The sequence below is a fragment of the Candidatus Sysuiplasma jiujiangense genome (assembly GCA_019721075.1).
GTDB classification, from domain to species: Archaea; Thermoplasmatota; Thermoplasmata; order Sysuiplasmatales; family Sysuiplasmataceae; genus Sysuiplasma; species Sysuiplasma jiujiangense.
In genome coordinates, this window is record JAHEAD010000007.1 from 1 (window position 1) to 57,671 (window position 57,671).

The window sequence follows — 57,671 nt, forward strand, 5'->3', positions numbered from 1 at the left end:
GCAAGTTCATCCAGTCTTGCACTGTCCTCATCGGACAGCATCAGTTCCTTTCTCCGCCAATAGTTTCTTATCCTTTCATCCACATCCATTTCCGACATGTGTTCTATTACCTCTCCGGGATTTCATCCATCCCGGAGAGGACATGTCTTTTTGATCGAAAAATGTACCGGTCACTGACTTTGTTCTGCAACTGGCGGTTTCAAATATAAGATCCTCAAATCTTTATGACCCCGTTTTCAGTGTTGCGGTCTAACCTTCTAAGGGCTGGATGTTTTTTGAACGTCTTGCCAATGACAATGACATATCGATTGAAGGGTTGCCCGCGTTGTTTTTGCCTAGTGTACTTTTGTGAGGAATGACCGGTTGAGATGTGACTGTTAACCTGTGCACCGGACCTGCGTTGGATGCATGAACCTCTGTTATCTTCCAAGAGCCCTGTGTTTGCAGGGCCGCAACAGGAGATAGATGAACTTACACGTGTGCCGATATCATGGCGCGGCTGGACACCGACAATTTATTTCCTGATGCCAGATCGCAGATGCAAATTAGCCAATATGAATGTCACGTCCACGTCGGTTAGTAGGCAAATGACAAGGTTCCCACGCTCAAAGAAGTGTTGATTCTGAAGGCGTATTTCTCTCCATTGATCCAGTCAGCATCTTCAAACAGAGCATTGTCCAGACTCAATCCACCAAAGCGCTTTGAGGTATGTGAACCACAGGGCGCTTTCGTCTTTGACAATGGATTTTTCCCAGAGCATCTCGTAATCGGTCTTGTTGGTAAACAATCCGACAAGGTGTTGGATAGATGAGAGTTTGAAGCAAACAGGATGACAACTCTGGCTTGTGACGTATCAATAAAAGCTGATGAAAATTACGTAAGGGGGCTGATTCAAAACGGAGAGTCGTCAACGGCTGAGTTTAAGGAAAGCATCGATGGCGCGGACGGTTGGATCAAAACCGTTTGTGCATTTTCGAATAGAGATGGCGGGCTTATAATTTTTGGTGTCAAACATTATTGTTCTATTGCGGGACCAAACTAATAGATACCGACAGGATCGCAAATAAGTTGCGCGCACTGATAGAGCCATTTCCTGATTATGAATAACCAGGAATCGAGACGGATGACAAGATATTTACTACCTGCAGATAGGCCGTGGTTCTCAGAAAAAGTATGTTGTTAGGGTCCTGGCAGTGTTCATACGCGCCAAACCACAACCTGTCACTAAACTTGTTACGAGCTTTTATCGCTTAATGATCAAGCAACCCAGACTCAATAGTCTACAGTCGTTTGTTTATGAAATCCAGTCTTACCGAACTTCATCTGGCCTGTTCCTCTCATGTCGTCTTTGTCGGTGATGACCTCACCTGTTTCGAAGGTTGAATCCAGCACCAGCACACCCTCTTAAGCTTCAATCCGCCTGCCTGTCCTGCTGGTTCCTGACCAGAATCGGTCGACTCTTGCAGCAGTTCCCTCGCCTTATCGATGAGCCTGCCCTCCTTCCTTGCCTTATTCAGGGCAGAAACAAGACTCTGAGTGTTCGATCTGGCTCTGAACCTTGCAGCAAGTGTTTCGCCATCTCCCCCACTGTTTGCAAGTTCGTCAAATATCTCCTTCACTGCTTTTGTCGCTCTTAGAGGGGTACCTCCCGTCGTTATCTCTCTCTGCCGTCTTTTCTTAAGCTCCATTCTGAGCGATTCCTTCATTTCCCTCATTCTTTCAAGCAAACGACCGTAATCGATCCTCTCTCCATGATTTTCGGCTTCTCCATCAAGCAGTATGGAGACAGTGTCATTAATAGAGTCGCTTATTTCCCTGTCACCGTCGAAGTATTTGGTACGCCAGTAAAGATCTTGGCCGTTCCTGAACAGCACGAACATGGCGTCCCTGTCCCCCTTCTTGAAGGCGCCGATGCCATCGGGTATCCTCTCCAGCCATTCGATGGATCTGTCCTGGATTATCTTTGCGAGTGTGTCGAGAGGATCGCTCGTGAACTGCTCGAGCTCCCGAGAAAGCTTCTCTATTGCAGAAAAGTTTCCCTTTGACATTTCAATCTGTAATCCAAAATCCTTTGGATCCGCTTCCTCGCCGAGTGTCGTTGCGTCGATACCAATTGTGGCGCGTATAGCATCTAACTTCTTGTAAAGCTTCCCCATGAGGCCTAGAAAATGTTCCAGCGTTTTGGGATCGTCACGGTTGCCGTTCACGGAGAGTATGTTGCTCACATACACCTTGTCGTGGACGGAACCCATTCTGTCGACTCTTCCAATCCGCTGTATTAGAACGACAGGATTCCATGGAAAATCGTAGTTGACCACGTACTGCGCGTTTTGCAGGTTCTGCCCTTCGCTCAGAACATCGGTGCTGACGAGTATGCCGCCATTGTTCTGGAACTCTTCGATTATCGCCGATTTCTCTCTGTTGCGCCCTTTTGCATCCCTGCAGATGCTTCCGGTAACCATCATTACGGGCAATGCAGCCGATGACTTGGAAAGCCTGTCGTAAAGGTATGTCGCGGTTGAGGTAAACTGCGAAAATATTATGACGCCGTTGTTATCATCTGAGGCAATGGCTTTGGTTATGACGCTTAATCTCGATGCAAAGGTAGCGAACTTCGGATCATTTGCAGGAATTTCCGAGAGAAGTGAGTCGATAGTCGTAACGTCTTCCCTGCACTTTGCAACAAACTGCGCCACTTCATCCCGGGTCAGTTTGCACCTTTCCTTGATTTCCGAGTACTTCCCTTCCCTGAAGATATCTTCGGGAGAGGGCAGCTCCTCGTCAAAATCGAACAGCGGATCGTTCCTGAATGATGGCGGAATGAAATAGCTCTTTTCGTCAGCGAATGCGATTGCCTTTTCGATATAGTCACGGAGCATGCCTAGTGTATCCTCAAAAGCTTTCGAGCTGCTTTCGAGGCGTTTGAATATACCGATGATTACAATTGCCTTGACCAGCTTCTTCAGGTTGTCCCTTTTGCTTTGCTCAACCGCCTTCGGGACTGGGGTACCGTCCGGCATTTTCAACTGACCACTTAGCCTGTCTATGGACAGGTCGTAGAACATGAAATTCATTTTGTCGAGCAGCGCGTCTATCTTCTCGTAATCAATCCTGGCATCGTATCGCGTCAGCGGATCCATGTCAAGTTCCCTTTCGGGAAATTTGAGCTTCCCTTCGCCGAGCGCAACCGCGAGCCTTCTCGAATGCCTCACGATGAAGCGCTCAAGAACCTTCTCCAAATCGATGGGCTCTCCCCTCAGCCATCTCTTCTGGTTTGCAGTGAAGAAACCCTTGAGCGTCTGGTCAAGGATGTCGGTAATGCAATCCTCGGGAAGGTAAAGCGACAGGAGCGAATACAAATCCATCAGGCTGTTATTTACCGGTGTGGCGGTTGCTAGCACCACCTGTGCCTTTGTCCTGAGCAGCAGATCCCTTAGAGCACCGTACCTGTTAGTGGAGGGGCGCCTGAAATCGTGCGCTTCATCCACAATGACGAGGCCCACGTCGGAAAACTTCTTGTTGTCGAAATAATCAGGATGATCGGAAAGTGACTCGGTTGAGATGGTTTCGTCGAGAGAGATATGCGTCTTGGCAAATTCATGTTTCCATGTGGTGGCAAGGACGCTTGCTGGTGCTATGAGAAGGCATTTCTTTCCCTCCCTTATGGCATTCAGGGCAAGGCTGAGAGCTATCCTGCTCTTGCCAAGTCCGGTAGCGTCTGCAACAACCACGCCGTTGTACCGCTCAAGCATGAGCAGCGCGTCCCTGACTGTCAGTTTCTGGTGCGGCATAAGTGTCTCGAGCACCTTCTGACTTTCCACAGAAACATCAAGTGTATCCTTGTAAGTTTCATACAGTGCCTTTGCAGCTACCTCATAAGGGCTCCTTGTGGTAACGTAATTCTTCAGTACCGACAGAAACTCCTCCTTGAAATCTGTCGAATGCTCCCACGCACCGTTAAACCATGACACAAGTTCATTGACCACTTCCCTATCCGTGTTCAGCATGTTGAGTTCCCTGTTGGTGACAAGGCCTCCCTTTGTGAAATTACTTGACCCCACGACGCCTATCCCTCTCTTCAGGTTGTCCAGTGCAGGAGCGGCACCGATGTACGCCTTGCCGTGAAAGAAGGGACCCTTCAGAGCCCTGACACTGACCCTTTCACCTTCAAAGAATTCAACTGCGTTCTGCAGAAGTTCGAAATAACGGCGTTCGTCCTCGTTTTCCTCAAGCTCTCTGATAATCTCCTCTTCCCATTTTACGCTTTCAGTCTGGGCGCGGCCAAGAAGAAACTTCAGTGGTTTGTTCCTGAGGGCGTCCTTCAGTTCACCATATCCATTTACGTTGAAGTAGGCGGATGCAATGGCGATATCATCCGCATCTTCAAGAGCGTTATTCAGGGTTGCAGACAGTTTTTCCTTTGAATTGTCAATTATCCTGGTCATTTATTGCCCCCTGTGATTTCAATCCCCTGTCGGCCTTGATCAAACGATCATCAACTAGGTCAACGTATTCTTTATAAAACTCAGCTAGTGGAAAATTATTGGCGCCTATAGCTCTTAAGACTTCGATATCTAACTTTTGTCTGTCTTCCATTTTGACCTCTTCAAAATATCTCTTTGCTTCTCTGTTCAATGAAACACCAACGTTTGCTAAATCCAGCTTGCCCAAATCCGGTGCGGGCATCTGTTCGTAGTCATTTACCTGAATCTTTAATGCACCTCCACCCATTCTCTTACCAAGAAGTTCTTTACAAACGTGAAAGATTGATGAATTCATATACAAGAAAATAGTCGCCACTTCAGTCTGCTTTGGATAAATCAGTACAAACATATCAGAAGCCAATGTGGAATTAACAGAGTATAAAGTGAAATGCCGATCGTTTACAACTTCGTTAGAAATCAAATTCGCAGGATCGAGCCTTCGAAGATTATACCACTTTGGAGAGTTGTTTGAAACACTCTGCAATTTGTGGACCCCAATCACAACACTTCCTTTCTTGGTTCCTTTCTGAATGACGAACTCGCGGTTCATCGCTTGATGAATATACCTAAGCGAAAATTGACCTGGTTCTCTCTTAATGTCTGGATAAAATGCGTACTTTTTGGGCTTCTTAATGATGTAAGTATTAGTCTCCTTTGGGCTCCTTACAACCGGAATGACGTCGGTACTATCTATTACGTATCTTTCTCTGCTCTCATTTTCTACATAGATGAGCCCTTGATCCTTCAACCCACTTTCTTCCTTCGTCTTCACTCCCCACTCTTCGAACTTCTTCGGATTTGCAAGATAATCGGTCTCGTATAGGTGGCTTACGTCCTTCATGTAGAAGAAGTCGTTAGCGCCGGTTTTAATCCCAAATTTAATTTCAGCAAAATCTCCGAGTTTGTGTGTGAGTTTTGGAAGTATCTTTTCCATGAACACCTTCGGCGCGCGAAGGTAGAACCACTTACCGGGCTGGAGGCCCTTCCTCGGGATGGCGTAATGCAGTCGAACCTTTTCCAGCCCATAAGTCTCGAGGTAAGTAAAATCTATGGCGGGTTTGCTGTTTGGCCGCGAAGTGCATACGGTAACAACGGTGTTGATGTCTGCACCAAAGCTCCTCTCCCTCTGGCCGTATATTGCGACTATATTGTCCTTTATCCGCCGCTGAAGGGTTATACCGTAACCAGTCTCAAGCCATTTGTCAGATGTTATGACGGACAGGACACCATCGTCTGAGACAAGATTGAGCGCCCTGATGAAGAAATACGCATACAGGTCGGATTTCCTGTCGATGCCGAACTTGTCGGTGTAGTATTTCTTCCTGGCCTGTGGAATGCCCTCCTGCCTTACGTACGGTGGATTCATGACCAGTATCTGAGCCTTTTGCGGCATGTGCATTTCGATGACAGATGGGCTGTTCCCCGTCCGCTTCGATATTTCAGCACTCAAGCGAGCCATTTCCTTTCTCAGTTTTGCCTTCTCATGTGGAGAGTGTTCATTCACATACACGGCGTGAATGCGGTTGTACTGCTCCCTGACCGACTCCGTTTCCTGGTCAAGCGTGCGCTGGCCATCAGGCAGCTGCAGCGAGTCGTCAATGGCGACAATGTTGAAATCCAGATTCGGCAGCGGTTCAGGTTCCTTCTCGTCTATTATCAGCGAGAGCCAGAGCCTGAGTCGGGCAATCTCGATTGCCTCTGACTCTATGTCAAAACCGTACAGGTTGGGCAATATTCTCTTCTTGTGTGCCTCCGGATCTGATTTCCACCCTACAATCGCTTCCGCCTCCTGTATCAGCGCTATGATCTCGTTCATAATCACCAGAAGGAACCCGCCTGAACCAACTGCAGGATCTAGCACCCTCAAAGAGAGCAGTCTTTCACGCAATTCCCTGACTTCCTTCTCGCTCTTCCTGCTTTTCATGTCTGCGATGAGCGCATGCAATCCATCCCTGAATTTCTCACTCTTTTCAGCTTCTTCGACAGTATCATGGCTGCCGAGATATTCAGCAAGCGCCCTCCTGCAGATGAATGAGCTTTCATTCAAGGGCGTGTAGAACGTTCCTTTGCCGCCCCTTTCATTCTCCGGCAGCATGTTCTCGAAGACAGTTCCGATCAGGGCTGGATCGATGCTTACCTCCAGTTCAAGAGGGGCTGTTTCATCAACTGTGAAATTAAACTGGTTGAAGAAGTCCTTGGCATCCCTGAACATGCCATCCATTACACGGTCAAGTTTCCGTTCCATAGAATCGGTCATGTATTCCTCGCGTTCGAACAGGGAGCCGTTGAGGAAGGGGATGCCATCTGTACCCTCTCTGCTGAGGCTTTCATAGAAAAGCTCATTGAGATGCCTATAGCCTTCGATGGTGTCGATGAACCTCCTGTTCTTTCTCAGCCAGCCTTTCCTCTGCAGGAAATAGAGGAACATGAGTCTGCCAAGGAATCTCTGCGCATACGATGTGCTGTGCTTTCCCAGAAACGGCCTGACTGCCTTCTCGATATCCTGATAGAGTCTCCGATAACCTTCGAAGAACTCTTCGCGCACTTTCTCATAGGGGAAGAATGAAGTGTCGTAGAGATGTGAAAGCTCTTGAGGGTTGTCAACGTATCTGATGGAGTTCAGCACTTCGATGTCCGTCCTGTAAAGCCGGTCGGCGAGTTTGAGTATCTTCGCCTCACCGTAAGCGCCTTTGCCCGGAACTATCACGGCAAAGGATTCATACCTGTTTGTGAACAGCAGCAGCGGTTTCAGCAGCCTGTTCTCCTTCCAGCGTCTTGCCGTCTGGGTGCACAGACTCCTCGAGAAGCCGGAGCCCGAATCAACCTCCACGATCGCGATTTCAATGAAGCTGTTGGAAAACATGCTTAAAACTCTGGCAGGTTGAAAGTTAGGCGGGAACACTCGCTGTTTTCTCAATGTTTCTATATCCAGCATCTCTTCTTTCACCGGATAACCCAACTGTTCCAGTTGTGATTTCCAGAAAGAGACGTTGAAATTTATGACATCGCCTGCCATTGCTCAGCGAATATATCGATACTTTGATAATGGTTGCGCCATGCGGGTTTCCACGCATTCTATCCGAAACTGAAAAGACAAATTTGCATCGATATGCGCCAGTCCCGTTCGCTGCGCACCATGTCGCCTTATCAGCGCATACGCTGTAGAGATTCCAGTAGGCAATGTCTGTTGCCACGGCTGTGACGGTGGAGCCTTCCGTCACTTCATTCATGAGCTGACCGGGCCGTGTGCTGTCATCCCATGTCCCTCTCGTTGTCCTTACAGCCAGTGTCATCAGCGAATCTGTGCCTGAAAGCACATGTATCTTTCCGTAATCCTTCCTCCCTTCCCTGTACCTGCTGCTCCTCCATGAGCCTGAGCCGTGGAGGAGCAGGCCAGATGAGTCAATCGCGATGATAGACTCCTCCTTCCATGCACCCTCTGCAGTGTGCCCAAGGAGCGATTTCAGCGTGACCTCCATGGAAGGCATCCTGTTGTATGCCGCAAGTGTGCTGAAGTGCGGTATACGGCTCAGGAAACCTGTGAGCCTCCTGCAGCTTACATTGAGGCATGCCTTAACCAAGAGGCACAGCACAATGTCCCTCCTGGCTATTCTGGGTCTGCCGTCCCTCCTCTCCCAGTAATGCACCCTTGAGTTGTCTACAAGTCCTCTCAACACAGTGCATGCGAGGACGATCTCCTTGCACTGCCATTCGTTGTATTTTCTCCAGTCCCTCTTCCTTTCATGGCACCTGCTTCCGCAACGTTTACGTATGCTGTTTGCACTATCTCTTCTCAAGCATCCCATCCCCGGTTTTGAGCTTCGTGCTCGTGTTAAACCAGGATGGGATGCCCACAATAAAAATCAATTCACGAACACACTGGAATTACACTTTATGTGCAAGGCCACATTTTCTTTAACTTTCCTCTAAATGCTCCGGGAGCATGAAATACTCGATCGTGCTGGGGTGCAGGCCGGAAGGACTCGCAAAGATCATAGCAAATTAGGAGCACATCTCCCAGCATCCGCCGGCAGCGCTTTCAAGTCATCGATATCTGTACTCCAATCTTACGAGGATGAAAGTGCCTTTTCAATCAAGCTGTAGAGGGCGATTTTGGCTAATGTCTCGGCTCTCGGGCAATAGGTCATGTGGGCCGCCGAGCAAATCAGAAAATCTGCTGATACACATTTTACACAATTTGTCTGGAATGCTTGTTATTCTGGCTGACCACCTCATCCATTACCGATTTTCGGATCTTCTCCTGCATGCCCATTGCAGAGGGGAGGGTGGAACACTAAGTGTGGGCAATTTAGTTGACCTGCGCATCGAGATTCGATTGTTCTCGCCAGCGTGTTTCTTGCTGATCTGCTGATAGCTGCACGCTCGGTTTCGGTCAGCGCGATGGTTTCGGTGTCGGGTTGCGATGCCGGTGGGCGGGTCTCTTCTGGATGGTTCGCCTTATATAACCCTGCCTGCTGCCAGATTCTACTTGCCTGACGCTCTGATGGGCCCGTCATTGCCGCTACCTCTGCAAGGTGCGGCCTGCGGAAAGGGCATTGAGCACTGTCTCGTTTTGCCGTCTGATTTAGGCCAGAGTCTGTACGGTCACATTTCGGTCATAAATGCGGTCATACATACGACCGTTTCGAACATGTGACCGCTTTTTCAGGGCCACATGTTAGGGGTCAGAGAAAAAGCCACGTAGGGGTCGAAAAATACGGGCAGAATTCTGCCCGTGGATCAAGAGTGCTAAATGCCCGGGCGTCCGTTTCGGAAATTTCACAGAGTGGTTTAAAAAGGACAGGGGTAGTGCTTTGGAAGAGGACATCTGTTTCGCACTATGTCGAGCACAACAATTATTTCACCCCCTCCGATAACCCCTGTGGCCAAACTAAGCGAGACACAGATCCGTTTCATCTGCAATCATACAGTCCACAGGAAAGACTGGTCTGTCTCACGTATTGCCATACAGTATAGCGTTACCGCAAGGAGGGTAAGACAGCTGGTTGCACAGTACAGGAGGACAGGCATCTGCACCGTGTCGAGGAGCATGGCAGAAAGGCATCGGCATATGAAATGCCGGCCTCCTTAATCGTCAATTTTATGGTGGACACATCGCCTATGCTCCCCTGCACCATCCTGAAGAATGAGAGGCGGTTGCCACTGACATATGTAAGCAGGACATTGTTCAGCTGCGGAATGAAGCCACCACCGGAGTTGTGGCCGAGCGTGGCTTCCACCATATTGTCGCTCTTTGAGAACACGTGCGACAGGTCTATGACGCACTGCTCCCCCTGAACGAAGTTTGACATGAAATCGACAACTCTCTGCCTTCTCAGTCCTGTGTCGTGCAGCAGGTTGCTGACGCTTTCAGGAGATATCCCTGCATCAGGCAGCGCATCGAACAGATGCGATGACACGTAGTGCAGGAGCATATTCTTCATCGGCGCCGAATGGAAGAACCGCATTATAGAGCACACAGCAATCTCTTTCCATTCATCTGGGAAGTGTGCTTTCAGAAGGTCTATTGTGTCAGAGCATTCGGAAAGTATGAATGTCGATACACCGTACTCCCTGTTTGTTATGGACTGCAGCTCATCCATCATCCTGACAGCCTTCGGTCTGAGAAGACCGTCGGGTGTTATCTTTCCGGGACATTCGAGTTTGATCTTCCTTGACCTCTTTATTGCCGGATCATATTTGCTTGTTACACGGTAAAGGTATTACTGTCCGTTAAGATGCCTTATATCGGTATCTTTCACTCTGTGTTTCAGTGCCCAGTCAGCTAAGTCCCCTCAATGGGGAGTGCAAGCAATCTACTATTTAGATCTGTCTGTCGATTTGCACTCAAAAACAACGATACGCAGGACAGATTACGCAAATCAGCGGAAGTTAGGGCTTAACCAGAGCCGCGATTGATATACTAAAGTAACATAGAGGGGAGTCCGAACTCTACTCATCAGGACCATTTATGAAGGAGAAGCCATTCTCGTGACATACAAAAGCCACTTGAACAGCGACTATTGAGGACGCTCTGGCTATAAGATACCTGCATTTAACAGAATACAGTATATTGCATCGTATTTCATTGTAATACAGTGAATAACAGAGAGCTTAAATACAAAAAGCGAGTTATCTGCTGGCAATGACAGATCGTGTCAGTGGTGTGAGAAGGCAGATAGCAATACCTGACCTGATTATCAGCGAGTCGAATGTTAGGATGGGAGACATTGAACGGGACCAGCATGAAGTGGACAAGTTGGCAAAGAGTATCAGTGAAACTGGATTGCAAAACCCGCTTCGAGTGAGAGAGATCCCTGGGCAACCAGGCCAGTATGAAGTCTACGAAGGAAGCAGAAGGTTGAGGGCTCTAAAGCAGCTGGGCAAAAGTCACGCAGACTGTATTGTGTCAAATGTTTCAGATGCAGAAGCTACTCTTGCGTCCCTTCACGAAAACTTGGTCCGTGGAGAGATATCCGCACTGGAGATATCCAAAGGCATTTACAAGATCATGGAGCAGATCGAAGGAGGAGACATAACCAAAAGGAGAGAAGTTGCAAGGAGGTTAAACTGGTTTAAAGACGATGGTCGTCCTGATACCAATCGAGTGACGAAGACGCTCAAGCTTGGCGAGTTTCAGGAAAAACTAGGTGGAAAGGTAGCGGTTAAGTACAGGACAAAAGGGGATGCCATGCGCAAGGAAAAGGTGATTCCGTGGGCAGTTGCAGAGCGACTGCAGACGATTCTTGAGAATCCCGTCGTGGAATCACAACTGCAATCATTAAAGGTGCCTGAACGTCAGAAGGACTACGAAGATTATGTCATGCGACTGGCTAATGCTTATCGTCAAGTCAGAACAGGGAGAAGAAAGGTCTTTGAAGAACGGTTCATAGCCAATGCCAATCAAGATCCGGTAGAAACAGCGCAGGAAGTGGAACGAGAATCGATCAAAAGCCAACTCGTCACATTCCGCCTGGATCCGGAACTCTACGGGTGGATTGTACAGTTTGCAGCAAAGAACAACGTCACGAAGACTGAAGCAATTATTCGAATTATACAGGCACATAGGGCCCACCTCTCTTCTTCTGGTCGACAAGACCAGATAAACGACACTAAAATGACAGTGGAGGGTCAAACACTATGAAAGACGGGCTCAACTACAGCCGCAGAAGGTGCACCCGGCAATCATTTCTCCTTTCTATGGTTATCAAGCGGCACCTTCTGATCAGGAATATATTAATATATCGAAGTGATAATCAGTGATCACAATGAGCCCCGGTGTTCCCAAGGGGACGCCGGATGAAATAATCTTCTTTTCTTTTTTTTGTTTTTTAAGTGGTGGGTTTTAGTTGGATAAGACTATTGTTTTCATAGATGATGGGTATCTCAGCAAGATTTCTAAGTTCCTAGGAGGAGGCACTTATCTCCAGATAGATATCAACCAATTCGCGATAAACCTAGCAAAGGCTCAGAACCTCTGGTGCGAAGAAGTCTATCTTTACACAGCTCCCCCTTTTCAATCTGCTGTTCCCACAACGGAAGAGGCAGAGAAGCGGGCGAGGTACGACCGCTTCACTTCTAGAGTGCGGAGGATTTCAGGCTTTAATGTCAGAGAAGGCAGACTGCAATACGTGGATGGTGAGTATCGCCAAAAGGGAGTAGATACGCTGCTCACAATGGATCTGCTCACGCTCACGAAAGAGAATTACCCTAACATCAAGACCGTAATACTACTTGCATGCGACACCGACTTCGTGCCTGTTCTTCAGGAAATAAGACAAAATGGGGTCAAGATAATCCTTTATTACTTCACTGATTACAAAAGGGGGTCCCTCTTTTCGATGTCCAATTACATTTTGACTGCTTGCGATCAGTGCGTGCTATTGGATATAAGCTACTTCACCATGAGTCTGCGGAAGCAGAGGTCAATTTCAAAGACCGAAGTATAACCACGACTGACTAATCTAGTGCCGTGTTCAATAACTGAGTTCTGTCTCCTGAATTTCCAGATAACTCTTTTCCTTGCGGTTCTCCTGTCTCTCTTCCTCCTCTCCCTGTTCTCGAGCATCTCCTTCCTGTGCGCATTCTTGTACCTGATGGCACTCTGAAGTGCTGCATCGACTTCCAGCCTTGATCTGTAGTCTGTATCCTTCAATGCCAGGCGCTGAATGTCACCTATGTGTGTTTCGACGGGATTGAGCCATGAAGCGTTTGTCGGTGTGGGTGCGAAGGAGACCCTGTTCTTCTTCGCCCATTTCATTATGTCCTCTGTTGAATGGACGGACAGGTTTTCCATTATCATGTGAATGCGCTGCTCCGCCGGATAGTGTCGTCGCAGCTCCTTGAAGAAGGAGAGTACGTTCTTCGCAGTCTTCCTTCTCCTCAGTCTCTGTCCACCATCAACAATAGATGGGCAATACACCTTAAAATGCTAAGCATAGGCGTAAATTCTACCCGAACCACAAACAGATATTAAGCGACAGTTTCTGGAATTGAATCATAGCAGATTGAGGCAGATTTGAGACAATATCGTCTCTAGCACGATCAAGGAATCCACAGTGGCCTATTTGATGAGGTTTTCCGTGGCAATCATTATCCCCATTGGCAGAATACATAAGCAAATGCTTCAGAAACACCATCAACCGTAAATCTTGGTCAACTCGCGGAATACCTGATCCAAATGTTTCAGACATAGTTCTTGGTCGGTTTTCCCATACTTTGATAGATGTTCCGTCCTACCGCGTACGACGTTCCCTCTTGCGCTCCTAATCCATATCAAGCTATTAAGAGAGTCCATCCAGATGTGTTTAGACTTTAGGCATTCAAGTAATTTCCCAGTCACAAGTTGAGCGTGTTCAGCTCGCAATCTCCCTGAGCCAGTGACATATCTCTTCACACCATATTTGTCTTCGTAGAACCACTCTTCTTTCTTCACGATAAGCGCATCAACATCAGTATTTCCTAACTTGCATAATATTGCAAACATCAGATTTTCAACACAGTCCCATGCCATAGATATTATCTGGAATGGAGGCGCAGTGGACCGTCTCAAACTTATGTAAATTTCCCTTGCATTTTCGTAAAAGATTATGTCTGGACCCAGGAGTAAAGGACTCTTGAATCTTACCTCAAGATCATCATCCTTCGACTCGGGTGGGGTTGGATTGGTGGAATAGTAAGTCACAAAGTCCCTCACGGAGTAATTGTCCTTCCTCAACCCTTTGAAGAGAGATTTCAACCCTTTGTTAGCAGCATAAACTGAGGAGCCATTGCTTAGCATAAGACTTCGATTCGCGATATACTTTAGTGGAGTAATAAAGGAGGGTTGAACTTTGTCGGCAGGCAGACCACGCTCCACGAGTTCAATAAGGTAGTTCCATCCTTCTGCTGCATTCATTCCGCGTCTTTCCATCTCCAAGTAGTAGTGGTAGATGGATATCATGCCATCCCTAGCTTCAGAGTCAACGAGCACTAGTCTGTCAATGGATTTTCCAATGGCGTTGTCAAAATCTCTCTGGTATTGTTCGATGATAAAGTCCTTGGAAATCACGGTCTGCTTTTTTTGAGCTCCGTATCTGCAAATGGCTTCCGCAAGAATGAGTGCTTGCCGTGGATTGCCACCACTAAGCGTTCTAAACAAAGATGAGCAGCCTTGTGCGAACACTTTATCATAAGAGGATCCTGAGCTAATTAGTCGTCTTTCCAACAGGTTTTGTACATCCTGAGTACTAAATGGAGACAGCTCCCATGCGTTTCGATAGCCCACGTATGAGAGTTCACTTGAACTTAGAAACTGACCCCACCTCTCTGCACATGCGAACACAACAATAGAAACCTCCCGCAATCTCGAAAGCAGATATTGCGAGCTTTTAAAGAAATCGACAACTAGTGGGTCTTTATCACTTGGCAACCTGTCAAGACTATCAACACAAATGATCTTCTTATTGCCGAGACGGACTGCCTCGACTATTCTCTCCGAGTCGATATCTTCACCTTTCCCTGTAACTCCTCTGTATATCGATTTGCAGACTATGTTGTAGATATCTGCTGAAGTCCTGACGTTCGAAATTCTGTCGGCGACGTCAGTCATGATCACGTCATACCTAGAATCAAATCTGCTCTTGATGCTTTGAAACAGTGTTGTCTTACCAAATCCTCTTCCTGCTATCAAGAGTTTTAACTCGCCGTTATTCCCACGCAGATAACCGCCAACTTCGCTTAAGATCGTTTTTGAAGAGGGTGTTTCAACGAATCTATCTGACCCAAAAGCCATTGGAATATCTATGAAAGGATTTCCGATGAATTTCCAATAAGACATCCAGTCATCGCCTTCGATGATGTCGGCATCCGAAGATGGAATGCTCTCAACTCTCTTGGGTGCGGCGGTAGTCAACCTTGGCCTGATAATATCGAGAACACTTTCTGGAAGACCCTGCTTAACTGAGGATAGGGCCGAATCCGTAGTCTGTAGCTTTCGAGGGAAATGCAGTTTTATGTTATTATCCCATAATGCATCTTCAACGATTCCTAATTCCCTGCCAAGTTTTCCTAACAAATTCTCGGAGAGATATGAAATTACGGGTCCGCTTATTGAATCTGGATACGAAGCACAGATTCGAACTGAGCCGTTTTCGATAGTCACAGCATCGATGTAGTAGCAGTTGAGCCAATGAAGTATGGATTCAGGAGAAAGCCCATACTGACCTATCTTGCTCATATCAACTCTCCTGAAGCTACAATCGAGTTCATCTGAAATCCTGAGCAAACCGGTAAGAACGCCAATGCGAACGTTGCCCTCGCCAAGAGGAGAATTTTCGTGGGGATCAAACTCAACGGACGATTGGTGCCGCTCACAGAGTGTAGCTACAAAGGGCAAATATCGACGAACACCACCATCGCTCAAACCTACCTCAAGAATGTTGTCATTTCCCTTGGCAATTTCCCTGACTAGATATCCTGAAGCTTTCCCGTGAGATGCCCTTATTACCGCGTATTCGTCATTAGTGAGTTCATCTACAGGCATATTGATACCATGGGCCCGGGGGACTTGCATTCCGACGTCATGAAACAAGACGGCTAATGCAAATATAAACAGCTCATCTTTAGTCAGTGATTTGGTGTCATTATTGGCCAAATTTTGGCCCAACAATCGATGAGCCACTGAAATGATGCGATCACAATGTGAAATTGAATGATCGGTGAAATTTGGCAGTAGATTGTTATTAAGTATCTTAGTGAGTTTGTAGCGAACCTGCTTCATGGTTTGAAATTGGAAAAAGTGCAAATGATCCTCAAGCCAATTCCAATTATCAGGTTCTTCCTCCTGCATCTATGAGCGAGATGTCATTTCAAGATAAGAATATGTCGAAGCTTCGGAATAATGGGGACAGAGTGAAGGGTAAGCGAGCAGCCGCCCAATGTGTGCCGACCAAGGCAGTTGACTGGATTTGTTGACTGCCCGAAAGTGTCATCCTAGGCAGAAGCGACAATAATGTAGCTTATTTTCTGTAACTGGAAAGGTCTCTCCTGTAATACCAGCCTTTTCAGCTGGATTGAAGGCATTCGCAAGGAGAGTTATTGACATTCAGATTTTTCTATCATAGACTCGACAGAAATCAGCCTGTCCGGCGTTACAGTATCGATGGGTCTGAACCAAGCGGACAAGTCAAGCACACTACAGGGCATGATGCATTGTCATTCGTGACAACTTTTCTGATTTTTGACTTAACAGAGATGCACAAAACGTGCAAGAAATTTCTTGACGGAGATCTTCATGGGCGATTGGTCGGCCTGTTGACACCCGAATGAAATCGCTTTTGCCAAGATTGCAATAGATGTTTCAACCAAAATACTTAAATTGATGAGTAAAATTACTTAATATATTGAGTAAAATGTCAGATATCGAAACTGCTTACCCGTTCCGACGCCCAATCCTGAACGTCCTGCTCAATCGCTTGAGAGAACCGAGTCGGTTCATACAAGTCCTGACAGGACCGCGTCAGGCTGGAAAGACAACTATGGCGACTCAGGCGATGAAGTATTCGGGATTACCGGCCCATTATGCCACAGCCGATGTGCCCGGCCTCAGGGATCGTTACTGGATTGAAGAGCAGTGGGATGTCGCCAGGAGACTAGCCGGTGAACAAGGTGGCAGGAGAGGGTTGCTGATATTGGACGAGGTGCAGAAGATACCGGACTGGTCGGAAGTGGTGAAGAAGCTGTGGGATGAGGAGGTGTCAAAGGGAGGGGGACTGCATGTATGTATCCTGGGTTCTGCTCAACTTCTCACTCAACACGGACTCTCAGAGAGCTTGGCCGGCAGATTCGAAACCATTCATGTTCCTCACTGGTCCTTTACCGAAATGTCACAGGCATTCGGATGGAATCTGGATCAGTACATATTTTACGGCGGATATCCCGGTGCTGCACATCTCGTGAATGATGAGCGAAGGTGGGCGCAATACGTTTTGAATTCTCTGATCGAGACAACAATATCGCGTGATGTGCTTCTGTTGACTCGCGTCGATAAACCCGCACTGCTTCGGCAGCTGTTCCTTCTTGGCTGTGAATACTCAGGACAGATACTCTCCTATCAGAAGATGATCGGCCAGCTCCAGGACGCGGGAAACACAACGACACTGGCACACTATCTTGAACTTCTTGCTGGGGCCGGAATGATTGCGGGTCTTCAGAAGTTCTCCGGCGCAAAGGTGAGGCAAAGGGGATCCATGCCGAAGCTGTTGGTGCTCAACACCGCGCTTATGACTGCCACTTCGGGATTTACACTTCAGGAAGCTAAAAGGAAACGTGAATTCTGGGGAAGAATCGTGGAGACAGCAGTTGGAGCGCACCTGTGGAACTCGTCCCTTGGAACAGGCATTCGGCTTTCCTACTGGCGCCATAGAAATCAGGAGGCAGATTTTGTTCTCTGGGACAAAAGAAATATTCTCGGTATTGAGGTAAAGGGCGGGGGCAGGGTCTATTCCCGAGCCGGACTGGACGCATTCTGTCAGGCGCATCCGGGAAGCGGAAGGCTTGTGATTGGCGCCGATGGTCTTCCCCTGGCAAGTGCGTTCCGCCTGACGTCTGAAAATCTGCTCCATACGAAATGAATGACATTACAACTGTCATGATTGACTCCGCGACAGTCAATCATCGTTGGAAGGGTAGTGGAAACAAGTCTTGGAGATTATGGGGGCATCAAAGTGACAGTTGACAGAAAAGGACCTGAAAAGGTGTTGAGAAGCATTGAGACGCAGCTTAATGCCGATATGAATTTACCGGAAGAATGCCACACTGCCTGAAGATAACTGTGAGATTCTCAGAGTGAACGTTTGAATCTGCACGCATGAGGATGAGACAGCGTGGACTTTCGGCTTTTACTTCCTTTGATTATGGGAGTTTTCCCATGACCAAACAGGTATTCATGCAGGTCCCTTGCCTGCCTCCTGGCAAGTATTGCTCTCACATTCTCTGAGAGTACACAGGATCTGCAGGAAGAATTGCAGTATATGTTCAATGGATCAGGTGTTCATCTGAACAATGCTGTCCTGGCAAGATCGATCACTTCGTCGCCTCTTCCGCTCAGAACGGCCTTTGCCATGTATAGCGTGAATCCCCTGATCTCCTCATAATGTATGCCCGGCGGTATGATGAGTTCGTTCCTGTTGACAGCAACGTCCACGAGGGCAGGACCATCATGTTTCAGCGCCTGGGAAATCGCCGGCTCAACCTCCTCGGGCTTTTCGGCCTTAAATCCGGGTATACCCGCTGCCTCTGCCACCTTCGCAAAATCAGGATTGACAAGATCTGTCCCGTACGGAATAATACCTGCGCCTTTCATCTCCAGCTCCACAAAGTCAAGCGCGCTGTTGTTGAACACGACGACCTTCACAGGCAGTTTGTGCTGGCGGAGCGTCATCAGCTCGCCCATGAGCATTGAAAGACCGCCGTCGCCTGAGAGCGAAATCACCTGTCGTCCCGGAAAAGCCGCCTGTGCCCCGATTGCAACCGGAAGCGCGCCTGCCATCGATCCATGCGAGAATGAGCCTATCAGCCTTCTCTTCCCGTTCATTGTGAGATAACGGGCCGCCCAGAGCGTAGGTGTTCCGACGTCGCAGACGAATATTGCATCCTCCGCCGCCAGTCTGTCGACTGTCCTTGCGGCATACTGCGGATGCACTGGCGTCTTCCCTTTCTTTCCGGTGGCGAGTGAATCGAGATCCGCCCTTGTCTTTCTGTAATGGTCGAGAGAGGTTTTCAGGTGTCCGTCCGCATCTGTCTTCTGCTTCAGATACGGCTTGAGCGCAATGAGCGTTGTCTTTACATCTCCGAGCAGCCCGAGATCAACCCTTGTTCTCCTGCCTATCTGCTCTCCGCGAATGTCCACCTGTATGACTTTCGCATGCTGGGGGTAGAACTGGCGGTAAGGGAAGTCTGTCCCGAGCATGAGCAGCGCATCGGAATTCATCATTGCGTAATAACCGGAAGCGAAGCCGAGAAATCCCGTCATGCCCACATCGTAGGGGTTGTCATGCTCTATGAATTCCTTGCCGCGCAGTGCATGCACTATCGGAGCCTGCAGTATGCCCGCAGTTTCAATAAGTTCCGTGTGGACGCCCTCACATCCGGCTCCGCCCAATATAGTCACCTTTGAAGCGCTGTTCAGGATATCGGCCGCATTTCTCACAGCATCTTCCGGCGGCCGGGCAGAGGGCTGCTCCGTTCTGACTGCAACAGCGGGCGCTTCATCTGAAAGGTCCATCAGTGAAATGTCGCCGGGAAGGACCACTACGGAGACGCAGCGTTCGGTGATCGAGGTGCGCATCGCAACCTCCAGTATGTCCGGCATCTGCTCCGGCCTCGACACAAGTTCGCAGTAGCGGGCGCATTCTCTGAACAGCAGCTCCGGGTGGGTCTCCTGGAAATACCTGCTTCCTATCTCCCTGCTGGGAATATGGGAAGCAATGGCAAGCACGGAAGCACGGCTGCGATAACAGTCGTAAAGACCGTTTATCAGGTGCATGTTGCCGGGGCCGCAGCTGCCGGCGCAGACTGAAAGGTTTCCCGTCAGCTGTGCCTCTGCACCGGCCGCAAAAGCGGCACTTTCCTCATGCCGTACACCGAACCATTCAATTTCTCCGGATCGTCTGTGTATGGCATCTGCTATGCCGTTAAGTGAGTCTCCCACAATGCCGTAGATCCTCTTCACACCCGAGGAGATGAGTGCATCTATCAGGAAGTCGGCGACATTCTGCCTGGCCATATTAATCTCCGGGGGACGATGGAGTGCATCTTATATCACTGTGACGAAAATACAGACCATGCAAAATACGGAAAGGAGCGCCGGGAAAAGGAAATCCAGAGTCAGCCAGGCCACTCAATTCATGTGCTTGCGGATATATCTGTTATTATGCATTATGCAAAAAAATCCGCCACTCTCCGGTGATGTATGCTGATAGCTTGTTTTTCAGTCGGGCAAAATTCTCTACAGGAAAGGAATGCGATTAGGAAAATGTGACAACATTCCGCAAAATCCAAATTCATTTGATAAGGAATAAGTGCAGTGAAATTTACATGCAGCGACCGGACTGCCTCCTATGAATGTTTCCGGCTCCTGCCCAATCCGGCGTGAATCCGCGCTTCTGCAGCTGCTGCCTGCAACCCGGGCTATTCTTATATGACGGTATGCTTCGGGCTATCCGTGACCAGTGAAGCGCTCCGGGCTGTCGGACTCAGGAAGACATACCATCCTCGCGGTGCATCTGCCGTTGAGGCGCTCAAAGGGGTATCCATGACACTCCAGAAGGGAGAACGGATAGCCATCCTCGGCCGTAATGGCGCAGGAAAGACCACTTTCCTGCGCATCTGCTCAACCCTCCTCCTGCCGACATCGGGTACGCTGGAAATCTTCGGTAGCGATGTGGTGGTCCACCCGGAGCAGGTCCGGCCGCTCATTGCAATTGTCCCGCAGGAGGGCAAACCTTTCTACCATCTGACACCCCGCGAGCAGATATACGCCTACCTGAGGGCCCGCGGGATAGACAGGGAACAGGCGAAGGCCAGGGTGGCGGAGGCCCTTGGTCAGATGGAACTGGATTCAGTGGCTGACAGATTGTCAGTCACGCTCTCCGGAGGGCAGAAGCAGCGGGTCATGGTGGCAACTGTCATAGCCACCAAGGCGCCGCTTCTTTTCCTGGACGAGCCGACGATAGGCATGGATCCGTTCGCGAGAAGAAAAGTATGGGATTCACTGCGCAGCCTGACGCTGCAGGGTTCCACGATTTTGCTGACTACACACTACCTTGACGAGGCTGAAGAACTCTCGCAGCGTCTCTACGTCATCGAGGGCGGGCGCGTTCTTATCGAGGGCACCGCCTCCTCCATCAAACAGCAGGTCGGGGGGACGCTGAAGGTGTCGGTCGCCAACGGCAAGGCGATAAGGGAGCAGCTTTCGACATTCGGTGAAATCGTTCCGGACGGGTTAACGATACATCTAATCACCAGCCCTGAGCGGATAAACGAAGTAATGGCCCTGGCTCTGCATAACGGCCTTTCCGCGACGGTGGGACCGGTGACGCTCGAAGAAGCATTCCTCAGGATCGTGGGACGATCAATCGATGCAGGGGAGGAGTGAGGGATTGCCTATGGGTATGATGTGGACCGGCATGAGCAGCTTCATGGCAACGGAGATCCGTGTCCAGCTCCATGAGTGGTTTGCCGTCGTTACCGGCTCACTTGTGCAGGTGGCACTGCTCGTCTTTGTCTGGGTATGGGCTCCGGGCCTTCTTTCATTTGCACTCATCGGTTCACTGTCATATTCCATGTTTCTCGTCGGGCAGCGTGTCCTCAACGAGGCCGCCTATATACGTGTTGACCACAAGCTGAACGAGCTCTACCATGCCAGTCCGCTGTCCCCCGAGTCGTACTTCCTCGGCATGTCCCTGGGCATACTGATTGCCTACCTGCCTCCGGTAATACTCCTCTTCGCATTTCTGGAGATACTGCATCCGATGAATCCTCTTTCCGTACTCGCGCTCATTCTTTCGCTCCTGTCGGTATGGGCCTTTTCCTCCGCACTGGGCTACAGCATTTCGACCAGGTTCAAGGACATGAAGACCATATGGCCCTACTCGAGCCTGCTCACCAACATGTTCGGCATACTCCCGCCTGTCTTCTATCCGCTTCGGTACTTCGAGGCCTCCCTGCGCACTGTCGCACTGCTCATACCGACCAGTTCCTCCGTTGCGCTGGTGGAAAATGCTGCCGGCATGGCGGCGCTCACGGGCCTGGAGGTACTCACTGCTGCAATTTCTCTTGCGCTTGAGGCCACTGCTTTTCTCGCCTTCGGCATCTACATGGCAAGGCGCACGGCAAGGGAGGCATGAACACATGAAAGGTGACGGGAGTGACGGGATGGCGACAGCCGGAACACGCAGAGGGAAGATATTTCCTGCCTTCGCGCTTGTTGGCTGGCGATGGATTGCACGCAATCCCATCGCCGTTGCTGTGCCGGTGCTTCTGCCGTTCTTCTTCCTTTACTTCCTGCATCTGATATCGCAGCCGAAATACTTTCCGCTCGAGGTTGCAGGCGCCATGCTCTTCACGACACAGAACATAGGAAGCTGGTGCCTCAGCGATGCCGCTGAAATGCGCCTCGAGATGAAACTGCAGGAATTGTTCACAGCCTCCCCTCTTGACCGCATCCGTTATCTCTTCGGCATTGCATTCTCAAACCTCATACCTGCGGCGCCGGCTCTTGTCGTATTAGGCATACTGCTCTCGTTTGTGACGCACGTTTCGCCGGAGGCCTGGCTGGTTCTCGTGGCTTCCATCTTCGCAGTGTGGATACTCTATTCGGCTGTCGGCCTTGCCCTGGCAAGCCGTGTCAGGAGCCAGATGGAGGTCTGGCCTGTCGGCAGTCTTGTTTTCACATTCCTCGGCATCTTCTCTCCGCTTTACTATCCTCTTTCAGTGCTGCCTCCCGCATGGCAGGTTGCGGCGCACTTCCTTCCGGCCACTTATGCCGCCCTCCTGGTCCAGGGGGCGCTCGGTTTCACCAGCGTGACAGTCGGCGGCATGCTGCTGAACGCGGCGCTGCTTGTCATTTCTACTCTCGCCGGTCTTGTCATTGTCCTCCGCCTTTATACCTGGCGCGAACGCTGAACATACCCCGGAACAAACGGCAGAAGAAAGGCACATGGCTTCCGGACAGGGTGCATCAGGACTTCATTACGCTGCCCTGGAACGGTTTAAAGGGATACAGGCAATTTGCACTTGAGAAAGAGGGCAGGCCCAGCAAGCGGATTACAATGACGGCACTCATGGCCCTCAGGAGGGTCCGGGAAGCGGCCTGATCACGCAAAGTCCCGCGGGCATCCGGACCGTGTGGATTGGAGGAACCGTGCCTCGGATGAAGCGAACGAAACACATGGGGGGAAGCGCAAAGCAGTGCGAAAATCGCACGCAGCCAAACCATCCGTTCAGACATGTTCCTGCTTTCTCCCTGCTTTGAATGGCAACACCACCGGCAGGAACCTGTTGTGCAATTACAGACCGGTTAAGCATTAAGTCAGGATTTCTGGACATAATCATAAAATTGCAAGGAAAGTTGAAATATCGAGTTGGAGATTCTATCCGAGGGGAAGTAAGTGAAACCTCTGTTGTCAGTGTTTTGTGTTGCATTGCTGCTGGTCGCATTCGGTACTGCGTTGGGCACGGTCCACACCGGGCCGGATAAAGCGTTTACCGGTAAAAGTGCGGCAGCGCCATTGAATTCGGCTCTTCCCCTGCAGCCGCGGAGCACGGATCAAAGGGCGGCAAATATTCTGAATGAATTGAGATCCAGGCATGTTCCTGTTAATTATGCTCTCCTGCCCAATTTCAATGCCAGGGTCTCGATTACAAAGGGAACGGTTTCTCCCCTTTACACCTCTTCTCCGGCTCCGATGGGGATCGGTGATTTCGGCCTGATTAACACAAGCTCAGGCATTGTTGGTTATAACACCACGACTTCGAGCATAGAAGGAACCATAGCATTCAAAGGGCTCCAGCCCTTTTATCTGCTGAATGATGCGCCTCAGACGGTCACTGTTCAGCTCAATGCTGTACTGGACAATGTAACCCTGTTCGGTGTTCCTGCGTACAGCTTCTGGACACAGAATGTCTTTTTTTACTCGCAGAGAACGCACACGCTGACCTTCCTTGACAACATATGGAACTTTTCGAGCCCTGCCTTTGATTTCACGCAGAACAGTCTGTACAAACACAACGGAACCATAGTAGCACCTGTGTTTTATTTTGATGTGGGACCAACGATAAGCGTTGGCTATCCTTTCACCGTCAATCTCTATCTGAACTCCACCGTGCTTCAGGACAGGACGGCCGTGTTCTTCAACTACTCCATCTCTTCCCCTACCCTGCATTCCACGAAAAGCGGATCTTATGACGAGGTGCTTTTCAATTCAACTTCCCCCGGTATTTCCACGCCAACAATGCCGGCACCCTATCTGATTAGCGGCACCACAGTCACGCCGACCGGGTATCTGCTCTATGATGCCGAGCTCATGATAGGCGGACCCGGAGGCGGCAGCACAACATCAATTTACAGCATAAATGGCACAATGCGGCTGCAGTACCTGAATTCAACAACCGGAGTCTACAACAATGTGCAGTCCGCATTTGACTTCGGGACGGACACCGGTGAGACATCCGAGGGTGTTGCAGTCTACTGGACTCAAAATGCAGTGGCCCACCTGACAGCAGGGCCGTCCCTGCTCTACGGTATGTGGAATTTGTCCTCTGGCTCACAGGCCGGAGCGGACATCATGATAAGCGGCACTGTCAGTCCGTCCAATGCATTTCTCTTTGTGAGCGGCGGAAGCTCATTCAACAACACATCGGCCGCATGGGCGCCTGTGCTTCCGAACGGCATGTTCAACTTCAGCCTCCCTCAGGGAGTGTATTCCGGTGCGGTCCTGATGAGCAACTATGAGCCGGAGTACAATTTGCAGATGGGACCGGATATGACTGTAATGCTCACGGCCAACGCCTCGGAGGGAGTGTATACACCCCTGTTTGCATTTAACAATATGCAGCTTGCGAACCTTTCCAGCAGCGGCAATGGCACTATGAAGAGCCCGTACAATATCACTGCGACTGTGATAAACCCGATAAACCAGCTGTTCGGCGAACTGAATGACTTCTTCTTCCCGGTATTCCCTGGAGTAATGCTGGTCAACACATCATCCTATGCAGTGCTGATGGGCCTGCCCTCCTTCTATATACAGTATCCGGTTTCACAGCAGTTTGCACTCGAATTCTTCGGATTCCCGATATGGAATTACATGCCTTTTGAGACGTACGGCGCTTCGAATGTGAGCATAGTCGGATCGCCATTCATTAGCGGCTGGTACCCAGTGTTCCTGTACGGTTTCCCTCTTGCGAATCTCATCGTATGGAACTCAAGCAGCGTGCTCATCGCCGGAAACTACTTCTCAAGCATGGGCAGTTCAGCGCTGATATTCAACAGCACCGATGTGCTTGTATGGGGCAATGTATTTGCAGAAAACAGCCTCGCGGGTATTTCGGTTACTCACCCGACCCGTTACTTCGAATTCGAGCTGGCACCCATATATCCTGCCACGGTTCCGACCGGTCTCAGCGTCTTCTCATCCGGCGATACAATTTACAACAATGCGTTCATTGTCGATCTTCCGGCGATCAGCCCCGACTTCAACATATACACATTCGCCGGCGCGACTTATATGGACGCATGGAATGTGTCATTCCAGCTTGTCAAGAATGCAATGCCGTACACGTTCAATGGAATTGCAATTCCGCCAGTGAGTATTACGGGCGGCTCATACCTGGGCGGTAACTTCTGGTACAACTATCACCCGCGCAGCACACTGAAACTTCCATTCAACGACAACGGCTGGATCGCGAACGGAGGGGACTATGTCCCGCTTGTCCTTGGAAGTTCCCAGTCAAGCAGCTACAACAGTGTCCTTCAGCCGCTTGATCCTGGCATCAGCGCATAGGGAAGCGTTGCCGGCCATTAAACCGGCCCGGCTGCGGCAATACAGTTTACGACTGTGAAATCGGCACTTGTTCATGCGACCTTGAAATACCGGACTCGAAGCCGCCGAAACAGCACTTCCAGTGCAGATAAACCGCTCAATCATATCTGAAGAAGGATGCGAGTGTCACAACGAACACAGTGGGTGCAGGCATACACAGGATACTGTTTTTCAGGTGAAAAGATCGTTGCTGCCGAAATCCGATGCCCCCGGTGCCTGCAGCAATGGGCGCCCGAAACGCGATGACCAGATAGCAGATGTAAATTAACATGGCGGCCAAATGTGCTCCCTTGAGATTTCTTCCCTGCCTCCTCTGCCGTCGCTGGCAATCCCTGAACCGTTGGATGGTATCGGGCTCAAGCCTCAGTATCCCGGCGTGCCTGAAGCATGCACGTGTTCGCATCATGGTTATGAAAATGGTTGAACAGGGATGCTTGAATGAACACCATCGATGCTATGGAGGCGAATCGGTTATCCCTGATTGCTTACTGTAGAGTGCCTGCAGGTGCTCCGAGCTTGCAGGATTGTATATCCGGTTGCCCTTTGTGGGAGAACAGGGCCTTAAACTGTCTGTGATCTGCCACTCTATATTTCTCATGGGCGCGGTAACAGCTGTCTGTCCCCAGATCACTCTTAACTGCGCCGTGATCACGCAAAACCGGAACTGTCTTGGCAATGGGGATTATCGCGATCGTTTGTAGACACCATTTTCCAGGCCAGTGTAAGAACATTGTCCATGTTGTCTTCAGGCACTTCCCCGGCTCCGTGTATGCCAGCTGACGCAGGAAAAAGGCTCAGTCTCATTGTCCCATGCAACGATCGTTCGCAAATTGCGATGGTGATGCAGGAACAGGTAATTCCGCACGGCGCTTCATTCACTGGAAAACCGTGTTCATCTGCCTATTGACAGCTTCGTTTTGCCGGAACACCGCTGTTCTCCATTGTCTGCCTGCAGCCCGAGTCGTGTTACGATCCTGGCATTTCATCTGATCCACCCCTAACCGGCACCGCAGAGCCTTTCAGTGTTCCTGGAGGCGATCCTCAGGAGAGCCTGTGTGGTTGGTGATGCCGGATACGATGCCTGAGACAGCAGATTTGACGGATTAAAGGCGTATCCCGTGAATTTCTTCCCGCTGCCGGACCATAGAACTGTCCCTTCATCGTCCCTGGTTACAGGCTTTCTGAATATCTCCTGAAATGAACTGCCATGGAATACTGCACAGGTCAGGATCTGCGGCTTCAGGTTTATGGGATCGATGACTACGCCGAGAAAGTAGAGCTGCAGCCTCCCTGTCTTTCTTGCTTCGTCAAGTTCCCTGAATGGTTTGTCTGCGGCATAATCGGGTACGGGCCTCGCCTCCTGATCGTGTGTGCCCAGCAGCTCCTCGTCGTACTCCCTCATTATGTTCTTCCAGAGATCAAAGTCTTCAGAGAGTGCTTCCGCGCCGTCGTTTGTAGGCTGGAACTCGCCTGCGGGTATCACGTGCACCGAACCCTTCCCCTGCGCTACATCGCGTTCGCTGCGCCTGTGCAGCACAAATTCAAATCTTCCCCCATTCTCATAAACGGTCAGCGTGTTGATGCCTGCAACTGCGCATCTTGTTCCGAAATTTGCGGGATATCCGGCAGTCTCCCTGACTTTCATCCTGGGCAATGTCTCCGGCGCTGCCCTGTCGTCATCGTGTTTTACGAAATACCTCGCAATTTCATATGCCAGCACTTCCTCGGTGTCATGGTGGTCAAAGTACTTTCCCGCGGTAAACCTCAAAGAGAATGAATCATGGTCAGGCTCAACAGAAAGCAGCCTGTAGGCATTCCTGTTGCTGAAGAGCGACGGCCTGTCCAGTGTTGAAACAGCCTGCGAATACCTGTGGTAATTGTGGAACCAGATTGCCCCCGGTCTGTGCGGGAGCAATTTCGAAGCCTTCTTCAGGATACTGCCGTATTCATTCTGCCTGTCTGCGTTCATCTCGAGTATTATTCTGACCCGCTCGAGTTTCATAGGGCTGGCAGGCAGCCAATCCCTTTTGAATAGAACGGGACCGGTGTATTCGGCACCTTCACCTCCACCGTGGTACATATCCCCCTTCAGGCCGCTGTAGTACCCGAACGCTGCAGTGGCAAGAGTCGTGACCCTTTCTTCCCTTAGATGTTTCCGGATGTCGATGAACTCATCCCTGCTTCCGGTCAGCCAGCCCCTCAATCCGAAGAAAATTGCCACGGCTGTGACAGCAATGCCTATCACAGCCACATAAAGAGCCAGCATACCCTGGGAGTACAATTCAGCTCACCTCTTCAATAACCGCTACAGTGCGTTGCCGCCGGTCTTTCAGCATAATCGGGACGGCATCCGAAGACATGTCGAAAATCGCACACAGCCAAATCATCCATTCTGACATGCTCCTGTTTTCTGCCACATAATTTATCGGTAACACAGATAATCCATTATAAATTCAACTCATGTTTACGTCTAAACGAGCCTAACCGGTCGATTCGAAACAATACGGATACCGCACTGGTCATTTTCTGAAATGCTGCAGTCATTCGTGTAGAAGCTGACCATTACATGTTTTTACCGGGAAAAGGTTGCGAAACCCAATGACTTCGACCGTGCGATAGATGTATGCATATAAACTTCATCGGCAGGTGTGAACTGTAGCCATAAAGGATTTCTGTATATTTGTTCACAATCTCCATTCTCAATGTTGTCCGAAGTACAGGAGGCACCAGCTTGTTGACAGCATCAAACAAAAACCGGAAAGCACCATCATGAATGTTGCTACCGAACATGAATGGGACATCCTTGCAATGGAGGTGATGTCGGACCGCGTCCGGCTGTCTGTCTCCTTGGTTCTAAGGACTTTTCCGCACAGGGTGTGACTAAGACGTTCGAGGGGAGGAGTTAGATAACCGCTCTGAATCATTCACGAAATCACAGGGAAACCGGCAAATTTTGATATGCCGGGATTCGGTGCGCCGCGAACTTCGGAATCACGGGCCCACCAGTGAAAACTATTATGAAACTCTCCTCCAAAGGCAAGAATATCGCGAATGTTTTAAGGAGGCCGGATGACATCCTTCGCAGGGATCCGTAACGGCTCTGAGGACAGACAACGAGGCTTTTACCTGAAGGGCTGGACTAATGTGGAACAGGAGAAGCTCACATTCATCCCTGGTCAGTCCGGCTGGTTGGGCGCCTATCCGTCAGTGATTCTGATTTGAGTAAGAAGATATCTGCCAGGCAAACTAGAGAATCGCCTGGCGCCCATCTAATGACAAGAAGGACGCTGGTTTCATTCAGGGGGAAAATGGCCGGAATACAGCGATAATTGAGGATCAGGAGCAGCTCCATGGTGAAATTCACGTGCAGCATTTCAGGAGAATTGCCTCGACAAAAAGCACGAGCTATTCCGTGTACTGGCCATACGGGACAAAGAAAGTTTGCCTTGATATGGAACTGGGTTTCCTATCGGAGCTTCGAATACATGATTACATAAATCTGAGAGTCAAACAAGGGGAGACGGAGCGATGAATTAAGGCAAAATAACCGCCTTAATTCCAATGGACCGTAGAAGAAACTGTTCACATGACTATTTGTCAAACAGAACAGTGAACAAGTTGTTCATGCAAAAATAAAAGGGAAATGGTTTGGGGATGGGAGTTGCGGACTACTGTTTCCTGGATGTGAATTTTGCTATCAACACACCTGCACCGAGACCGACGAGCAACGCCACTATGGTACCTGCAATAATGAATAACGGACTGACGGATGGCGCCGGTGCCGCTTTTGCTGTCGTTTTTACCTGTGTCGATGGATGAATGAAAGAGACGGTTATAAGCGCTGAATTGCCCTGGACGACAACATTCCCTGAAGCAACTGAAATATTGTATCCGGAAACTGCACCTATTGAAAATTGATACGTACCATTCGGAACAGTAAACGACATGATTGCCGATGTTGTGCTTTGTGACGTTCCATTGAATGTTACAGTCCATGACTGACCGGCTGCAAGACCCGTTTCTTCAAAGGAGACTGTATATTGGGGCACCACTGTTTTGACTGCGGGATACTGTGAGACATCATAGGTGAGATTCAATGCATTAATAGATCCGATACCTGTCCAGTCATTCCAGCCATTGCCCAGATATGTGTTGTCGGAGATGCTTCCACCAGGCTCAAGGTATTCGACTTTGGTATATGCGCTGTAACCGTATGTGCTGTTATACCCGAGGTTGTAAAGCGTGGGTTGTATCCATCCGAGCGGATATGCGGTTACACCATGACTGTGCGCAAGCATGGATTCCATATCTGCAAAAGTACCGGCTAAGATGGGGGCAGCAAAGCTCGTTCCTCCCCCGGCATGCCAATTGCCGTTGACTTCAATCGCGAGAGACGATGCTGGAGCTGAAATATCAGGCATGGACCTGTTGGCATATGTTGAGGGAACGGTAATCGCTTCACTTGTCTGATATGCGGGTTTGGGATAGAAAAAGCTTGATCCTCCTCCGCTGCCGACGGAAAGCCCGTAAAAAGATCCTGATGGGACATACCACGCATACTGCCCGACAATATTTCCGGTCGAATTGAGGACCGGGTATATTCCGCCCACCGCGACAAAGTACGGCGTGTCCTCGCCTATCAGGTAGTTGATATTGTGGCTATCAGATGAACCTTCAAAATACGTCGTGCCTTCAGCCACCGCCTGAAGACTCATCTGCGTGTAAGACACAGACCATGCCGCATCGTGATGATATTGAAATGCACCCCAGCTGCTTGTAATTGTATTGGGGTCTATGACATTCAGCATGTAATATATTTCGAGCCTGACACCGTTGTCACCGAGACCAGTGAGATTGAATGCCTGCTGTATGTCGTATATGGATGCCCCGGGTGCAATGGCTGCAGACCATTCGAGATCAAGCGACTCTTCGCCACCCACCCGTGCGGTATTGAGGCCGTTTGCGGTAAGATTTACAACGTGGACATGCGTCGGATAAATGCCATACGTATGCCAGAATAATTCTTCTGCTGTCATATTAAGACCCTGTCCGACTCCGACTATGCCGATTTTCTGGCCTGTCCCGTTATATCCACTGGACAACAGAGGCGATATCTGGTAGAACTGTTCCAGATTTGCCGGCGTCAGCATGCTCTGGGATGCATTCGGGGACCCGGTATTGTCCTGCATCTGGTACAGCCCGCCTCCGACCGCACTCTTGGTGAGCAATACTTCTGATGCGTAACTGAGTCCGTGCACATTGACGATGTCATGGGAAAAGATGAACGGCACACTGGGGCTCTCATTGTTGGTAATGAATATCGAGCTCAACTTCTGGTAGGTATAACTGTTTTCCGTTGGTAGTGTAGTGTTGTAATCATACAATGTTATGCCGAATGCCTTATCGATTGTTGTTATGTTTGCCTGTAGTATTACTACAAGCGGTGCATATGGATATGACCACACCTTGAATCCCTCTGAACTGTAATACGATTTTATTGCCGAAACCGTGGCGTTGGAAGGATAAAATTCAGCACGAAATTGAGAGGGTGTCAGATAATGATGATAGAGAGCATTGCCTGGCGTATTCAATTCATTCACTAGAATGTAAAGATATGTCAGATTTGTAAGGGCCAGATAGAGTGTCACGTTCAAAACAGTACTGCCGTTTGCCGGTCCCATATTGGTAAAAAAACTGCTGAACTGCGGATTGGATATGAGATAAGGCACGTTGCCGGTCAGCGGTACGAGCCGATATGGATTCGGCCGGATCACCGACACCGATGACGTCGCGTTCTGTCTTTTTACCAATCCCGCTGTCCCCATCATTATGGCGAAGCCTGTGATAATCACCAGCGCTGCCACAATGAATGCTGCCACCTTTCTGTGTGCTTTCATAATCTCACTCCGAACAGTAAAAGGTTTTGGGAAAAGATTTAGGAACAAACTCAAAATGTGTAGACAAAGTCTACAGTTATTGTCCCGAAATAGTCAGGTCCCGGCGGATTGTTGCTTACCGCTTCGAGTACGTGCTGGTATCCAGACTCAAGGACCAGCCTTCCATCCTGCGAGCCGTAGACAAGCGATGTGTATGTCTTCAGTGTGGTGCCCTTTATTGCCGTGATTGATGAGATAATGCCGGCGACAGGGCTGGTAAGCTCGATGACGCCTGCAAAGAGATCGCCGCTTGTGTAGAGACTGTTGGAAACGGATGTTTCCGTCCTTGTTATGCCGTTAGCCGTTACGTTTGTGTAAAAGTGTGAAACATCGAAAGCCTCTGACATGTTGTTGAGGTACTGCGCGAACGGGCCATACATTGGGAAGCCGCCGTTTGTTGTCTGCGTGATTGTGAATACAAAACCGGTCTGCATCTCTATGGGGAAATAAGTCGTCTTTGCATTGATGAAAATATCATGCATCCCCTGCTCGTTGTAAACTGTGACCATTCTGGATTGCGTCAGCTGATATCCTGTGAGGTTTTCCCACACAGGGCCTACCACATACTGGTCCATGGATGAAACTTCGCTTGTTCTCTTCGAGACTGTTATCGTTCCTGTCACTGTATGTATTGATGATGAGAAGCCAAAGTTGTTAATGACGTTCTCGTAAAAGAAGGAGTTCACCGATGCTGTGCCGCCTGAAGGCAGCGGGACATTTGTGACTATCCGCGGCTTGCCCATATTTGCAAAGTAGCTTACAGGCTGCGCACCGGTTACAGCTGGGTTTGTGTAAATAAGCAGATTTGCACTGACCATCCAGTTGGCAGCATACGGAAACACGCCTGTCATGTTGAACTCCATGTTGCCAGAGTTTTCAATAATGCCCAGTGCGGCCGTGACGTTCACATTTGTTGGCACTTCAGAAAGGTCATACGGTGCCGGTAGAGGTCTCCATGCGAACAGGTCAATGCCGCCGGTGTTGACGAGATACCACGGCAGTACGTTGGCTATGAGCTTGTTTCCGGAGTAAACTGTTACTGCTCTGTAGGAGGGTTCGTCGCCGTACCAGAACTCGTCAAAGGTGTTACCGCGCTGGAAAACCTGGAGCGTTGCAGCAGCAGTATCGGATGGTACTGAAACTGGCACCGTTACCTCTGGATGCCCATAGGTAAGACTCGCCCTGGTGACGAGCGGAACGACCATATTGGGAATGCCTGCCGGTTTAGAGCCCGGATAAAAGCTCAATGTCGCGTTTGTGTAATACGAACCGTTCACCGCGCCATTCGGGCTGTGCCATATCAGATTTACACTCCCATGGAAGAGCGATTCATATTCTGTGAGGTTGGCGACTATTGTCCAGTTTCCGTTTTCAGGCTGGACGCTGTGCCACACGAGAACGTTGTTAACGATCAGAAATTCGACAACATCGTAAACAGTTCCATATGCCTGGCCGTTGTATGTAAGGATGATACTCTGGAAGGATTCGTTCGGTACCTGGATAGTTGTATACAGTGTTGTGTTCGGTGTCAAACTTCCGACTGTTTTCAGATCATGGACAAGTGTATAATTGATCGGTGCTATATCCGGGATTCGTGTAGGCTGCCTGACCTGTATTGTTGTATTCGGCGGCAAGTTCAGGGGGACATAATCCCCGCCAGTGCCTATGAGACCTCCATCGTTGTAAGGGATGGTACCGTTGTAATTCCACCAGAGGTTTCCTCCCTGATATGTTCCATGAATGATGCTGCCAGTGAGCGCATAGCCATTTACGTAATTTATCGCACTCGCGGGTTGCTTTGATATGTTCCATGTGTTGGAGAAGATTCTTGGGCTTTCCGCAGTGAAACTGACAGGCTGAAGAAACATGTTATTATAGACAAGATTGCCGGAAGACCGTACCAGTAAACCCGAACCCAGGTCTGTAAACATATTGCTTTCAAACGTGTTTCCCCACACTGTGTTGTCTGTGCCTCCCAGGATTGCGACCGAGCCTCCGTTCCTGTGCCCGACAAAGGAGTCCACAGCACTTGCATGTAGTCTGTTGCCGCCCACCAACATATTAGAACTGTCGAGCAATATTATGCCATAGGGAAGAAAACTATTGGTGAAGTAGCCGCTCACTTCCGATTTCCAGAGTGAGATGTTCGAGTCGGCATAGAACTCATAATTCAGATAATTGTACACAGCCGGCAGAGAATCAGCACTGGCCGTCTGTGTGCCGTACATGACTCTTAACAACGGCATTCCGTTCATTTCCACATGTGCAGAAACATTCCAGAAAAATACGCCAGCGAACACGGGGAACAACCAGTCGTTAAGCTCATCAAACAGCGGACTTATGGAGGCGACTGAAGAGACGCCGCTAAGCATATATGGGCTCGACAACGATCCGTTGCCGCCGCTCGCAATATACGCAATCTGGCTGTTGCCAAAAGCGTAAAGCGGCGTGTATATGCCTGCATTCCGGTTTCTTCGCAGATTGAAATTCTTTCCAGCGGAAATGGTGAAACTCACCGGCCTGTAGTAGCTGAGTAGTATCTGACCGGAAACCTCACCGTAAGGAACATGGAAGTCGTAATTTCCAGAGAGTGGCAGCGGATTCCATGCATCGGCCGAAGCGTTGAATGTCGATCCGCCGCTGACAAACATAAATGCGTTTGAAGGAGAAACCCGACCTCCGAACCCGCGCGGCATGGAAGACGACACGTTCCACATGCCGTACAGCAGCGAAGGACCTTCGTTAAGGAAGGCTGTTGTTCCATTCCACCACACATTGGCGCCGGTGGATGTTTCACCGGTATCGGTTCCGAAATTGAACGCCGAAGGAACGCTGACAAGTCCAGAGGATGAAGTGTTATAGTACTTCAGTGCCATTGTCGCATTTATGTTGTAGATTGTTGTGGTGCTTCCTCCACCCGGACCGCCTATCATTATTTCCGCATCGTACAGGAATCCCATGTGCGTGTGAGTCCCTGCGTTAAGCAGTGGAGGTGTAGTCACGGTTCCGCTGATCAGGTAATGCGGTGCCGGAGCGCTGTAACCGGGAGGCATGCCACCCGTTGAATTGAACAGCACTTCATCAAAAGTCCCTGATGATATAACACCGGCGTCCATGAGTGTGTAGTTGAAGAACACAGCGCTGTCCCCGTTTATCAGTGATGCGTTTGTGTAAAGATCCACGGTTGCAGGCAGAGCCACACTGAAACTCGGACCCTGAGTTATGTAAACCTCGTTGCCGACGACTCTTCCCTTTCCCTTTGCTATGCCATTTTTCGGGAATGTGCCGGCTGAGGATGAAAAATTCCATATGTTTAAAACAAATTTGATTCGGTGGAAGTTGTTGCTGTAAACAATCACGTTTTGTGTCCAGTATGTGTAATTCGTTACACCGAAGAGGGTAACATTTGTAAGAACAGTGTTAAGCTGGATGCTGCCGCTTGTCTGCTGCGCCGACGACATGCTGGATGAGCTGAGATTGTTCACAGTCATTGTCCCTTCAATACTGCTCGTGGTCAGGTTGTAGCCTACGATGGTACCGTTCTGATTCTTAAGCCCGAAATCACCGATGCCCATCGGTGCGGGAGCAACGGGATAGAGAGGCTGGACATGTCCGTCATTCATAGTGACAGGCGGATTAAAATTGGGCAGGTAAATATCACTGGTGGGCGTACCTTCAGTTTCCAGGGAATTGAGCAACGCGTTTACTCTGTCATTGTATCTGTTTTTTGGCACCCTTGTGACATGAGACACAGCGTTTCGCTGATATGTATACTGAGGTAATACAGCGGTTGCGGGATTCGTTAAAGTTTTTTGAGACGCAACGCTGTTCCATCCACCCAGAACAACACCTGCAGGTAAAACGAACAGCACTGCAATTGCAAAAACTGTATACTTCAAAATCGAGTCTTCCATTTTTTGTCACACTCTTTTTTTGAACGCTTATCTTTTTATTCTATTTATATGTGGCGTGTCGGCCATAGACCAATAAAGAAATTTGGTGAGAATGTGGGATATCCACAGCCTTGTTGTCCTTCTATTGGCTCCTGTATGCAGGCATCTGTGTAACCGCTACTTTTCCTTTCTACATTTCCTGGGAATTACTTCCTGATGTTCTAGTGGCGTGTTTCGAAACTAAGACCCGGATTTCCTGAGACGCCACAACAGCCTCTTCCTCCTTTGCCTCCTGTCCCTTGTATCAAGCATTTCTTTCCTGTTTTCATTCTTGTACTTGATTGCCTTCTGCAATGCCGCATCCACCTCATTCCATGACCTGAAGTCTGTTCCAGACAGTGCAATCCTCTGCATGTCGTTGAAATGCGTCTCTATCGGGTTGAGTCATGATGCATTTGTCGGCGTTGGAACAAGTGTAACCCTGTTACACTTTGCCCACTTCACTATATCCTGTGTCCAGTGTGCCGACAGGTTGTCCATTACTATGTGCATGCGCTGCTCCGCTGATATATTGAAATGCAGCAGTAGCAGTTATGAAAACAAGCGGGGTTGCTGAAATGGCGATCACGGCTATTCCAGTTATACCAGTATTGCTACAGTGATTGCGGGGGCGATAACAGCAGGGCGCTGTGCTGAAAGCCGCCTCAGAGAAAGAACTTCTCTTTCAAGATCATGTATGTTGTGGCCGCATCGACCATGATAGTTACTGCACTTCTCATTATTTCTGATGCTGTGCAACCTGTTGCAGCAGGACCGGGTTTATCCTGCTTTCATTCCCTTCCAGTTCATTGCAGCCTTACATCTATACCCATGCATTGTATCTCCTCTCTCCTAATTCCGAATTCCTGATCAAGCGTGATTAATGTGCCAGCGCCTGTTTCAGAACAGGCAGCCAGATGCAAAAGATCCAGTGTTTTCATCCTGACAGAGAACGAAATCTCCGCCGCTCTCTTGAATACCTTGCCCATGTCAATACTCTTCAGCTCAAATCCAAGCCTGTCAAGGTACTGCACGTATGCTTCAATCTCCTCCTCCCGCAAGTTGGTAGTCTTCGCCATCACGGACCTCATTTCAAGGACTGTAACCATGGATATTGCCATTTCCTTTGACTCACGGGTCAGCCGCAACGCAGTATCGTGATTTATGTCTGCAGGATTGATGAGTGAAAGGACTACGTTCGTGTCGATATAGTCCAATTCACTCTCTCTCCTTCATCGACTGCACTGAGAGGTCGGCAGGAAGTTCCGGAAAGCCTTTTTACTGCCATCGTGAAAGCAGCTTCTCTGCCTTCTCCTTCTTCTCTCGACTTCCTCCCGCGCAACTCCTAGGCTTTTGAGCATTATGAACCTGAGAGCATCGGCGCTGTTGTCGGCGAGATTGTATTTGATCAGTTTTTTGATAAGCAGAGAAGTGCTCTCGTCTATTCTCATAGCAATTACAGTTGTTTTCATTAGTTAACACATGATTTCATATGTATGTAACACTTGAGACACTTTGTAGCAGAACCCCGACATGAATCCCGTGGAACTCCTTGTCAACAGAAAGATGTCTTCTTTTGTGCAGTGCAACAGATGCTACTACAGCACGGACGAACTCAGGGATGCAGGCAGCATGTTTCTTTGCAGATACAACAGTATCTGCGCATGATCACTTGCGCTTCCTCTTCTTGTCCCTGACCCATCCGTACTCCTCGCTGCTCATGTCCGCCTCGCCCAAGTATGGACCCTCCGACATGGCCAGCGCGTTCATGGCGTTCATTATGATATCGTAGACTCTGAGGCGATGGTCGAGATCCATGTCGCTGTACTGCTCGCATATCTCATCCCATATGAGTCTGAAGTAAGCTATGTCGGGCTTTATCGCAATCCTTGCAGACTTTTCATCGCCATTCGCAGGCATACCCTGCAGCTGGCTGTAATGCGGACACAGCGGCGCAACAGCGCTGTGACAGGAAAGCTTTCATGTGAAAAACTGATCAGTCACTCTTTAATTCAAAATTTTCGACTTCCTTCTGCAAATGTATGATTGACGCTGCCTGTGTTCCCGCACCTGCCGCCTGCAATCCGCTGAAGTCTATTCTCAGACGTAACTCAGAATTCAACTCCGGATCTGCTTCGATAAATGCTGTCAGTCTCCTTTCCATGAGAACGCCGAAGGCGGCCACCGCAAGGTAACAGGAGGGACCCACAATAATCAACTCCATCACTACAAGGAATAACAGGTCGTACGGTGTATTGAAAAGATAGATGAGGGACAGTAGCAGCCCCGCTCCGGTGATGAACCTGACGGCGTTTGATCCAGGCGCAGTGACCAGCAACCTGTCACTGTCACAGATTCTCAGTCCTGCGTCATTCTTGACCCATGCCGGAATCAAAACGAACGGCAGACTTGCCAGAACAACCAGCGACAGGAAGACGAATGAAATCCATTCCGTGGTGAAGTTTTTCAGATCGCCTGGAAACAAAGGTTTGAGTGCAAATCTCATGATCGCTGCAGTAAGGCCAAAGACTGCGATTATAACAATGAGAGACCGCCTCCCGACTCTCGGCTCCGCAGGTTTGCCTTTCAGATATCGGGGAGGATGTCCCATCCTCAGATCCTTGCGTACGGATCTTGTAATCATCTTCGCAATTCCTTTCCGCCTGCTCCCGGCAATCACCCATACCAGCACAGGCAGCAAGGCAACGGCTGTAATGGCAATAGCTCCAGCCATCCCCATGGCCTCCGAAAACGCAAGGAATAACAGAATCACGGCAATGATTGCCAGTGCCAGATGTATGCGAGCCGCTCCCCCTCTGCCGCGCACATGTTAGCATGTGTTGTCGAAGGTAAAAAACTTCCTACGAGCCGAAATTCTGCAACTCGGACCATTTATCACGGTTCGATCGGTCCCGGGAGATGGAGTTGCACCCGGATCTGAGGTTCAATACAATTCTTACATCCGGGGTATTCTTCCTGTCAAACATGTCATCTGCAATTTACCAAAGGGAAAGTTGCAGTACGTGATTTGTATTACTTTGCCGATTTTGTGAAAGATTAGACTGTCACGCCAATCATAGTTGATCTTGACGGTGGAGTGATCGTCGCTTCAGCCGTCACATTCACCGAATTACATGCGCGCTGGCAATACGATGAATGCGGTCTGCCCGCTGGCAAACACTGGAATGCGACGGTTGACAGGGTTACACACACATCCACCACGCCGTGCATCAACATCACGGAAACAAATGGCGCATACCAGGCATCTGCAGCAGCACCAGGTTACACTTCATCCGCTGTCTGCAACATAACAGCAGTACCCGGCCCATACGCAACATTCACGGTGCAGTTCAGCAGGGCTTTGACAGCACAGCTGTCATCTCCCTCTACCGCCACAATGAAAGAGGGCATCGGCATAAGTACAGTCGTCGGAACGATTGCAGGCGCACGGGCAAACATATTCGTCGTCACCGCAATCAGGAAAACAAGGAAGGTGCCTGAATGGGCGCGCCTAAAAAAACAGGTCCGTTTACAGGCAGGCGTTTGATGCTACGCGGGTAATCCGTACAGAGTGGCAAGGGACTGGAATTCATAGAAGACAGGCTGCCTCAGGTTGTAATTGCTTATTATATCGGTTGAGTTGGTGTTCCATGTGTAGGAGGAGAAGAAGTCGGTGTAGAAAGGAAGGACCGCGCTTGCATTGATCTTGAGTGCGAAATAATACAGCACCTGCATCCATTCCCTGTCCAGCATAGCCCTCGAGGGATTGTGTATATACTTGCCGTCGCCGCTCCATGCTTCCGCTATCCACACGGCCTTTCCTCCGTTGCCGTTCTGAGTCAGGAATTTCATTGTGCCATAGAAACCCTGGGTGTCGTATATGTCGAAACCAATGAAGTCAAGAGAAGGTATCTTCTCCACAAGCTGCAGATAGCGAACCTCGAATGAAACCTTTCCCTGGTAGTAGGAACTGTTGTAAAGATCATATGCCGCCACTGAAACACCGACAATCGTCTGTGGAGAGACGCTCTTGACAGCGTTGATAAGAGAGACGGTGAGATTGCTCCAGTCATACGGACTGTGAACAAGCGGGTTGGTAAGGGCATCCGAAATCATGGGGAAATACCAGCCAGGTTCCTTCACAACAATATATGCATAAGGATGATAGAGACTGGCAAGCGTCCTGACCCTTTGTATCCACTGCTGCTTGAAGTCGGTCCAGTTCAGCTGGCCTCCGCTCCTGTATGTCTCAGATGAGGCATCGGCAATTATCAGTGCCTTTCCGGACGACTTGACAAGGTTCACCGCACTTGTAATTTCGCTGATAATGGCCGTGTTGTTGGTTAGCCATGGTCCATAGCCGATGTCTATGCGTATCGCTGAAACATTGGATGACAGAAGCATTTTTATGTCAGCTGCCTGGACCTGCATTGTGTTGTAACTTTTAATGCCGTAAGAAGACCTGAGCGCTGTGGCGCCAAAAATCAGAGACCCGTTTGAAGACGGTTTCCAGTTGATGAGTTGCCGGTTCAGCCACTGGGTGGTTATAGACCCTGATCCGGGGCTCCTGTTCAGTTCCACGAAGGCCACAGAGACAGTTGCGCTCAGGAGTATGGCAAAGGCTGCAACTGCGAAAATGATGCGCCTTCTTCTCATTCGCACTAAAACCGTGGTATGTTTTTAATTAATATATCGTCCAGAAAATCAAAAAAGGACCCGGGTGAGATGCTACGCTTTCCGCAGCTTTACAATATAAACATCAGTATCAATGGTGACAATCAGGCACTGGAAGCACAGGTGAAGATGCTCAAGGCGACGAGTATTCCTTCGGGCCCTGGCAACAGGCAATTTACAGAACGATTCCGAATTCTCGAGGTTCACACAGATGCCGGAGAGGTTAATGGGAAAACTGCAGCAGGTATTACGGCCCGGCGAGAGTGTGCGGTTTGCACTTAGGGGCATGGGCATGTCACATTTCCAGGGAGGAAATTTTGCAGGAAACTTCAGGTCTCCCAGCAGAGGCGACGGGAGTTCGCATGTCGGCCATCCCTGATTACCTATAACAGACAGAAGACTGCCTCTCGTTTCCACCGGACTGGTTTCGTTCGAGTCAATGTCCGTCAATGTCCTTTACATGGGACCGGCTCAATTCCATTGAACTCCGGCAGGACATTATGGACGGCCATGTGATCATAACAGGCATGTCAACCGCAGAAAACCGGACATTCCGGAAGAAGGTGGGACCCCTTACACTGCAGGCAGTTCAGTTGTCGATATTGTTCAGTTTCACACGTGAAAGAGCAATAACTTCATCAGGAAGGCAGATGCCAAGAAGGGAGCAACGCGGGCATTTGGGGCTGTCAACAAGCGGAGGCGGAATGGCAGAGCAGTCTGCAGTATGCTTATTCCTGCATGCGGACAGGACAGGATCGGCGTGACACCACACCCGGTCCATTCGTTGATCGGTAGAATTCACATGGGGCGATATGATGCAGACTCTAGGCTGTTGGGACGCCTTCACAGCCAGTAAGCACCATAGACGCAGGCACCATCTGCATATATTTCTATATTGATATAGTGCTATATGAGTGAAAAAACAACCCTTCTCGCTTCCAAGACTACAAAACAATATCTTGAGCTTGTAAAAGACGAGACAGGGCTGCAGAGTTACGATGAGGTTATTGACTTCCTGCTCAAGACTTCGAAACGTTTGGCAGGCAGCGAGAAAGGCAGACTTCCCAAGTTGAAGACCTTCAGGAGGGAAGAAGGTTACCGCACTCTTTGATAGTTCAGTCTGGATTGAATACTGGAAGGGCGGCGGATATGCCGGATGCGGCAGCCCAGTATATTGAAGGAAATGAAAGAGCACTTGCGCCAACAATTAATGTGGGTGAAGTTCATAATTGGATAGCAAGAACATATGGTGAAGAAGAGGCAAATGAGAGAGTTGCCTCAATTGAGAGAAGATGCCATTTGCTTCCGGTGTCAAAGGAAATTGCGATTGACGGATCCAGACTTAAACAGAAATATGGTCTCTCTATCGCAGACTGCCTGATTCTCTCCACAGCTTACAGATATTCGGCCACGGTCATTACTGGCGATTCCGACTTCGAGAAAATCGATAATGTGGTCGTGCTGAAGTAGTGTTAAGTGTTGTGGTCAATATAATGATTTGAATCGGAGAAGAGACCGGTGTACAGCGACTATACTAACGGCCAATGATAAAATAGATATGATGACCGTTATAAGTGAGCGAAATTGAATCAGAAGCAGTCCCAAAGAGTTGCGTGTTTTCTGCCGAAAACCAGGGCAGAACTGCCCTATCTTCTGTATTTTCTTGTTGAAATTGCAGTGTTCCTTGCTGTCAATATTCCTACAGGTACCCTCAGTTTTGCCTTCAAAGCAGCCAGCAACTCCGCTCAATCAGGATACACTTTTCCCTCTGACCTATTCCCTTGCAATATTTTCATTTCTGCTTTCACTTTACTGGTTCAGGCATGAGGGCATTCTTGCGCTGCCTTATGCGATCGGAATCCCCTTCCTGTGGGTAATATTCTTTGAGATCCTGTGGCAGAATTCCTTCGTTTTCTTTGGAACACTGAATGACAGCCTGACGAATGAAGTGGTGCTTCTGAGCTGGCTTTTACCAGGCACAGCATCCTTTCCTGAGTGGAGGATGGACAGAATATCTCTGATCGCCTTCCTTACCTTTTCAGCAGGCTGGGTCTACTGGTTTGCAAGCGGTTACCTGCAGATGCCTTCAGCTGCCGGATATCTGTTTAATATTCCGCTGAAAATAGGTGCGTTCCTAGCTGTGCTGATACTGGTCATGCCCAGAAAGAGGCCATTGCACATTGAGAATTGAATTCTTGTTCGCAACCGGCGCAAACCGCTTTCAAGAAGGCTCCATGAAGCCCGTACTCCTCTACGAGCTGATACAGGCTGCGAAAATTGAATTTCAGGGCAAAGATACTTTTTCATGATTGCCTGAAGAATCCATTACTGCAAACCCGTGATTTTGAAGTAGTCTCACTTTTGGCAGTCGGGCCGGATAACGCTTCATATCGATGATGCGTAGGGAATATTGCTACCTGCCACAAAATTCTTAGTGGCGTGTTCGAAAACTTGTGGTCTGGATTCCATGTATTCCACTTCGGCGGTAAAAGAGGCTATTCCTTTCTTGTGCCTTCTTCAATGTCTGTGTTGCACTCACCAAAATGCGGAAGTGCGCTATGGATCAACACTTTTTCGAGATTAGGCAATATTTAATATAAGTTCCGCTAATTTAGGATTATGAGCCTGACCTACTATGACATCATTACTCTGACATTCGGGGAATCAGAATTCACTTCCGATGAACTGGCTGCAAGGACCGGCAGCACGAGGGCTCCAAAGCTTCTGAATGAGCTCAAGATGAGGGGCTATGTCATGAGGACGGCGAGAGGCAGATACCGGGCGTTGAAGCCCTCTGAAAGGCCCGACCTCCGCGAAAATGAGTGGAACAGGGCGAGGAAGATCATACTTGCAGGCCCTGAGCCCAAAGCATGGACCGGTACCAGTGCGGTAGAGTTATGGACCGGCATGAGATACTGTCTTGCTCCGTCTGTTTATCTCAGGGAATTTCATATTGCCATTCCCGAAGGCAGAAGTTCAATGTGGAAGAACTACCTCAGGTCGCATGGTGTTCCAACAGGCGGAAAGAGGAAGATTGGTGTCATTGTAAAACTCTACCCTTCAAGGAACCTGCGAATAGAACACCTTCTTGGAGAACCGGTGATTTCCAGGGAAGAGACCGTCAGGATAATAAGAGAGCATCCCTCGGTGTATGCCTCTGCAGAAGGTCTGCTGATTTCATGATGCCCGCTGGCAGAGAAAGGAGAATCGTTTCCGTGCTCGACGGCTGGCCATTCAGCGATGACCAGGCGGTTATAGGAGGATATGCTGTCGCCGCCTATGGTCCGGCGAGGTATTCACAGGACCTTGATGTCGTCGTCTCCAGAGCTTCGCTTGAAGGGGTGAAAGAATGGCTGAGGTCGGAGGGGTTTGAGTTCAGAAAAGGTTCATCGGTGCAACCGGGTTCGGATGCATTGTTCTTACGCGGAACTGACGGTCAGGCAACAGTTGACATTTTGTCCGGAGCAGTTGTGGACAGGGAAGTGAAGGTGAAAATACCGGACATCTGGATAATAGAAAAATCAAGGAAAACACGTCTCATTTTAATGTCCAGTTCCACACAGCATGAAGTTCCAATTGCCAGGCCTGAGGCAATATGGGCGCTGAAGCTTCAGGCAGGAAGGGATCAGGATATCGGAGACCTTTTCTCGATTAGCCGTCACTCCATCGATGCTTCGGAAATCATATCTCTTTTCAGACTGCTGAGGTCGAAAACGCTGTCAGACAGGCTGGAGAAAGTCAGAGGCAAATTGCATGAGCCGAAGTTGTACGAGGATTCAATTTCAAGGCTTGGCAGAGGAAAACCAGCCGATAAGCGGAACAGGAAGGACTGGTCAAACTTCGTTTCACTTGCGATCCGCATAATTGACAGCAGTATGCCTTGACTTTTCTATGTACCTGTGCTTCCGTTGTAGCGTGTCAGGGAGCAGGATTCCAGGTTCCCTGCCAGTCGAAAGTTTCGTAGTTTATATGCTGCTCTGTGCCGTCACTTATGCTCCCTTATAAATCTGATAGTACCAGCTCTTCTTTACTTTTCCAGTGAGGTCGAAATACACGTGCTTTATGTATGTGAACTCTTCGAGCGAATAGGGAGACAGTGAAGCACCGTGTCCGCTTTGTTTATACCCGGCCCATGGCATCTCTGAGGGCACCGGAACATGTTCATTTATCCAGACGGTTCCAAACCGAAGATCCTTTGCAGCATTCATTGCAGTTTTAACATCCTTTGTCCACACGGACGAACCGAGACCATAAGTCACGTCATTTGCCTTCTGAACAGCTTCGTCATAACTGCTGAATGGGAGCACGGTAAAAACAGGCCCAAAAATCTCTTCCTGAACAATGGATGACTTCTGGTTTTCTGTATATACCACAGTGGGCTCGAAAAAGTACCCATGTTCAAGACCCTTGATGTTCGGCCTCTTTCCGCCGTATTCAAGTCTGCCCTGTTCCTCCATCCCTCTTTTCACGTAGCCTTCCACTCTTTCTCTCTGGGTCTCCGATACCAGTGGACCCATGTCAGTGTTCTCATTGAGCGGATCTCCCACCTTTACCTTTGAAAGCTTTTGGATCAGCATCTTCATGAATTCATCCTTTACCGATTCGTGCACATAGTATCTTGTTGAATTTGCGCAGTCCTGTCCGTTATTCACCATCCCTCCTACTACGGCCCCTTCAGTTGCTGCGTCCAGGTCGGCATCGCCGAATACCACAAACGGAGCTTTGCCACCAAGTTCCAGCGAAACCTTCTTGAGGCTCGAAGAGCCTATTTCCGAAAGTCTTTTTCCGACCTCCGTACTTCCTGTAAATGCAATCATATCCACATTTCTGTTCCTGGCAAGTTCCTCACCTACCAGGCTCCCGGGGCCTGTCACAACATTAAAAACACCTTTTGGAATTCCTGCAGTTTCAACAAGCTTTGCCAGTTCCAGAGTCGTCAACGGAGTATAGCTTGCCGGTTTCACGACAACGCTGTTTCCCATCGCCAGCGCGGGGAAAGCTCTCCAGACAACCATCATCAGCGGATAATTCCATGGAGTGACGACTGCAACAGTGCCAATTGGTTCCCGTCTGATCGCACTCGTGCCTTCCTGCACATACTCTCCCATCGCCTTGCCTTCCAGAATTCTGCAGGCGCCTGCGAGAAACCTGATGTTGTCAATTGTGTAGGGAATGTCGTAATTGACCGTTTGCTTTATTGGTTTACCTGATATGCGGCTTTCGAGTTCTGCGAACATGCCTGCTTTTTCTTCCAGGAGGGAAGCAACTTTCAGCAGAAGGTTAGACCTCTCTCCCGGTGTCAGTCTACTCCAGCTCCCTCTTTCAAAGGATAGTTTCGCGGCATCGACTGCCCTGGCCACATCTTCCCGGGTTGCTTCCGGAACCCGATCAAAAGCACGGCCATTTGAAGGATTGATAACATCTAAGTGTTTCTCACTGGAGGATTCCGTCCATTCTCCATCAATATACATCTGATATGTCACGGTCAGTCACCTCTCCTTTCCCTCTTCGGATGCCGTAAACTTTCCCTCCCAGAGATCATCGAATAGATGTTCAAGATTGTCCCTCGTCAGCTGTCTTGGATTATATGCAGACAGGTTGTACAGAAATTGCCTCTCATTGAGCATGTAATCCAGCATCGAAAAGAGAAGATCCTTGGATTCCTTTGTATTTCTCATCAGGGCAGGATCAACTTCAACTTGTCTCATCAGTGCGGTAATATGCGATATCAGCCTGTCGCACACATCGTCGTCGCTGTTGGGATTTTCCTCTTCTCCGAAAGCAGACAGCAACTGTCTCATCCTGTGCTTGATACGGGAGCGGTTGAAGTCTATCACATGCGGAAGCATAAGCGCTACGGCGAGACCATGCGGCATTCTGTATTTAGGTCCGAAAGCTTCCGCCATGTAATGGCCGATGGTTGCAGGTCCGCCCACCCAGGGAAAACCGAGAACCCAGCCTCCCATCGTAGCGGCAAGCGAGAGTGCGGTCCTGGCCTCCTCGTCATGTCCGTTGCGGTAGGCTCTGGGAAGGTATGTATTTACCAGCGACGTTCCCTGTAATGCCAGTCCATCCGATATCTGGTTGTGGAGGCTCGAAACAATCCCCTCATCAAGATGGCCAAGAGCATCGAGCGCGGGAAATCTTGTTGCGTTCGGAGGGCAGGAATATGTATTTTCCGGATCAACTATCGTTGCAGTGGACAATATCTTGTTGCTTGTTATCCAGGTCTTCACACCTTCATGTATTATCACGAGAGTGTTTGATGTTTCGCTCCCCGTTCCCGAGGTCGTTGGGATCAGTATTTCCGGAACTCCTCTGTTTTTTACCTTGTCAGAGGCAGGATCCGGAGGAAGAGCACAATATTTTATCGGATCGCCGGGATTTGTCTTCATTATGGACATCAGTTTGGCCATATCCAGGGAACTGCCGCCCCCAACGCCGACGACGCAGTCGAATTCATTGTCTCTGGCAAACCTGGCAATTTCCAGAGCCACAGACATGTCAGGTTCCTTTGCATCGATTATATTCTCTATAAATGGAATCTGGCCGGACTTGAGGCTGCTGACGACCTTATCAGTGATTCCGGCATTCTTGACATTGGCATCTGAAACTATTACTGGTTTTTTTGCACCAATGTCCCTGACTATGCCGGATACCTGGGATGTAAGCCCTCTCCCGAACAGAATTCGCTTTGGGTTCTCCCAATCCATGGTCAGTTTCCCGGTCAATACTTCATTTTCGATATTCATTGGCGTTTCACTATGGCTTGTAATTACGCCGAGTGCATTAGTATTTTTTGGTACTGTCAGTCAATGAGCAGAAAGTACACGCTATTCTCATAATTTCCACTCAGTGCCCAGTTTGGAAATGTACCCTGTTTTGTTCGGGATTCTGATTGCATCATCATTCCCGGGAGATGACTTTGTACGGGGAATGAAGAAGCCGAGCGCGCGCAACCTGTCACTTCTCAGGAGAACGGTCAGGACAGATGGGCAGGAGCGTGACAGTGACGGGCATCCATCTCTGGACGGGGGATGACATACTGCATACCGTCAGGCAGAAGTAAAACGTGCCCTGAAACTCTTGGTTTGTACTGTTCAGACTCTCCACCGTCGCCGCCATTGCAGAGGCGACAATCAACTTCACTTCATTGAAACTGTGAAGCATCGGCGGCAAGGACGTTCTACGAAGTAATCTGCACCCCTATGTCCATACTCGGACAGAAATTACGGCGTAGCTGCCTGTCATCTAGGCAATCAGTGAGTTTTTTCCACACATCAAATCAGGAAGAGGGTTGAGATATGCCGGGTGACGCTTATATGTGGTTGTATTTCCACGGGCCCGGACAGACTGTGGCAGTTTGGAATTTTTTGCCTCTTTAGCGCTTTTGCAAATTTCAAGCATGAATGAATTGCACATGTGAATTTCCCAGATCCAATATTCAGGATGCCCGCTTCTGGCCGTGATTCTTTTCCTGCCCTGGAATGATGCAGCCAAAAAGACCCGGGGTGTTTCACACGGTGTCCTGTTTACGGCGCCAGATGTCCTCAGCGCGCGATGTTCTCATGCAACGGTTTCCTCAACAACATCGTAGTCTGCGGAGCCGGCACGCATGAGCGCGTCCCTCTTGTTTCTGTAGAGATAAACACCGAAAAGCAATGCACCGATTATCCATATGCCCGCCAGTACAGGGGAGAGAACATATGGCCATCCGAGTTCGTCAAACGCAAACACGATTACGGGCAGCAGGGAAACACTCGAAACTATTGGGATGACTGCGTCCTTGAGAACACTGTAGTCTTCCCTTTGTTTGTGTGCAAAACGAAGATACGCAATATTGGCCATCGTATGACCTGCAACAAGCCCTATACCCGCCATTGCTCCGGTAATTATTGCCGCAATGAATGGTCCAAATGGAATCGAAAGCGCAAGAGACATAAACAGGGCAATAAGAGAAACCACCACTACGGCCCTGTACGGTGTTTGATATTTAGGATGTGTTTCAGAGAGCCATTTTGGGAGAACACCGTCTCTTGCCATGGCATACAGAATCCTGGACTGGACGATGGGATTTGCGACAGTATATGCGATGTAACCGTTGAGTATGAAGAAAAGCAGTATCAACTCACCGGGAAGACCGAAAAATCTGTGCCAGATTATCAGTCCGGGGTCAGGTGATGTTGCATACGAAGCCATCTTTGAAGGACCCCAGGCGATAGTCAGTGCATACATGGCAGATATCAGAGTCGCGCCGGCCAGCACAGCGGCAATTATGATCGCCCTGGGGACGCTCCTCTTTGCCATCTTTGTTTCTTCACCGATCCCGATTACTGTTCCCATTCCTCCATAGGCTTCTATTCCGTAAAGCATCGCGAACAGGAAGGGAACAATACTGATGCCTGCGGGGTTGAATACACTCAGGGTATTCGCCGCTCCCATCCTGATTATGATTGTCCAGCTTGTTACCAGGAGAAATATAACTTCTGCACTGGCTGTTATCAAAAGGTATACCAGGGAAGGCCTTATGCCGAAATAATTGAAGACGAGGCCGGTTGCAAACGGAATCAGGAGTATTGGGAACCAGATGTATGCGATGGAAGATATCGCAGGTGAAAGCAGGAATACTACAGAAGTGAAACCCAGAAGTCCAAAACTGGGATAGATTACCATTTCGTTCAGCAGATACATCCATCCATTCATGAACCCGTAAAATCCACCGAATCCATGGCCCCCTATCGCATAATATCCGCCTGCATGAATTACTCTCTTCGAAAAGCGGTAGTTTGTATTTACCATCAGCAAGTAGAAGACCCACGAAAGCAGGACAGAGAGGGGAGAGGCACCAAGCGCGAAGAGCGCGACGCCCGTCAGCAGTATACCGATGTCGCCAGAAGGTGCCACATGCGTGTATGCCTGAAAGACAGCATGCCAGACGCCAACAGCATTTTTCCGAAGGGCGTGCTTCGAGTCGAGTTTAATTTTCCCTCCATCCACAGCCGCGCCAGAAAATTCCACGCTAGGAATGGGCATGGACGCTGGATTACTGATATAATATATATACGTTATTGGGTCTTTCTACCAAACTCTGGTTGTATACAATGCCAGCAGGTGAAAGTCAAATCAGCAGGACACCGTAAAATTTAGAGTCGGGTGCATCGTTTCACCTGGTATCAAAGCAGGGGATGCAACTTGACAGAGTCAGAAGTGGATTCGCAAATAAGAAGATATTGTGCCATTTTGGAGAGAACCTTCGGTGAACCTCCCGACAGCTTCCTGAGTCTTCACCCGGACTTCAGAGACGCTGTTGCCGGATGACCGTTTCCGGCAGCGGCGTCCCTCCATGGCCTGAAGCCTGACACGGTGGAGGAGCTCCTCCCCTCCCTTTACCGCAGGCAGCCGAAATACCCGGCAGCCGCGATGCTGAAGTCTCTCATGCTGATGGATCGGAAGCTGATGAACATCCATCCCTGCATGCCGGCATTGCTCCTCATGCAGAAATGCGGTCTATCGGGGCTTAACATGGTAGATCTTTACACTGAGGTGTGTAGACCCTGAACGGCTGGCTGTTTGTCAATTTCACTGCAATGATGCTCTAATACCGCATACACAACCTGCTTGTTTCGCACGGTATGCTCAGGAAGTATTCGCCGATGGGCATCCTCGAGCATCGGTCAGGGGTGCAGATGCTCAGCGTGGACGGTCAATGGATAATGGCGGAGATGCTGAGGAGGACGAGAGAGATGATAACGCAGCCGGAGATACCTGTTATTCAAAATTGACGGAGTTACGGATTAAGCCGCAATGCAATGACCCGAACTGTTTTCATGTTCTGAGTGTAAAGTAAAGGGAGAGCAGAGCCGCGAGTCCGAGTGTGTTGAGAATTGCGAGCGGCAACGATACGGAATCTCCCATGCTCCTGTAAAACGACAGTATTGTCCAGGTTCCCAGCGCATCCTGAGCTATGAAGAGGAGAGCAAAGAGCTGTATTCCGATGAGCAGCCTTCCACCGGTTGATCTGTGTATCTTCGAGTAGAGGATGAGAATGTACAGTAGCAGGGCTATCTCCACGGCAAGGACCGCAATTGAGACGATCCACCAGAAGCCAATCATGCTTTCCCTCCATATTTTTCCACTACATCTTTGATGCAATGACCGTTTTCAGTCACTTTCTGTGATGGAAAATACGTCTCCCCGTACCTCTTTCCAACGACAGCCACTAAACCATTTCCGGCAAGAACCCTGAGATGATGCTCCACTGTCCTGTAGTTCAGTCCAAGCTCACTGCTCAGTCGATTAGCGTTCATGGGTTCCTTCATCAAACTCTGCATGATCATGAGTCTCGTCCTTCCGCCTCTGGTTGCGAAGAATAACCAGAAACACAGTCTGCTGAAATTCTCATCGCTCTCACTCTTCACGAGGATGACAGCAACCTTGAGCTATTAAAATAAATTTGGAAACGGTTTAGGATCCGGTCTCAAACCCTGGACAGGGGACCGGATCCGGTGAGATCAAACGTCTCGGCAACAATTGCATAGCCGATCTGACCTGTGACAGCGCTGAATCCCTGGCTGTAGTAATGAATTGTGTAGGTAACGTTCAGGTAGAAGAACTGCGAAGTGTTGGAGGCGTTCTGGACGACGAACTGTACCACAGCCTTCACTAAAGCATTCTGTCCGTTAACTGTGACCACAGGCGGACTTTCGCTGTAGAACCACACAGCACTCCATATGCCGAAGAACCTGTTCCAAACGCCGTTGATTGCAACTGTGCCATTGTAGGTGCCTGAGAGCTTGCCGCCGATCCAGTGCAGTGTTGCGTTTGATGCATACTGTTGCATCACAGATGTGCTGTTCTCTATCGCTATATTGTTCCAGTGCGTGAATGCCAGGGAAGTGACGCTGTTCAATTCTGCAGATTCCTGGGCGAGGGAGATGAAGCCGCTCCCTACTATGTGCCAGATTTCGTTGTATATCATCCAGCTGCCTGCGTTTTCGATGAAATTCAATGTGTAGTTAATTGTCAGGTACTGTACCTGGCTCTGGTTTGAAGAAGGTGTGAGCACAAACTGATTCATTGATGTCACAGTTGCTGTATTTCCGCTGACACCGACAGCGGGCGGAGATACCGTATAGAACCACACAGCACTCCATATGCCGAAGAACCTGTTCCAAACGCCGTTGATTGCAACTGTGCCATTGTAGGTGCCCGTGAGAGGGCCGCCGATCCAGTGCAGTGTTGCGTTTGATGCATACTGGTCGGAGAATAGAGAGGCGTTCTCTATTGCTATGGCATCCCAGTGGGAGAATGCAGCAGAACTGACAGCGAGATAATTAAGTTCGCTGAACTGTCCCTGAGTGTATGAGAGAGGCCCTGCGCCCTTGATCATCCACTCTTCAGCATATATGTGCCATTCTGAAGCGTGTTCAATAAAATGCAGCGTGTACGATATATTCAGATAGTTCACCTGCTGAGGCGATGCAGCCGGAGAAGCGGTGAACTGTATTCTGGCTGAAACCGAGGAAACATTTCCCGTGACAATCACAGACGGCTGTCCCTGGCTCAGGAACCAGATGGATGACCAGCCGGAAAAGAATTTCTGCCATACACCCTCTATTGATGCCGTGCCCGAATATGTGCCGTTCAGCGGACCACCTATCCAGTCGAGCGTGGCGTTCGAGGTGTACTGACTCATCAGTGAGGAAATATCCCTGTCAGAGATGTAGTTCCAGTGATCATAGGAGGATTTGAGAACAACAGCGCCCTGCTGATTCACATAATTCTGCGAAACCGTGTTCAACGTCTTCTGATAACCTGCAGCCTTTGAATTTGCTGAGTTGAGGGATACAAGCTCAAAGGCAAACGCAGATGCAAATACAATCGACAGCACAACAAATACCGCAAGTGCAATGCTGATTCCTTTCATTTCAACCGGTAGAATCAACAGCGGCGCCGTTATTTGAGCGATTTTCGCAATTATTACACAAATCATATGCAAATTACGTGCAATTTGGGCCTTGCACATAAACTCATGATCTGGCACCCTTTGCGAGCAGCCTGACATTGTGGCATATCTCCCTTGCAGGCACCTCGTTTCTCCTGCTCACTGGTTTCCTGCACCTGAGCCTCTCACCGAATATCGCCTTCTCCATGTGGTGACGTGTTTCAGCCATGCTCATTCTGTGGTATCTGCTCCGGAACCTGTTCACGAATCTCATCGAGTAGTATGTCATGCTGTCGAATGCATCGCTGATATTCCGGGGGAGTACTGCATTGCCCTTCGGCCTGAAACAGGGCTGCAGTCCGGCAGCCCTTGCAGAGTTGCAGCATCTGTGGTTCCAGTAAGCACTGCCGGCCGCCATGGCTGTGGCGGCGGATTGTTCCGGCACCTCATTCATGAGCTGATCGAGCTGGGTGCTGTCATGCCATGTGCCTGCTGTCCTTACAGCCAGTGTCATCAGCGAATCTGTGCCGGAGAGCACATGTATCTTGCCGTAATCCTTCCTCTCTTCCCTGTACCTGCTGCTCCTCCATGAGCCTGAGCCGTGGAGGAGCAGGCCGGATGAGTCAATCGCGATGGTCGACTCCTCCTTCCATGCACCCTCTGCCGTATGCTCAAGGAGCGATTTCAGCGTACCCTCCATGGAAGGCATCCTGTTGTATGCCGCTGGAAACTCTGGACCGGCACTTACACCAGAGGATCCCCTGATTCCTTTGCAGGCCTGTTAAGAATCTTTGATTCTGAATCCGGAACTATTCCCATTCCTGCCGGCAGGAGATATGGCATTCCCGAAATTTAACGTTTTCCACACAATTTTCCTGGAGAGCTATAAATGATATAGTTCAAATCAGAATTTTATCTGCCTAAAAATACTATCATCATTTCAGGAATTTTGAAACTGTATTCCTCTTCCTCTTTTATAATGAAGCGGAAGCAGGCAGCGTGAATCCCTTCCAGAGTGCAGGAGGCAAATTATTTTGAGTGCCCGGCTTCGGACCGGACATGGTTTTACGTGTGACCTTTCGGGAATTTTACTTTCGATTTGTGGTGATAGCTGAAAAGCGCGTCTGCCCAGGCAGACAGAACTATCTCATCTTCCGTAAACACCATCTTCCCCGTGCCGAGAGCATCTGCAAGCGAACAATACCATTTAGCTGGTTTGGTTGAGGCGAGCTATCTGTGCTTTGTGTCGTTTCCTTACCGGTATGCCTCGACAGCATCGGATGCACCAGCTCACAGCAGCTTGACCTCGCAAACGGTTTTCAACGTGATTGCAGGGTGGGCAGGCGCGCTGTATCTTACCGGTTCATATATCATGTCAAGCCTTCACGTTTCCGTTCAACTTGCGGAGAGGCTGAATGTCTGTTGCTAACACAGACAGTCAAATCAAAGAAGAGTGAAATTGATATGCCGGACCTGACCAGGGTGCAAATCGGCATGCGTCATATGTGGAATGATGAGATGCCGTCATCCTGCGCTGTTATTGGATGACCTGAGGCATTATGCTCGCAGCCGGCCAATGTTTATCTGAAATCCAACGTCACCTGCACCGCGTGGTTGATTGTACGATTTACAGCCTGACTTTGAGTCCGCTCGGATCCAGTCTGTATTTCCCGAAGTCATTTGTTGAAAGCAGAAAAGAGCCGTCAAACACCGGACCGTCGCGACATACAAGGTAACCGTCAATTGAGCAGGCATCGCATATTCCGAAACCACATTTCATGTATCTCTCCACAGCGATCTGAGATTTTATCCCGTTCTGCTCCGCAATCTCTGCCAGCTTGTAGAGCATAATCTCAGGGCCGCAGGCAATAAGGCAATCGTAAGTTCTCGACCGCATCAATTTCTCTGCCACTTCCGTGGCAAACCCTCTGTGCCCCTCCGAGCCGTCGTCCGTGGAGACTAGAAATTCATTCGCATACTTCTTCATCCTGCCGCAAAAGAACAACTCATCAGCGCTTCGTGCTCCAAAGACTACGTCGACAACAGCCTTTCTGGAAAACTCTTCGGCAGCAGTTACAACCGAAGCTATGCCTGTCCCACCGCCGACAACAAGCATCCTCTTTCCATTTGGTTTGAAACTGTTGCCAAAGACTCCTCTGATGCCAATTCTCTGGCCGACCTCCATCTTTGACAGATATGATGTTGTTTGACCTATCGTTCTGAACGTGAAGCCTTTCTTCCTGGCATTGTATGAGAGCGACATGGGGACCTCCCCTGCTCCCGGCGCCCAAACCATCACAAACTGTCCCGGCTGTGCTTTCCTGGTATCGTCATACCGAATAGTCCAGATGTCTTTCCCCTCGCATGTTATCTCTCTGATTTCGGCAATCTCAAGGGTTCCTGTGGGCAATTCCGATCATCTCCTTTATGTTCTTCAGGTTCTCCCTCTCCATGAAGTCAGAGAGTTCCGAAATCACCCTGCCGAAAATGCCACTGCCGAATTCCGCGACAGCCGTTCCGATCTGGAAGGCGCAGGCGCCCGCCATTATATACTCGGCGGCATCGAGTCCCGTGTAAATTCCTCCCACTCCAACAACTGGAATGGAACATCTCTCGTAAACTTCATATACGCATCTTAGGCCGATAGTTTTTATCGCCCTTCCTGAGAGTCCGCCATATTTGTTTGACAGAACAGGCATTCTCAACTTGGCCGATATGGCCATTGCCTTGACAGTGTTTATGCACACAATCGCATCTGCACCTGAGGATTCGGCCGCCTCGGCAAGGTCTGCAATATCTGCTACATTGGGTGTGAGCTTTGCCCAAACAGGAATATCGACCGCATCCCTGACTGAATGAACAATCTCCGAAACATCTTCCTGTGTGCTTCCTATCTCAGAGCCAACTCCCTTTGCATGGGGGCAGCTCAGGTTGAGTTCCACCGCTGCTGTCCCGGCTTCCTCCATCTCCGAGGCGATTTGTGAAAACTCATCGCCGCTTGCTCCGAATACGCTTCCGATAACCGTAACGCCCTTGGAAACCAGTGAGCGGATCACATCCGTATAATTCCGTATTCCAGGGTTTGGAAGACCCATTGCGTTGACCATTCCTTCCTCTGTGACGTAAACTGTAGGATTTCTGTAACCGATTCGCGGTTCAAGGCCAATAGATTTGGTTACCACTGCTCCAGCCCCATCCCTGTATGCCCTGTACATCGATTCTGCCGTCTCGCCAAGTATGCCGCTGGCGAGAAGAGTTGGGTTTCTTATTGGAATTTTCCCGATTTCACATCTTAATTCCGGTGCTTCCACGGTTATACGGTTAAGGACGCAGGTTATATGAATTCTGTTGATGAACCTTATCCAATTTATTTCTGCCAGTTATCGAAAAATATTATTTTGCCGGAATTTATCACCGTTTCAGGGGGACGTTATTTGCATATAGCCTATTTCGATATTCAGGTCTGTTATATTGAAAATCGAAAGCTGAATACTGTTGCTGCTAACCTCAATTGAATATTCTCCGCCAGTACCGGTAGGCGGAATGCCTGTAACATTCTGCAGCTTTCCGAAAGACTGTTTAAGATATTTCGCCCAAGCTTCTGTATAACTGGAGTGTATGGTGAGGTTGAGATCGCCAATTTCGCCTGAACCGAACGAAACGCTTCGGTTTGAGAAATATGTGCTTGTCAGAGAAACAGGTCCATCGCCAGAGACAGTGAAATCCCGACCGATAAGTGAAATAAGATTGATTGTTATTGAGGCTCCGTTTGAACCTTTTGTGACACTTAGTTGCGGGCCCTCCTGGACGAAGGCAACACTTCCCTGGCTGAGTATTACTGCACCTCCTTGATATGCAACTGTCTGCGGTGTGTAGTACTGATTGCCAACATTGGTCGATAATGATCCGTTTATTGAGTAATACTCGGTGACATTAGAATGCGCCAGTTTAAGCTGGTAGCTGAGGGAGGCAGAAAAGGACGTACTGGAAAAGCTCACGCGCCCATTTGTCGGCGAGGCAAAAGGAGCAGATCCCGGCGTTCCCAGCACCATTGTCGCTGTCATTGGATAGGGCCATTTCCCGGATTCAAGATTGTAATTCTGTATCTGAAGGGCGGAGAATTCGCCGTAAAGCTGCTGCATGTGGTTGTATTCCTGTGTCTTCATGTAAACGGGCACATAGCCAATCATGTAGAGATTTATGAATGAAAGCACGATCAGCAGGATGAACATGGTTGCTATTGCACCTGCCACCCCTTTCCTGTCAGCGTACAGCTTCTTTACTGTCATTCAAGCCGCTACATCTTCCGTTTGGCTCTTTTTAAACATTACACTCCAGTTTCAACTGTGATAATCACATTTAATAAGGCCGAGAGATAACCGCTAAGACGGGCAGGCACGAAAATGATGATCTATGACACAATGTCTCGCGGCAAGGTGAAATTCATCCCGCAGAAACAGGGAGAAGTAAGCATCTATGTCTGCGGCCTGACAGTATATGATTCAATGCATGTCGGTCATGCAAAGTCATTCGTTTCATTTGATTTCATTGTCAGGTATCTGAAATTTGCTGGCTATAAGGTAAATCTTGTCGTCAACATCACAGATATCGACGACAAGATCATAAAAAGGGCGAATGAGAAGGGAATTGAAGCGCTCAAACTGTCATCGGTGTATGCTGCGGAGTTCATCAGTGATATAGATTCGCTGCTGATCGACAGGGCGATTGTCTATCCTAAGGCAAGTGAACACATCGGCGATATAATGGCAATGATCGTCTATCTGCAGGAAAACGGCTTCGCATATGAGCTTGAAGGGAGCATCTATTTTGATATAGCAAAGACAAAGGACTATGGTAAACTTTCCGGGCAGTCGATCAGCCAGATACTCTCCGGAGCGAGAGTGGAGGTCAATGAGAGAAAGCGGAACCCTGCGGACTTCGCTCTATGGAAGGCGGCAAAAGAGGGGGAAATAAGCTGGGAGAGCCCGTGGGGAAGGGGCAGGCCGGGCTGGCATATCGAGTGCTCTGCAATGTCTATGAAGTATCTCGGACAGACACTCGACATCCATGGCGGGGGTGAGGACCTTATATTCCCCCATCATGAGAACGAAATACAGCAGAGCGAAGCTTACACAAAGAAGAAATTTGCCAATTACTGGATGCATGTCGGCCTGCTCAATTTTTCTGGCGAAAAGATGTCCAAGTCATTACACAATTTTGTGACAGTGCGGGAACTGCTTTCAAAATACAGGCCGGAATCGCTCCGTTTCTTTTTTGCCGGCAGTCTATACCGGAGACAATCGGAATTCGGCATGGAGTTGCTCGAGGAAAGCGAACAGGCCCGCAGAAAATTGGAGGGCTACGTTCAGGAGCTCCTTTCCGTGGAATCCGAGTCAGGTTCGGGTGAGGAACTGGCATCGTCAATGCTGAATTCATTCAGGGAGCTGATGGATGATGATTTCAATACACGCGACGTCATAGCTATGCTCTTCACTAAACTCCATGAAGCAAGAAGAATGAAGGAAGCCGGGCAGATATCCGGAAAGGGGGCGAAGAGCATAATTTCTGCGTTGAAGGAAATCAACGGCGTTCTAAGAATCATGAATGAGGATGCATTTATC

The 57,671-nt window shown here is 49.2% G+C and carries 45 protein-coding genes (1 of these 45 running past the window's edge); 19 read left to right on the plus strand and 26 right to left on the minus strand.

The window, feature by feature from the left end; all coding sequences use genetic code 11:
• The first annotated feature begins 829 nt into the window (after nt 1-829).
• The gene (locus KIS29_05280) at nt 830-1,042 is read left to right on the plus strand and encodes a putative DNA binding domain-containing protein (GenBank protein MBX8639734.1); all 213 of its coding nucleotides are present in this window, start codon (nt 830-832) and stop codon (nt 1,040-1,042) included.
• A gap of 295 nt (nt 1,043-1,337) precedes the next feature.
• On the opposite strand, the gene KIS29_05285 is transcribed toward KIS29_05280, so the two are convergent.
• The 4 genes from KIS29_05285 to KIS29_05300 form a co-directional block, all read right to left on the minus strand.
• Nucleotides 1,338-4,445 (minus strand): DEAD/DEAH box helicase family protein, encoded by a 3,108-nt coding sequence (locus KIS29_05285; protein MBX8639735.1) that lies wholly within the window; start codon nt 4,443-4,445, stop codon nt 1,338-1,340.
• Nucleotides 4,429-7,347, minus strand: coding sequence for an Eco57I restriction-modification methylase domain-containing protein (locus KIS29_05290; GenBank protein ID MBX8639736.1), 2,919 nt, complete (start codon nt 7,345-7,347; stop codon nt 4,429-4,431). The genes KIS29_05285 and KIS29_05290 overlap by 17 nt, the downstream gene beginning before the upstream one ends.
• Nucleotides 7,348-7,372: 25 nt before the next feature.
• Nucleotides 7,373-8,281 (minus strand): transposase, encoded by a 909-nt coding sequence (locus KIS29_05295; GenBank protein ID MBX8639737.1) that lies wholly within the window; start codon nt 8,279-8,281, stop codon nt 7,373-7,375.
• A gap of 1,182 nt (nt 8,282-9,463) precedes the next feature.
• On the minus strand, nt 9,464-10,090 hold the full coding sequence (locus KIS29_05300) for a hypothetical protein (GenBank protein MBX8639738.1): 627 nt from the start codon (nt 10,088-10,090) through the stop codon (nt 9,464-9,466).
• Between the two features lie 539 nt (nt 10,091-10,629).
• On the opposite strand from KIS29_05300, the gene KIS29_05305 reads away from it, so the two are divergent.
• Nucleotides 10,630-11,628: a ParB/RepB/Spo0J family partition protein gene (locus KIS29_05305; GenBank protein ID MBX8639739.1), complete on the plus strand. Its 999-nt coding sequence runs from the start codon at nt 10,630-10,632 to the stop codon at nt 11,626-11,628.
• 205 nt (nt 11,629-11,833) lie between these two features.
• The gene (locus KIS29_05310; GenBank protein ID MBX8639740.1) at nt 11,834-12,433 is read left to right on the plus strand and encodes an NYN domain-containing protein; all 600 of its coding nucleotides are present in this window, start codon (nt 11,834-11,836) and stop codon (nt 12,431-12,433) included.
• Here KIS29_05310 and KIS29_05315 read toward each other — a convergent pair.
• Both KIS29_05315 and KIS29_05320 read right to left on the minus strand, forming a co-directional pair.
• Nucleotides 12,379-12,906 carry a transposase gene (locus tag KIS29_05315; GenBank protein MBX8639741.1) on the minus strand — a complete coding sequence of 176 codons (528 nt, stop codon included), beginning with the start codon at nt 12,904-12,906 and terminating at the stop codon, nt 12,379-12,381. The genes KIS29_05310 and KIS29_05315 overlap by 55 nt on opposite strands.
• 216 nt (nt 12,907-13,122) lie before the next feature.
• Nucleotides 13,123-15,507 (minus strand): ATP-binding protein, encoded by a 2,385-nt coding sequence (locus KIS29_05320; GenBank protein ID MBX8639742.1) that lies wholly within the window; start codon nt 15,505-15,507, stop codon nt 13,123-13,125.
• Between the two features lie 868 nt (nt 15,508-16,375).
• On the opposite strand from KIS29_05320, the gene KIS29_05325 reads away from it, so the two are divergent.
• Nucleotides 16,376-17,596 (plus strand): ATP-binding protein, encoded by a 1,221-nt coding sequence (locus KIS29_05325; protein MBX8639743.1) that lies wholly within the window; start codon nt 16,376-16,378, stop codon nt 17,594-17,596.
• A 21-nt stretch (nt 17,597-17,617) separates the two neighbouring features.
• The gene (locus KIS29_05330) at nt 17,618-17,788 is read left to right on the plus strand and encodes a hypothetical protein (protein ID MBX8639744.1); all 171 of its coding nucleotides are present in this window, start codon (nt 17,618-17,620) and stop codon (nt 17,786-17,788) included.
• Nucleotides 17,789-18,015: 227 nt separating this feature from the next.
• On the opposite strand, the gene poxB is transcribed toward KIS29_05330, so the two are convergent.
• Nucleotides 18,016-19,749, minus strand: a complete 1,734-nt coding sequence (gene poxB / locus KIS29_05335) for a ubiquinone-dependent pyruvate dehydrogenase (protein ID MBX8639745.1) — start codon at nt 19,747-19,749, stop codon at nt 18,016-18,018.
• A 438-nt stretch (nt 19,750-20,187) separates the two neighbouring features.
• Here poxB and KIS29_05340 point away from each other — a divergent pair, with 438 nt between their 5' ends.
• The 4 genes from KIS29_05340 (at nt 20,188) to KIS29_05355 (ending at nt 25,525) form a co-directional block, all read left to right on the plus strand.
• Entirely contained in the window at nt 20,188-21,120 is a 933-nt protein-coding gene (locus KIS29_05340) for an ABC transporter ATP-binding protein (protein ID MBX8639746.1), read from the plus strand.
• Between the two features lie 4 nt (nt 21,121-21,124).
• Nucleotides 21,125-21,871, plus strand: coding sequence for an ABC transporter permease (locus tag KIS29_05345; protein MBX8639747.1), 747 nt, complete (start codon nt 21,125-21,127; stop codon nt 21,869-21,871).
• A 4-nt stretch (nt 21,872-21,875) separates the two neighbouring features.
• Nucleotides 21,876-22,649, plus strand: a complete 774-nt coding sequence (locus KIS29_05350; protein ID MBX8639748.1) for an ABC transporter permease — start codon at nt 21,876-21,878, stop codon at nt 22,647-22,649.
• A gap of 671 nt (nt 22,650-23,320) precedes the next feature.
• Entirely contained in the window at nt 23,321-25,525 is a 2,205-nt protein-coding gene (locus KIS29_05355) for a thermopsin (GenBank protein ID MBX8639749.1), read from the plus strand.
• A 1,036-nt stretch (nt 25,526-26,561) separates the two neighbouring features.
• Here the strand turns inward: KIS29_05355 and KIS29_05360 are convergent.
• On the minus strand, nt 26,562-27,845 hold the full coding sequence (locus KIS29_05360; protein ID MBX8639750.1) for a hypothetical protein: 1,284 nt from the start codon (nt 27,843-27,845) through the stop codon (nt 26,562-26,564).
• Nucleotides 27,846-28,225: 380 nt separating this feature from the next.
• On the opposite strand from KIS29_05360, the gene KIS29_05365 reads away from it, so the two are divergent.
• Nucleotides 28,226-28,444, plus strand: coding sequence for a transposase (locus KIS29_05365; GenBank protein MBX8639751.1), 219 nt, complete (start codon nt 28,226-28,228; stop codon nt 28,442-28,444).
• 788 nt (nt 28,445-29,232) lie between these two features.
• Here the strand turns inward: KIS29_05365 and KIS29_05370 are convergent.
• The 7 genes from KIS29_05370 to KIS29_05400 form a co-directional block, all read right to left on the minus strand.
• Complete coding sequence (locus tag KIS29_05370; protein ID MBX8639752.1) at nt 29,233-31,461, minus strand: hypothetical protein; 2,229 nt, start codon at nt 31,459-31,461, stop codon at nt 29,233-29,235.
• A gap of 50 nt (nt 31,462-31,511) precedes the next feature.
• Complete coding sequence (locus KIS29_05375) at nt 31,512-35,234, minus strand: thermopsin (protein MBX8639753.1); 3,723 nt, start codon at nt 35,232-35,234, stop codon at nt 31,512-31,514.
• 399 nt (nt 35,235-35,633) lie between these two features.
• Nucleotides 35,634-35,807 (minus strand): hypothetical protein, encoded by a 174-nt coding sequence (locus KIS29_05380; GenBank protein MBX8639754.1) that lies wholly within the window; start codon nt 35,805-35,807, stop codon nt 35,634-35,636.
• Nucleotides 35,808-36,238: 431 nt separating this feature from the next.
• Nucleotides 36,239-36,649, minus strand: coding sequence for a PIN domain-containing protein (locus tag KIS29_05385; GenBank protein MBX8639755.1), 411 nt, complete (start codon nt 36,647-36,649; stop codon nt 36,239-36,241).
• 15 nt (nt 36,650-36,664) lie between these two features.
• Entirely contained in the window at nt 36,665-36,904 is a 240-nt protein-coding gene (locus KIS29_05390) for a hypothetical protein (protein MBX8639756.1), read from the minus strand.
• Between the two features lie 196 nt (nt 36,905-37,100).
• Complete coding sequence (locus KIS29_05395) at nt 37,101-37,352, minus strand: hypothetical protein (protein MBX8639757.1); 252 nt, start codon at nt 37,350-37,352, stop codon at nt 37,101-37,103.
• A 76-nt stretch (nt 37,353-37,428) separates the two neighbouring features.
• Nucleotides 37,429-38,259, minus strand: a complete 831-nt coding sequence (locus KIS29_05400) for a hypothetical protein (protein ID MBX8639758.1) — start codon at nt 38,257-38,259, stop codon at nt 37,429-37,431.
• A gap of 270 nt (nt 38,260-38,529) precedes the next feature.
• Here KIS29_05400 and KIS29_05405 point away from each other — a divergent pair, with 270 nt between their 5' ends.
• Nucleotides 38,530-38,979 (plus strand): hypothetical protein, encoded by a 450-nt coding sequence (locus KIS29_05405; GenBank protein ID MBX8639759.1) that lies wholly within the window; start codon nt 38,530-38,532, stop codon nt 38,977-38,979.
• Between the two features lie 2 nt (nt 38,980-38,981).
• On the opposite strand, the gene KIS29_05410 is transcribed toward KIS29_05405, so the two are convergent.
• A complete protein-coding gene (locus tag KIS29_05410) occupies nt 38,982-40,088 on the minus strand; it encodes a hypothetical protein (GenBank protein MBX8639760.1) in 1,107 nt (368 codons plus the stop codon).
• A 244-nt stretch (nt 40,089-40,332) separates the two neighbouring features.
• Between KIS29_05410 and KIS29_05415 the strand changes: the two genes are divergently transcribed.
• The 6 genes from KIS29_05415 (at nt 40,333) to KIS29_05440 (ending at nt 43,990) form a co-directional block, all read left to right on the plus strand.
• The gene (locus KIS29_05415) at nt 40,333-40,485 is read left to right on the plus strand and encodes a hypothetical protein (GenBank protein ID MBX8639761.1); all 153 of its coding nucleotides are present in this window, start codon (nt 40,333-40,335) and stop codon (nt 40,483-40,485) included.
• Between the two features lie 531 nt (nt 40,486-41,016).
• Nucleotides 41,017-41,217, plus strand: coding sequence for a hypothetical protein (locus KIS29_05420; protein MBX8639762.1), 201 nt, complete (start codon nt 41,017-41,019; stop codon nt 41,215-41,217).
• Nucleotides 41,214-41,576 (plus strand): PIN domain-containing protein, encoded by a 363-nt coding sequence (locus KIS29_05425; protein MBX8639763.1) that lies wholly within the window; start codon nt 41,214-41,216, stop codon nt 41,574-41,576. The genes KIS29_05420 and KIS29_05425 overlap by 4 nt, the downstream gene beginning before the upstream one ends.
• Nucleotides 41,577-41,823: 247 nt before the next feature.
• Nucleotides 41,824-42,297, plus strand: a complete 474-nt coding sequence (locus KIS29_05430) for a hypothetical protein (protein ID MBX8639764.1) — start codon at nt 41,824-41,826, stop codon at nt 42,295-42,297.
• 428 nt (nt 42,298-42,725) lie between these two features.
• Nucleotides 42,726-43,289, plus strand: a complete 564-nt coding sequence (locus tag KIS29_05435) for a hypothetical protein (GenBank protein MBX8639765.1) — start codon at nt 42,726-42,728, stop codon at nt 43,287-43,289.
• Nucleotides 43,286-43,990: a nucleotidyl transferase AbiEii/AbiGii toxin family protein gene (locus KIS29_05440; protein MBX8639766.1), complete on the plus strand. Its 705-nt coding sequence runs from the start codon at nt 43,286-43,288 to the stop codon at nt 43,988-43,990. Before KIS29_05435 ends, KIS29_05440 begins: the two co-directional genes overlap by 4 nt.
• Before the next feature lie 105 nt (nt 43,991-44,095).
• Here KIS29_05440 and KIS29_05445 read toward each other — a convergent pair whose 3' ends face one another.
• Together KIS29_05445 and KIS29_05450 are read right to left on the minus strand one after the other, a co-directional pair.
• Nucleotides 44,096-45,577: an aldehyde dehydrogenase family protein gene (locus KIS29_05445; GenBank protein ID MBX8639767.1), complete on the minus strand. Its 1,482-nt coding sequence runs from the start codon at nt 45,575-45,577 to the stop codon at nt 44,096-44,098.
• A gap of 18 nt (nt 45,578-45,595) precedes the next feature.
• On the minus strand, nt 45,596-46,858 hold the full coding sequence (locus KIS29_05450; GenBank protein ID MBX8639768.1) for an iron-containing alcohol dehydrogenase: 1,263 nt from the start codon (nt 46,856-46,858) through the stop codon (nt 45,596-45,598).
• Nucleotides 46,859-46,976: 118 nt separating this feature from the next.
• On the opposite strand from KIS29_05450, the gene KIS29_05455 reads away from it, so the two are divergent.
• The gene (locus KIS29_05455) at nt 46,977-47,147 is read left to right on the plus strand and encodes a hypothetical protein (GenBank protein MBX8639769.1); all 171 of its coding nucleotides are present in this window, start codon (nt 46,977-46,979) and stop codon (nt 47,145-47,147) included.
• Between the two features lie 525 nt (nt 47,148-47,672).
• Here the strand turns inward: KIS29_05455 and KIS29_05460 are convergent.
• The 8 genes from KIS29_05460 to KIS29_05495 form a co-directional block, all read right to left on the minus strand.
• Nucleotides 47,673-49,139 (minus strand): APC family permease, encoded by a 1,467-nt coding sequence (locus KIS29_05460; protein MBX8639770.1) that lies wholly within the window; start codon nt 49,137-49,139, stop codon nt 47,673-47,675.
• A 792-nt stretch (nt 49,140-49,931) separates the two neighbouring features.
• Complete coding sequence (locus KIS29_05465; protein MBX8639771.1) at nt 49,932-50,219, minus strand: hypothetical protein; 288 nt, start codon at nt 50,217-50,219, stop codon at nt 49,932-49,934.
• Nucleotides 50,216-50,443: a helix-turn-helix domain-containing protein gene (locus KIS29_05470; protein ID MBX8639772.1), complete on the minus strand. Its 228-nt coding sequence runs from the start codon at nt 50,441-50,443 to the stop codon at nt 50,216-50,218. The genes KIS29_05465 and KIS29_05470 overlap by 4 nt, the downstream gene beginning before the upstream one ends.
• A 140-nt stretch (nt 50,444-50,583) precedes the next feature.
• Complete coding sequence (locus KIS29_05475) at nt 50,584-52,032, minus strand: hypothetical protein (GenBank protein ID MBX8639773.1); 1,449 nt, start codon at nt 52,030-52,032, stop codon at nt 50,584-50,586.
• A gap of 103 nt (nt 52,033-52,135) precedes the next feature.
• Nucleotides 52,136-52,750 carry a transposase gene (locus KIS29_05480; protein ID MBX8639774.1) on the minus strand — a complete coding sequence of 205 codons (615 nt, stop codon included), beginning with the start codon at nt 52,748-52,750 and terminating at the stop codon, nt 52,136-52,138.
• Nucleotides 52,751-53,677: 927 nt separating this feature from the next.
• On the minus strand, nt 53,678-54,460 hold the full coding sequence (locus KIS29_05485) for a dihydroorotate dehydrogenase electron transfer subunit (GenBank protein ID MBX8639775.1): 783 nt from the start codon (nt 54,458-54,460) through the stop codon (nt 53,678-53,680).
• Nucleotides 54,441-55,361: a dihydroorotate dehydrogenase gene (locus KIS29_05490; GenBank protein ID MBX8639776.1), complete on the minus strand. Its 921-nt coding sequence runs from the start codon at nt 55,359-55,361 to the stop codon at nt 54,441-54,443. Before KIS29_05490 ends, KIS29_05485 begins: the two co-directional genes overlap by 20 nt.
• Before the next feature lie 108 nt (nt 55,362-55,469).
• The gene (locus KIS29_05495) at nt 55,470-56,339 is read right to left on the minus strand and encodes a hypothetical protein (GenBank protein ID MBX8639777.1); all 870 of its coding nucleotides are present in this window, start codon (nt 56,337-56,339) and stop codon (nt 55,470-55,472) included.
• Nucleotides 56,340-56,453: 114 nt separating this feature from the next.
• Here KIS29_05495 and cysS point away from each other — a divergent pair, with 114 nt between their 5' ends.
• On the plus strand, nt 56,454-57,671 hold the 5' portion of the coding sequence (gene cysS, locus KIS29_05500) for a cysteine--tRNA ligase (protein MBX8639778.1). Its footprint extends 162 nt past the window's final position; 1,218 of the gene's 1,380 nt are visible here — the first part of the coding sequence; the start codon lies at nt 56,454-56,456; its stop codon lies beyond the right edge, outside the window.

What these genes read in the sequence shown, in the direction of transcription:
- KIS29_05465 (MBX8639771.1), bottom strand. Translation starts at nt 50,219, where the DNA reads ATGATTGGCTTCTGGTGGATCGTCTCAATTGCGGTCCTTGCCGTGGAG.
- KIS29_05455 (MBX8639769.1), top strand. Translation starts at nt 46,977, where the DNA reads ATGTACCCTGTTTTGTTCGGGATTCTGATTGCATCATCATTCCCGGGA.
- KIS29_05460 (MBX8639770.1), bottom strand. Translation starts at nt 49,139, where the DNA reads ATGCCCATTCCTAGCGTGGAATTTTCTGGCGCGGCTGTGGATGGAGGG.
- KIS29_05305 (MBX8639739.1), top strand. Translation starts at nt 10,630, where the DNA reads ATGACAGATCGTGTCAGTGGTGTGAGAAGGCAGATAGCAATACCTGAC.
- KIS29_05320 (MBX8639742.1), bottom strand. Translation starts at nt 15,507, where the DNA reads ATGCCTGTAGATGAACTCACTAATGACGAATACGCGGTAATAAGGGCA.
- KIS29_05290 (MBX8639736.1), bottom strand. Translation starts at nt 7,347, where the DNA reads ATGTTTTCCAACAGCTTCATTGAAATCGCGATCGTGGAGGTTGATTCG.
- KIS29_05370 (MBX8639752.1), bottom strand. Translation starts at nt 31,461, where the DNA reads ATGAAAGCACACAGAAAGGTGGCAGCATTCATTGTGGCAGCGCTGGTG.
- KIS29_05470 (MBX8639772.1), bottom strand. Translation starts at nt 50,443, where the DNA reads ATGATCATGCAGAGTTTGATGAAGGAACCCATGAACGCTAATCGACTG.
- KIS29_05285 (MBX8639735.1), bottom strand. Translation starts at nt 4,445, where the DNA reads ATGACCAGGATAATTGACAATTCAAAGGAAAAACTGTCTGCAACCCTG.
- KIS29_05395 (MBX8639757.1), bottom strand. Translation starts at nt 37,352, where the DNA reads ATGCCTGCGAATGGCGATGAAAAGTCTGCAAGGATTGCGATAAAGCCC.
- KIS29_05300 (MBX8639738.1), bottom strand. Translation starts at nt 10,090, where the DNA reads ATGATGGATGAGCTGCAGTCCATAACAAACAGGGAGTACGGTGTATCG.
- KIS29_05325 (MBX8639743.1), top strand. Translation starts at nt 16,376, where the DNA reads ATGTCAGATATCGAAACTGCTTACCCGTTCCGACGCCCAATCCTGAAC.
- KIS29_05475 (MBX8639773.1), bottom strand. Translation starts at nt 52,032, where the DNA reads ATGAAAGGAATCAGCATTGCACTTGCGGTATTTGTTGTGCTGTCGATT.
- KIS29_05445 (MBX8639767.1), bottom strand. Translation starts at nt 45,577, where the DNA reads ATGTATATTGATGGAGAATGGACGGAATCCTCCAGTGAGAAACACTTA.
- KIS29_05380 (MBX8639754.1), bottom strand. Translation starts at nt 35,807, where the DNA reads ATGCAGAGGATTGCACTGTCTGGAACAGACTTCAGGTCATGGAATGAG.
- KIS29_05390 (MBX8639756.1), bottom strand. Translation starts at nt 36,904, where the DNA reads ATGAAAACAACTGTAATTGCTATGAGAATAGACGAGAGCACTTCTCTG.
- KIS29_05280 (MBX8639734.1), top strand. Translation starts at nt 830, where the DNA reads ATGACAACTCTGGCTTGTGACGTATCAATAAAAGCTGATGAAAATTAC.
- KIS29_05415 (MBX8639761.1), top strand. Translation starts at nt 40,333, where the DNA reads ATGGGAAAACTGCAGCAGGTATTACGGCCCGGCGAGAGTGTGCGGTTT.
- KIS29_05435 (MBX8639765.1), top strand. Translation starts at nt 42,726, where the DNA reads ATGAGCCTGACCTACTATGACATCATTACTCTGACATTCGGGGAATCA.
- poxB (MBX8639745.1), bottom strand. Translation starts at nt 19,749, where the DNA reads ATGGCCAGGCAGAATGTCGCCGACTTCCTGATAGATGCACTCATCTCC.
- KIS29_05420 (MBX8639762.1), top strand. Translation starts at nt 41,017, where the DNA reads ATGAGTGAAAAAACAACCCTTCTCGCTTCCAAGACTACAAAACAATAT.
- KIS29_05495 (MBX8639777.1), bottom strand. Translation starts at nt 56,339, where the DNA reads ATGACAGTAAAGAAGCTGTACGCTGACAGGAAAGGGGTGGCAGGTGCA.
- KIS29_05480 (MBX8639774.1), bottom strand. Translation starts at nt 52,750, where the DNA reads ATGGAGGGTACGCTGAAATCGCTCCTTGAGCATACGGCAGAGGGTGCA.
- KIS29_05450 (MBX8639768.1), bottom strand. Translation starts at nt 46,858, where the DNA reads ATGAATATCGAAAATGAAGTATTGACCGGGAAACTGACCATGGATTGG.
- KIS29_05440 (MBX8639766.1), top strand. Translation starts at nt 43,286, where the DNA reads ATGATGCCCGCTGGCAGAGAAAGGAGAATCGTTTCCGTGCTCGACGGC.
- KIS29_05410 (MBX8639760.1), bottom strand. Translation starts at nt 40,088, where the DNA reads ATGAGAAGAAGGCGCATCATTTTCGCAGTTGCAGCCTTTGCCATACTC.
- KIS29_05350 (MBX8639748.1), top strand. Translation starts at nt 21,876, where the DNA reads ATGAAAGGTGACGGGAGTGACGGGATGGCGACAGCCGGAACACGCAGA.